General features: G+C 73.3%; 45 protein-coding genes, 1 other RNA gene and 10 pseudogenes (2 of these 56 only partly in view). 21 read left to right on the top strand and 35 right to left on the bottom strand.

Going from position 1 to position 55,859, the window contains the following annotated elements; all coding sequences use genetic code 11:
- Positions 1-92: the 5' end (the start) of a DedA family protein gene (locus Sfulv_RS07700; protein WP_173312993.1), read on the bottom strand. 565 nt of this gene lie to the left of the window's left edge; only the first 92 of its 657 coding nucleotides appear in the window; its start codon is at positions 90-92; its stop codon lies off the left edge, out of view.
- 158 nt (positions 93-250) lie between these two features.
- Between Sfulv_RS07700 and Sfulv_RS07695 the strand changes: the two genes are divergently transcribed.
- Complete coding sequence (locus Sfulv_RS07695) at positions 251-907, top strand: superoxide dismutase family protein (protein WP_173312992.1); 657 nt, start codon at positions 251-253, stop codon at positions 905-907.
- Between the two features lie 103 nt (positions 908-1,010).
- On the opposite strand, the gene Sfulv_RS07690 is transcribed toward Sfulv_RS07695, so the two are convergent.
- The 3 genes from Sfulv_RS07690 to Sfulv_RS07680 form a co-directional block, all read right to left on the bottom strand.
- The gene (locus tag Sfulv_RS07690) at positions 1,011-1,454 is read right to left on the bottom strand and encodes a DoxX family protein (protein ID WP_173312991.1); all 444 of its coding nucleotides are present in this window, start codon (positions 1,452-1,454) and stop codon (positions 1,011-1,013) included.
- 119 nt (positions 1,455-1,573) lie between these two features.
- Positions 1,574-3,259 carry an alkaline phosphatase D family protein gene (locus Sfulv_RS07685; RefSeq protein ID WP_173312990.1) on the bottom strand — a complete coding sequence of 562 codons (1,686 nt, stop codon included), beginning with the start codon at positions 3,257-3,259 and terminating at the stop codon, positions 1,574-1,576.
- 126 nt (positions 3,260-3,385) lie between these two features.
- On the bottom strand, positions 3,386-4,030 hold the full coding sequence (locus Sfulv_RS07680) for an HNH endonuclease family protein (protein ID WP_173312989.1): 645 nt from the start codon (positions 4,028-4,030) through the stop codon (positions 3,386-3,388).
- A gap of 224 nt (positions 4,031-4,254) precedes the next feature.
- On the opposite strand from Sfulv_RS07680, the gene Sfulv_RS07675 reads away from it, so the two are divergent.
- Positions 4,255-5,019, top strand: a complete 765-nt coding sequence (locus Sfulv_RS07675; RefSeq protein ID WP_173312988.1) for an ABC transporter permease — start codon at positions 4,255-4,257, stop codon at positions 5,017-5,019.
- 59 nt (positions 5,020-5,078) lie between these two features.
- Here the strand turns inward: Sfulv_RS07675 and Sfulv_RS07670 are convergent, their stop codons facing one another.
- The 3 genes from Sfulv_RS07670 to Sfulv_RS31130 all read right to left on the bottom strand — a co-directional run bounded on the left by Sfulv_RS07670 (position 5,079) and on the right by Sfulv_RS31130 (position 6,956).
- Positions 5,079-5,738, bottom strand: coding sequence for an HAD-IA family hydrolase (locus Sfulv_RS07670; RefSeq protein ID WP_173312987.1), 660 nt, complete (start codon positions 5,736-5,738; stop codon positions 5,079-5,081).
- Positions 5,739-5,922: 184 nt separating this feature from the next.
- Positions 5,923-6,669 (bottom strand): peptidoglycan-binding domain-containing protein, encoded by a 747-nt coding sequence (locus Sfulv_RS07665; RefSeq protein ID WP_305961363.1) that lies wholly within the window; start codon positions 6,667-6,669, stop codon positions 5,923-5,925.
- A gap of 2 nt (positions 6,670-6,671) precedes the next feature.
- A complete protein-coding gene (locus Sfulv_RS31130) occupies positions 6,672-6,956 on the bottom strand; it encodes a hypothetical protein (RefSeq protein WP_305961362.1) in 285 nt (94 codons plus the stop codon).
- A gap of 138 nt (positions 6,957-7,094) precedes the next feature.
- Here Sfulv_RS31130 and Sfulv_RS07660 point away from each other — a divergent pair, with 138 nt between their 5' ends.
- Together Sfulv_RS07660 and Sfulv_RS07655 are read left to right on the top strand one after the other, a co-directional pair.
- Positions 7,095-9,137 carry an MDR family MFS transporter gene (locus Sfulv_RS07660; RefSeq protein ID WP_173312986.1) on the top strand — a complete coding sequence of 681 codons (2,043 nt, stop codon included), beginning with the start codon at positions 7,095-7,097 and terminating at the stop codon, positions 9,135-9,137.
- A gap of 314 nt (positions 9,138-9,451) precedes the next feature.
- A pseudogene (locus Sfulv_RS07655) lies at positions 9,452-11,460 on the top strand (bifunctional glycosyltransferase 87/phosphatase PAP2 family protein).
- A 118-nt stretch (positions 11,461-11,578) separates the two neighbouring features.
- On the opposite strand, the gene Sfulv_RS07650 reads toward Sfulv_RS07655, so the two are convergent.
- From Sfulv_RS07650 to Sfulv_RS07630, 5 genes and pseudogenes are all read right to left on the bottom strand, one after another.
- Positions 11,579-12,409 (bottom strand): ECF transporter S component, encoded by an 831-nt coding sequence (locus Sfulv_RS07650; protein WP_173312985.1) that lies wholly within the window; start codon positions 12,407-12,409, stop codon positions 11,579-11,581.
- Positions 12,406-14,164 (bottom strand): annotated as a pseudogene (locus Sfulv_RS07645) (ABC transporter ATP-binding protein). Before Sfulv_RS07645 ends, Sfulv_RS07650 begins: the two are co-directional and overlap by 4 nt.
- Positions 14,161-15,306, bottom strand: coding sequence for an energy-coupling factor transporter transmembrane component T (locus Sfulv_RS07640; protein ID WP_173312984.1), 1,146 nt, complete (start codon positions 15,304-15,306; stop codon positions 14,161-14,163). The pseudogene Sfulv_RS07645 and the gene Sfulv_RS07640 overlap by 4 nt, the downstream one beginning before the upstream one ends.
- Positions 15,303-15,989: an SCO2322 family protein gene (locus Sfulv_RS07635; protein ID WP_371874644.1), complete on the bottom strand. Its 687-nt coding sequence runs from the start codon at positions 15,987-15,989 to the stop codon at positions 15,303-15,305. Before Sfulv_RS07635 ends, Sfulv_RS07640 begins: the two co-directional genes overlap by 4 nt.
- Positions 15,986-17,242 carry an SCO2321 family membrane protein gene (locus tag Sfulv_RS07630; protein ID WP_173312983.1) on the bottom strand — a complete coding sequence of 419 codons (1,257 nt, stop codon included), beginning with the start codon at positions 17,240-17,242 and terminating at the stop codon, positions 15,986-15,988. The genes Sfulv_RS07635 and Sfulv_RS07630 overlap by 4 nt, the downstream gene beginning before the upstream one ends.
- Before the next feature lie 488 nt (positions 17,243-17,730).
- Here Sfulv_RS07630 and Sfulv_RS07625 point away from each other — a divergent pair, with 488 nt between their 5' ends.
- Positions 17,731-18,252, top strand: a complete 522-nt coding sequence (locus tag Sfulv_RS07625) for a hypothetical protein (RefSeq protein WP_256668827.1) — start codon at positions 17,731-17,733, stop codon at positions 18,250-18,252.
- Here the strand turns inward: Sfulv_RS07625 and Sfulv_RS07620 are convergent.
- Complete coding sequence (locus tag Sfulv_RS07620; protein WP_173312982.1) at positions 18,222-19,706, bottom strand: extracellular catalytic domain type 1 short-chain-length polyhydroxyalkanoate depolymerase; 1,485 nt, start codon at positions 19,704-19,706, stop codon at positions 18,222-18,224. The two genes, Sfulv_RS07625 and Sfulv_RS07620, sit on opposite strands and share 31 nt — an antisense overlap.
- A 274-nt stretch (positions 19,707-19,980) precedes the next feature.
- Between Sfulv_RS07620 and Sfulv_RS07615 the strand changes: the two genes are divergently transcribed.
- Both Sfulv_RS07615 and Sfulv_RS07610 read left to right on the top strand, forming a co-directional pair.
- Positions 19,981-20,799 carry a 3-hydroxybutyrate dehydrogenase gene (locus tag Sfulv_RS07615; protein ID WP_173312981.1) on the top strand — a complete coding sequence of 273 codons (819 nt, stop codon included), beginning with the start codon at positions 19,981-19,983 and terminating at the stop codon, positions 20,797-20,799.
- Positions 20,800-20,911: 112 nt separating this feature from the next.
- Positions 20,912-22,911, top strand: a pseudogene (locus Sfulv_RS07610) (helix-turn-helix domain-containing protein).
- Positions 22,912-22,944: 33 nt separating this feature from the next.
- On the opposite strand, the gene Sfulv_RS07605 reads toward Sfulv_RS07610, so the two are convergent.
- The 7 genes and pseudogenes from Sfulv_RS07605 to Sfulv_RS07575 form a co-directional block, all read right to left on the bottom strand.
- Positions 22,945-23,832, bottom strand: a complete 888-nt coding sequence (locus Sfulv_RS07605) for an alpha/beta hydrolase (RefSeq protein ID WP_173312980.1) — start codon at positions 23,830-23,832, stop codon at positions 22,945-22,947.
- On the bottom strand, positions 23,829-24,965 hold the full coding sequence (locus tag Sfulv_RS07600) for a branched-chain amino acid ABC transporter permease (RefSeq protein WP_173312979.1): 1,137 nt from the start codon (positions 24,963-24,965) through the stop codon (positions 23,829-23,831). The genes Sfulv_RS07605 and Sfulv_RS07600 overlap by 4 nt, the downstream gene beginning before the upstream one ends.
- Positions 24,962-25,848 (bottom strand): annotated as a pseudogene (locus Sfulv_RS31125) (branched-chain amino acid ABC transporter permease). Before Sfulv_RS31125 ends, Sfulv_RS07600 begins: the two are co-directional and overlap by 4 nt.
- Positions 25,848-26,624, bottom strand: a complete 777-nt coding sequence (locus Sfulv_RS07590; protein ID WP_256668823.1) for an ABC transporter ATP-binding protein — start codon at positions 26,622-26,624, stop codon at positions 25,848-25,850. Before Sfulv_RS07590 ends, Sfulv_RS31125 begins: the two are co-directional and overlap by 1 nt.
- Positions 26,621-27,417: pseudogene (locus Sfulv_RS31120) on the bottom strand (ABC transporter ATP-binding protein). Before Sfulv_RS31120 ends, Sfulv_RS07590 begins: the two are co-directional and overlap by 4 nt.
- Positions 27,414-28,649 carry a substrate-binding domain-containing protein gene (locus Sfulv_RS07580; protein ID WP_173312978.1) on the bottom strand — a complete coding sequence of 412 codons (1,236 nt, stop codon included), beginning with the start codon at positions 28,647-28,649 and terminating at the stop codon, positions 27,414-27,416. The pseudogene Sfulv_RS31120 and the gene Sfulv_RS07580 overlap by 4 nt, the downstream one beginning before the upstream one ends.
- Positions 28,650-28,787: 138 nt before the next feature.
- Complete coding sequence (locus Sfulv_RS07575) at positions 28,788-29,408, bottom strand: TetR family transcriptional regulator (protein WP_173312977.1); 621 nt, start codon at positions 29,406-29,408, stop codon at positions 28,788-28,790.
- A gap of 228 nt (positions 29,409-29,636) precedes the next feature.
- Between Sfulv_RS07575 and Sfulv_RS07570 the strand changes: the two are divergent.
- The 3 genes and pseudogenes from Sfulv_RS07570 to Sfulv_RS07560 all read left to right on the top strand — a co-directional run bounded on the left by Sfulv_RS07570 (position 29,637) and on the right by Sfulv_RS07560 (position 32,805).
- Positions 29,637-30,946, top strand: a pseudogene (locus tag Sfulv_RS07570) (glycosyltransferase family 4 protein).
- Positions 30,947-30,995: 49 nt separating this feature from the next.
- Complete coding sequence (locus Sfulv_RS07565) at positions 30,996-31,736, top strand: class I SAM-dependent methyltransferase (RefSeq protein ID WP_173312976.1); 741 nt, start codon at positions 30,996-30,998, stop codon at positions 31,734-31,736.
- Positions 31,733-32,805: pseudogene (locus Sfulv_RS07560) on the top strand (prenyltransferase). Before Sfulv_RS07565 ends, Sfulv_RS07560 begins: the two are co-directional and overlap by 4 nt.
- A gap of 46 nt (positions 32,806-32,851) precedes the next feature.
- On the opposite strand, the gene Sfulv_RS07555 reads toward Sfulv_RS07560, so the two are convergent.
- From Sfulv_RS07555 to Sfulv_RS07540, 4 genes are all read right to left on the bottom strand, one after another.
- The gene (locus tag Sfulv_RS07555) at positions 32,852-33,145 is read right to left on the bottom strand and encodes a hypothetical protein (RefSeq protein WP_179763971.1); all 294 of its coding nucleotides are present in this window, start codon (positions 33,143-33,145) and stop codon (positions 32,852-32,854) included.
- Between the two features lie 87 nt (positions 33,146-33,232).
- Positions 33,233-34,093, bottom strand: a complete 861-nt coding sequence (locus Sfulv_RS07550) for a hypothetical protein (protein ID WP_173312974.1) — start codon at positions 34,091-34,093, stop codon at positions 33,233-33,235.
- Positions 34,094-34,268: 175 nt separating this feature from the next.
- Entirely contained in the window at positions 34,269-35,129 is an 861-nt protein-coding gene (locus Sfulv_RS07545) for an N-acetylmuramoyl-L-alanine amidase (protein ID WP_173312973.1), read from the bottom strand.
- Positions 35,130-35,151: 22 nt separating this feature from the next.
- Positions 35,152-35,739: a class I SAM-dependent methyltransferase gene (locus Sfulv_RS07540; RefSeq protein WP_246353458.1), complete on the bottom strand. Its 588-nt coding sequence runs from the start codon at positions 35,737-35,739 to the stop codon at positions 35,152-35,154.
- 382 nt (positions 35,740-36,121) lie between these two features.
- Here Sfulv_RS07540 and Sfulv_RS07535 point away from each other — a divergent pair, with 382 nt between their 5' ends.
- The gene (locus Sfulv_RS07535; RefSeq protein ID WP_173312971.1) at positions 36,122-37,558 is read left to right on the top strand and encodes an MFS transporter; all 1,437 of its coding nucleotides are present in this window, start codon (positions 36,122-36,124) and stop codon (positions 37,556-37,558) included.
- A gap of 7 nt (positions 37,559-37,565) precedes the next feature.
- Here Sfulv_RS07535 and Sfulv_RS07530 read toward each other — a convergent pair whose 3' ends face one another.
- Positions 37,566-38,909, bottom strand: a complete 1,344-nt coding sequence (locus Sfulv_RS07530; RefSeq protein WP_246353047.1) for a hypothetical protein — start codon at positions 38,907-38,909, stop codon at positions 37,566-37,568.
- Positions 38,910-39,235: 326 nt separating this feature from the next.
- Here Sfulv_RS07530 and Sfulv_RS07525 point away from each other — a divergent pair, with 326 nt between their 5' ends.
- Genes Sfulv_RS07525 through Sfulv_RS07515 form a run of 3 tightly spaced genes read left to right on the top strand, consistent with a single transcriptional unit; the run spans position 39,236 to position 42,074 of the window.
- Positions 39,236-40,072 (top strand): Nif3-like dinuclear metal center hexameric protein, encoded by an 837-nt coding sequence (locus Sfulv_RS07525; protein ID WP_173312970.1) that lies wholly within the window; start codon positions 39,236-39,238, stop codon positions 40,070-40,072.
- On the top strand, positions 40,069-40,812 hold the full coding sequence (locus tag Sfulv_RS07520) for a zinc ribbon domain-containing protein (RefSeq protein ID WP_179764407.1): 744 nt from the start codon (positions 40,069-40,071) through the stop codon (positions 40,810-40,812). The genes Sfulv_RS07525 and Sfulv_RS07520 overlap by 4 nt, the downstream gene beginning before the upstream one ends.
- Positions 40,812-42,074 carry a bifunctional RNase H/acid phosphatase gene (locus tag Sfulv_RS07515; protein WP_173312968.1) on the top strand — a complete coding sequence of 421 codons (1,263 nt, stop codon included), beginning with the start codon at positions 40,812-40,814 and terminating at the stop codon, positions 42,072-42,074. Before Sfulv_RS07520 ends, Sfulv_RS07515 begins: the two co-directional genes overlap by 1 nt.
- Before the next feature lie 15 nt (positions 42,075-42,089).
- On the opposite strand, the gene eda is transcribed toward Sfulv_RS07515, so the two are convergent.
- From eda to Sfulv_RS07495, 4 genes and pseudogenes are all read right to left on the bottom strand, one after another.
- On the bottom strand, positions 42,090-42,728 hold the full coding sequence (eda, locus tag Sfulv_RS07510) for a bifunctional 4-hydroxy-2-oxoglutarate aldolase/2-dehydro-3-deoxy-phosphogluconate aldolase (RefSeq protein ID WP_173312967.1): 639 nt from the start codon (positions 42,726-42,728) through the stop codon (positions 42,090-42,092).
- Between the two features lie 60 nt (positions 42,729-42,788).
- Positions 42,789-43,589, bottom strand: coding sequence for a peroxide stress protein YaaA (gene yaaA / locus Sfulv_RS07505; RefSeq protein WP_173312966.1), 801 nt, complete (start codon positions 43,587-43,589; stop codon positions 42,789-42,791).
- Between the two features lie 257 nt (positions 43,590-43,846).
- Positions 43,847-44,704 carry a hypothetical protein gene (locus tag Sfulv_RS07500; protein WP_173312965.1) on the bottom strand — a complete coding sequence of 286 codons (858 nt, stop codon included), beginning with the start codon at positions 44,702-44,704 and terminating at the stop codon, positions 43,847-43,849.
- Positions 44,701-45,449: pseudogene (locus Sfulv_RS07495) on the bottom strand (MerR family transcriptional regulator). Before Sfulv_RS07495 ends, Sfulv_RS07500 begins: the two are co-directional and overlap by 4 nt.
- Before the next feature lie 218 nt (positions 45,450-45,667).
- Here Sfulv_RS07495 and rnpB point away from each other — a divergent pair.
- Both rnpB and Sfulv_RS07485 read left to right on the top strand, forming a co-directional pair.
- Positions 45,668-46,069, top strand: an RNA gene (rnpB, locus tag Sfulv_RS07490) — RNase P RNA component class A.
- A 197-nt stretch (positions 46,070-46,266) separates the two neighbouring features.
- Entirely contained in the window at positions 46,267-46,755 is a 489-nt protein-coding gene (locus tag Sfulv_RS07485; RefSeq protein ID WP_173312964.1) for a TrmO family methyltransferase domain-containing protein, read from the top strand.
- A 104-nt stretch (positions 46,756-46,859) separates the two neighbouring features.
- On the opposite strand, the gene Sfulv_RS07480 is transcribed toward Sfulv_RS07485, so the two are convergent.
- Positions 46,860-47,414 (bottom strand): Fic/DOC family protein, encoded by a 555-nt coding sequence (locus Sfulv_RS07480; RefSeq protein ID WP_218900734.1) that lies wholly within the window; start codon positions 47,412-47,414, stop codon positions 46,860-46,862.
- A 14-nt stretch (positions 47,415-47,428) separates the two neighbouring features.
- Entirely contained in the window at positions 47,429-47,779 is a 351-nt protein-coding gene (locus Sfulv_RS07475) for an antitoxin VbhA family protein (RefSeq protein ID WP_173312962.1), read from the bottom strand.
- 472 nt (positions 47,780-48,251) lie between these two features.
- On the opposite strand from Sfulv_RS07475, the gene Sfulv_RS07470 reads away from it, so the two are divergent.
- The 4 genes and pseudogenes from Sfulv_RS07470 to Sfulv_RS07455 all read left to right on the top strand — a co-directional run bounded on the left by Sfulv_RS07470 (position 48,252) and on the right by Sfulv_RS07455 (position 52,365).
- Positions 48,252-49,328, top strand: a complete 1,077-nt coding sequence (locus Sfulv_RS07470; RefSeq protein WP_256668822.1) for a FecCD family ABC transporter permease — start codon at positions 48,252-48,254, stop codon at positions 49,326-49,328.
- A pseudogene (locus Sfulv_RS07465) lies at positions 49,325-50,397 on the top strand (FecCD family ABC transporter permease). The gene Sfulv_RS07470 and the pseudogene Sfulv_RS07465 overlap by 4 nt, the downstream one beginning before the upstream one ends.
- A gap of 52 nt (positions 50,398-50,449) precedes the next feature.
- Positions 50,450-51,295, top strand: a complete 846-nt coding sequence (locus Sfulv_RS07460; protein WP_173317659.1) for an ABC transporter ATP-binding protein — start codon at positions 50,450-50,452, stop codon at positions 51,293-51,295.
- 50 nt (positions 51,296-51,345) lie between these two features.
- On the top strand, positions 51,346-52,365 hold the full coding sequence (locus tag Sfulv_RS07455) for an iron-siderophore ABC transporter substrate-binding protein (RefSeq protein WP_173312960.1): 1,020 nt from the start codon (positions 51,346-51,348) through the stop codon (positions 52,363-52,365).
- A gap of 97 nt (positions 52,366-52,462) precedes the next feature.
- On the opposite strand, the pseudogene Sfulv_RS07450 reads toward Sfulv_RS07455, so the two are convergent.
- The 3 genes and pseudogenes from Sfulv_RS07450 to Sfulv_RS07440 all read right to left on the bottom strand — a co-directional run.
- Positions 52,463-52,695 (bottom strand): annotated as a pseudogene (locus tag Sfulv_RS07450) (glycosyltransferase family 2 protein); the annotation flags it as partial.
- A 12-nt stretch (positions 52,696-52,707) separates the two neighbouring features.
- Complete coding sequence (locus Sfulv_RS07445) at positions 52,708-53,289, bottom strand: GNAT family N-acetyltransferase (protein ID WP_173312959.1); 582 nt, start codon at positions 53,287-53,289, stop codon at positions 52,708-52,710.
- A 73-nt stretch (positions 53,290-53,362) separates the two neighbouring features.
- On the bottom strand, positions 53,363-54,820 hold the full coding sequence (locus Sfulv_RS07440; RefSeq protein WP_173312958.1) for an MFS transporter: 1,458 nt from the start codon (positions 54,818-54,820) through the stop codon (positions 53,363-53,365).
- Between the two features lie 104 nt (positions 54,821-54,924).
- Here Sfulv_RS07440 and Sfulv_RS07435 point away from each other — a divergent pair, with 104 nt between their 5' ends.
- The gene (locus Sfulv_RS07435; protein ID WP_173312957.1) at positions 54,925-55,551 is read left to right on the top strand and encodes a TetR/AcrR family transcriptional regulator; all 627 of its coding nucleotides are present in this window, start codon (positions 54,925-54,927) and stop codon (positions 55,549-55,551) included.
- Positions 55,552-55,598: 47 nt separating this feature from the next.
- On the opposite strand, the gene Sfulv_RS07430 is transcribed toward Sfulv_RS07435, so the two are convergent.
- Positions 55,599-55,859, bottom strand: partial view of a PhzF family phenazine biosynthesis protein gene (locus Sfulv_RS07430; RefSeq protein ID WP_246353045.1) — the 3' portion only. 621 nt of this gene lie beyond the right edge of the window; only the last 261 of its 882 coding nucleotides appear in the window; its start codon lies beyond the right edge, outside the window; the stop codon is at positions 55,599-55,601.

Genomic DNA, 55,859 nt, shown 5'->3' with positions numbered 1-55,859 from the left:
AGCACGGGCAGGAAGACGTCCAGGAGCACCGAGAGGGCGACCACCGCGTAGATCCATGGGCTGCCGGTCAGCGCGCCGACACTCTCAAGCACTGCTACTCCCTGATTCGTGTCGACGCCAGCTGTACAGCGTACGCCCGCGATTCACCTGGACATCACCTCGGGTCGGTGATGTCGTGCAGCTCATGTGCACTTCGGGGAGGGTGCGTAACGGCATCGGCAGGGGGGTCGACGAGAGCAGGGAGCAGGACATGGTGGCAGCAGGGACATCCGTACGGGCCGGGCGGGCGGCGGCGGCGGTGGCGGGAGCCGCGGTTCTCGTGATGATGGCCGGTGGTGTCGGCGGCGCAGTGGGCGGTGACACCGGCGGTGACACCGGTGCCGGGAGCAATGTCGGCTCCGGCGGCGGGTTCTGGTCGCGGTCGCAGGCGTCCTTCGCGCCGCCCAACGCGTTCATCGCCTCAAGCGCGATCACGTACGACACGAAGCGTGTCCCGGCGGCGGCCCGGATCGAGATCGCCCAGCAGTCGACCGGATCGGGAACGGTCGTGGGCGCCCGGCTGCGCGGGCTGCTCCCGAGCCACGCCTACGGCATGCATGTGCACACCTCCCCCTGCGGCGCCGACCCGGAGGCGGCCGGACCGCACTACCAGCACCGGGCCGACGCCCAGGCCGACCCGGCCAACGAGGTGTGGCTCGACTTCACGACGGACGCGAAGGGCAACGGTTCCGCGCAGGCCAGGCAGACCTGGAACTTCAGGGCGGGAGGCGCGCGGTCGGTGGTCATCCACGACGAGCAGGGCGGCGCGGGCGACCGGCTGGCGTGCTTCACCGTGCGGTTCGGGTCGTACACGCCACCCACTGCGCACGGGCCTGGCAGCGGGTACGGGCTCTACGGGAGGGTGTGAGCCCGGTTCGCGGGCCGGGCCGGTACCGCCCGTCCCCTACGCCGAGGCGCGTCCGGCTCCCCGGAGCGGCGGGGAGCCGGACGCGCCTCGGCAGGAGAGACGGTCAGGCCGTGACGGCCGCCGCCTTCTCGCGCGGGTGCCCGGCGTCCTGTGCGGAGCCACCGCGCGGGTGGAGCGCGTCGGCGGCGAGGGCGCCGGGACCGGTGAAGACGAGCAGGAAAAAGGCCCAGCAGAACATCGCGGAGAGTTCGCCGCCGTTCTGGAGGGGGAACAGGGCCTCACCCTGGTGCGTCGTGAAGTACGCGTACGCCATGGAACCGGATGCGACGAAGGCCGCGATCCGGGTACCGAGGCCGAGCACCACCAGGATGCCGCCGACGAGCTGGATCACCGCGGCGTACCAGCCGGGCCAGGTCGCGGTGGAGACGCTGTCGCCGCCGAGCACTCCGAAGAGTGACGCGGCGCCGCGGCAGGCGAAGAGGAAGCCGACGACGACGCGGAACGCCGCCAGCGCGTACGGGCGGCCCTGATCGAGGCGTAGGGACATGGGGAAGGGCTCCTTCGGTCTGTGGGGGACGTGCGCCGATTGCCGATCGAGCGCCTAAGACCTAACAAACCCCGGAGTTGCTTGCAAGTTCAACATTCTGTGGTCTGGCTGGAATTCACTCATTCACCGACGGTCAGATCCCGGTCGAGCACGGTCTCGAACTGCGCCTCCCGCGACTTCCCCGTGGCCTGCACCAAGGTCAGCGCAGCTTTCCGGCCATGCAGCGTCAGCGTCATCAGCTGATTGCCGAACCACGGTCCACCGCTCTTCTCCCAGCGCACCGGCGGCGGCCCCGACCGCCCGTGGCGCGCCAGCAGCCCGCCGAGCCACCGGCCCGCCCGGCTCCAGCCGAAACGGAAGCCGATCCGCAGGGTGCGCGGGATCGAGTTGTGCAGAGGTGAGCAGGTCAGCTGCACGATGTGGGCCGTGGGAACCCCGCCGGGGGTGGACGCCGGCCACTCGGGCTCCGCGATGTACGCGTGATGCACATCGCCCGACAGCACACATACCGTCGCCGGTGCGTCCGTTCCGCTCCCCACCTCCCTCAACAGCTCCGTCAACCGCCGGAACGAATCGGGAAAAGCCGCCCAGTGTTCCAGGTCGGCGCCGCGCCGGAGCTTCTCGCCGAAGCGCGCCCAGCGCCCGTCGGGGCCGCCGCGCTCGCCCTGGCACAGCGCGGCGTTCCAGTTCTCCGCCTCGTGGACGAGGGGCGGCAGGAGCCACGGCAGCGACGTACCGATCAGGAGGTGGTCGTACGTCTCCGGGTCGGCGAGGGCCTGCCGGCGCATCCAGGCGGCCTCCTCGTCGCTCAGCATCGAGCGCTCCTGTTCGTCGAGGACCCGGGCGGCCCGGGAGTCCACCATCAGCACCCGGACTCGGCCGAAATCGCGCCGGTAGCTCCAGCGGGCGCGGCTCGGCTCGACGGCGGTATCGGCCGCGAACCGGCGCAGGAGCTCGGTGCCGTCCGGCTGGGCGCGGACCGCCGCGTAGAGCGGGTCGGCTGCCAGGGCGGCGGGGGAGAGGTTGCCCAGGTGCTGGTAGACCCAGTAGGACATCAGCCCGCTGACGATCCGCTCGTGCCACCAGGGGGTGGAGCGGATCTCGGCCAGCCAGGCGCCGCTGGTGTTCCAGTCGTCGATCACGTCGTGATCGTCGAAGATCATGGAGCTGGGGACCGTGGAGAGCAGCCAGCGCACCTCCGGGTCCCGCCAGGACTCGTCGTAGAGGTAGGTGTACTCCTCGTAGTCCGCGACCTCGGCCCCCGGCGGCTCACTGATGTCCCGGCGGGCGGCGAGCCTGCGCCGGGTCGCCGGCGAGGTCTCGTCCGCGTACACCTGGTCGCCGAGCAGGAGCAGCGCGTCGGGCCGCGGGGCGCCGGGGTCGGCGGCCAGGCGGGCGGCGAGCGTGTCCAGGGCGTCCGGGCCCGCGGGGTCGTCGTCGCTGGCGGGCGGGGCCGCCCAGCGGCAGGAGCCGAAGGCGATCCGGACCGGCACCGGAGCGTCCCGGGAGGCGAGCGGCGGTGTGGTGATCGTGCTGTCGGGGAAGCGCGAGTCCTCCGGCGGCCACACGTGCCTGCCGCCGAGCAGGACCTCGTACGCCGTCGTGGTGCCCGGCGTCAGGCCCGTCACGACCACCAGCGCGTAGTGGTGCCCGGCGACCGAGAAGGTCGGTGACGAGCCGGAGGCCCCGTCCGCGCACCGGACGTCCACCGTGCACGGACGGTCGGCCTCGATCCAGACGGTCGCCGACGAAGCCGACTCCCAGTCGATGTACCGCAGCAGTGGTCCCAGTCGCAAGCCGGCCATGCCGCCCCCTCGTCTCGCCGTGACAGATGGCCTCCTTCGTACCGTACGGAACGAAGGAGGCGAACGGGCGGGTCCCGCCCGGCGGATTTTCGTGCCGGGCGGAACGGCCGGTGGGCGGGGGAGTGCTCAGCAGGCGTTGAGGACGGACTGGAGCGCGCTCTTCTCCGTGGTGTCGACGCTCAGGCCGTAGTGGTGCTTCACGTGCACCCAGGCGCGTGCGTACGTGCAGCGGTAGGCGGTGCGCGGGGGCAGCCACTCCCCGGGGTCCTGGTCGCTCTTGGACTGGTTGACGTCGTCCGTGACCGCGATCAGCTGCGGGCGTGTCAGGTCGTTGGCGAACGACTGGCGCTGGGACGTGGACCAGCTGCTCGCGCCGGAGCGCCATGCCTCGGCGAGCGGGACCATGTGGTCGATGTCGATGTCGGAGGCCGCCGTCCAGGTGGCTCCGTCGTACTGCGAGTACCAGCTGCCGCTGACGGCCGCGCAGCCGGAGTCCTGCTGGACGTTGCTGCCGTCCCGCTTGAGGACCACTTCGCGCGTGTTGCAGGCGCCCGACTGGGTGGTCCAGTGCGGGAACGCCTCGCGGCTGTAGCCGCTCGACGACCCCTCGGTCCGCACGGTGAGCTGGGTGAGGTAGGTGCGTGCGGTGGACGCGGTGACCGGGGTGGGCATGGCGGCCTGGGCGGCCGGGGCGCCGAGAAGACCGGCGGTGGCGGCGAAGGCGGCGGATGCGGCGACGACCGCGAAGCGACGCGCGTAGATACCTGGCATGCGAACTCCCTTGACGTGGGGGGGCTTCTGGCGGGGCGACTGCGGGGCCCGGCCAGCGTGGCGGCGCCGGGTTGCCGTGGGGTGGGCGCCAGGTAACAGGGTGACGACATGCGCACGTCACATCAAGAGGTCGTACGGGAGCGCCTGATGCACGATCTGCGACCGGGCGCGAAAGGGGTGTTGAGGGCACGGCGGGGGGGCGGGTGCGGTTCTAAGGTGGCCGCGTGCTGCTTCCGGTGAACGTGACGCTCGGGGTCGTCCTCGCCGTGCTCCTGGCGCTCGCGGCCGCTGTGGCCGCGTGGGCCTCGCTCGGCCGCTCCCGGGAGATCGTCGTGGCCGGGGTACGGGCGGCGGTCCAGCTGGCCGCCGTCTCCGCGCTCATCGGCTGGGTGGTCCACGCGCTCGCGCCCCTGCTCGGCTTCGTGGCGCTGATGTTCGCCGTCGCCGTGTGGACCGCGGGGCGCCGGATCACCGGCAACCGCACCTGGCGGTGGGCCGCCCTGCCGATCGGTGCCGCCGTCGCCCCCGTCGTCGCCGCGCTGCTGCTGACCGGCCTCGTCCCGCTCCGGGGCATCGCCCTGATCCCGGTCACGGGCATTCTCGTCGGCGGTGCCCTCACCGCGACCGTGCTCGGCGGGCGGCGTGCGCTGGACGAGCTCGCGGTGCGGCACGGCGAGGTCGAGGCGGGGCTGGCGCTGGGGCTGCTGGACCGGGATGCACGGCTTGAGCTCGCCCGCCCGGTGGCCGCCGACGCGCTGCTTCCGGGGCTGGATCAGACCAGGACGGTGGGGCTGGTCACGCTGCCCGGGGCGTTCGTGGGCATGCTGCTGGGCGGCGCCTCACCGGTGGAGGCGGGCGCCGTGCAGCTGTTCGTCCTGGTGGCTCTGATGGCGGTGCAGGCGGTGGCCGTCGCGCTGGTGCTGGAACTGGTCGCGCGCGGACTGATCCACCGTGATCCGCCGCCGGACGCCGTCCCGCCTGCCGTCTGAGGCCGTCCGGTGCCGTCCGGTGCCGTTAGGTACGGCTCGGCGCGGGACGGCCGGGGCGGTCAGGCTCCGATGTGCAGGAGGACCGAGCCGTCGGCGGCCGTCTCCACCCGGAGCTGCGTCAGGTCCTCGACATGGGCGTCGGGAGAGAGCGCCGCGGCGCGCGGGCCGACGCCCACGACGCGCATGCCCGCCGCGCGGCCCGCCGTGATACCGGCCTCCGAGTCCTCGAAGACGACGCAGTCCGCCGCGTCGAAGCCCAGCTCGGCCGCTCCCTTGAGGAAGCCCTCCGGGTCCGGCTTGCTGGCGCCGACCTGCTCGGCGGTGACGCGGACAGCCGGCATCGGCAGCGCCGCGGCCGTCATCCGGGCCTGGGCGAGCGCCTCGTCGGCCGAGGTCACCAGGGCGTGCGGGAGGCCGGCGATCGAGGCCATGAAGGCGGGGGCGCCGCCGACCGGCACGACGCCGTCGACGTCCGCGGTCTCCTCGGCGAGCAGCTCGCGGTTCTCCGCGTGGTTCTGCTCCATGGGGCGCTCCGGGAGCAGGACCGCCATCGTGGCGTACCCCTGGCGCCCGTGGACCACCTTGAGGACGGCCGCCGGGTCCAGCCCCTGCCGCAGCGCCCAGCGGGTCCAGCAGCGCTCGACCACCGCGTCGGAGTTCACGAGGGTGCCATCCATGTCCAGGAGGAGGGCGCGGGCTGTGAGGACGGTGGCCGACATCGGCAGGCTCCAGAGCGCGGGGGAGGTGCGAACCACGCGGTGCGGGACGCGGGTGGGGAACTGTGCGGGCAGGGCGGAACGCGAACAAGCAGCCCCCGCCCGCCGGTCAGGGTGAACAGGCGGAGGCTACTTTGTTCCTCCACGATACAAAAAGCGGCCGCAGAACGCGAATCCGGCACCCGTCTCAGTTCCGGCCCCGGCCTGACGTCTCCGCCTCCAGCGCCCGCCGGGTGTTCGGCCCGTAGACGCCCCGGGGGTCGTCCTGGACGGCCCGGTACGACTGGAAGACCGCCACGGAGTCCCTGACCTGGTCGGAGTACACGCCGTCGTGGGGCCCGTGGTAGAGCCAGACCTCCCGCAGGCGCCGCTGGAGCTCGACGACCCCGCTCCCGCTGTCACCCGGTCGCAGCGTCGCGCCGTCCGGGGCGGGCGGCGGCGCCGTGGACGCTTCGGGCGCCGGCGCGCTCGCCGAAGAGGGGGCGGGGGCCGTGGTGACGGACGTGGTGGCCGACGCGGAACGGGAAGCCTTCGCGCTCTTCGAAGGTGACGCCGAGACGGACGGTGACGCGGACGGCGAGGCGGACGTGGAGGGCGTGGCGGAGGCGGAGGGCGACGCGGAGGCGGAGGCCGGCGGGGACTCCGACACGGCGTTCGCCGGCTCGCTGCTGGACTCCTGCGCGCTCACCGGGGCGGAGGGCAGCGCCTCCATGTCCGTGTCCGCCGCGGTGAACAGCCCTCCGGCGAAGGCGGCCGTAGCGACGACCGCGGCCACGGCCGCCCCCACCGCGATGGCCGCGAACGGCCGGCGACGGCGCGGCTGTACGGGGTCGTCGTCCACCCCGTACCCGGCGACGGTCCGCCGTCTGGCCGCATCGGGTGTCCCGGGCTCCGGCAGCGGGCGGGCCGCTGGAACGCCCAGGGGGAGCGGCATGGTCACATCGGCGGCCCCGGGGGTGTTCCGGCCGGCTCCGGGTCCGCGCCGGGGCCGGCCTCGCCCAGCGTCACGTACGGACGGATGCGGAGCGGGTCGAAGTCCTCCGCCGCGGCGACCTCCGCCGCCGTCTCCGCCGAGCGGGCGGCACGCTGCTGGTCGGCGGTCGGCTGCGCCGTGCGGTCTCCGCAGGCGCAGCCGGGTCTCGGACTGTCCGGTCCCGCACCGCCCCCCGGCTGCTCCGGGCCGCGCTCCGTACCGCACGCCGGGCACACATCTCCGGTCATGGTGGGTCCCCTCCCCTTCGAACTGCCTGCGATTATGCAGGCAGCGACGGGGAAGCCCAACGCCGTCAGGCCGCTCGGCAGGCCATAACGGGGCGCAAAGGCCAGGATGGGGAAGAAGCGGACCCCAAGGAGACGTTCATGGCCCAGCAGCTGAGCCCACCGCCCCTGGCCCCCGGCGAGGGGCGGTCCACACGTACCGTCCTCGTCGCCATCGGGGCACTGCTCCTCGGCATGCTGCTCGCCGCTCTCGACCAGACCATCGTCGCCACCGCCCTGCCGACGATCGTCAGCGAGCTCGGAGGCATGGACCACCTGTCGTGGGTGGTCACCGCCTACATGCTGGCGGCCACCGCGGCCACCCCGCTCTGGGGCAAGCTCGGAGACCAGTACGGCCGCAAGACGCTGTTCCAGGTGGCCATCGTCATCTTCCTCATCGGCTCGGCCCTCTGCGGCATCGCCCAGAACATGCCGCAGCTGATCGGCTTCCGCGCCCTCCAGGGGCTCGGCGGCGGCGGACTCATGGTCCTGTCCATGGCGATCGTCGGGGACATCGTCCCGCCGCGCGAACGCGGCAAGTACCAGGGCCTCTTCGGGGCGGTCTTCGGAGTGACCAGCGTCCTCGGACCGCTGCTCGGCGGCTTCTTCACCGAACACCTCAGCTGGCGATGGGTCTTCTACATCAACCTGCCGATCGGGGTCGTGGCCCTCCTGGTCATCGCCGCCGTCCTGCACATCCCCGTGCGCAGGACCAAGCACACCATCGACTACCTCGGCACCTTCCTCATCGCCTCCGTCGCCACCTGCCTCGTGCTCGTCGCCTCACTCGGCGGTACGACCTGGGCCTGGGGCTCGGTGAAGATCATCGGCCTCGCCGTCCTCGCCGTGGTCCTGCTGACCGCGTTCGTCGCGGCCGAACGGCGCGCCGCGGAACCCGTACTGCCGCTGAAGCTCTTCCACATCCGTACCTTCACCCTCGTCGCCGTCATCAGCTTCATCGTCGGCTTCGCCATGTTCGGCGCGATGACGTACCTGCCGACGTTCCTCCAGGTGGTGCACGGCATCTCGCCGACCATGTCCGGTGTGCACATGCTGCCGATGGTGTTCGGCATGCTCATCACCTCGACCGGTTCGGGGCAGGTGGTCAGCCGCACCGGCCGCTGGAAGGTGTTCCCGGTGGCGGGCACCGCCCTGACCGCGGTCGGTCTCCTGCTCCTCCACCAGCTCGACGAGACCAGCTCCACCTGGGAGATGAGCGTCTTCTTCTTCGTGTTCGGCGCGGGTCTCGGACTGGTGATGCAGGTCCTCGTGCTGGTCGTGCAGAACGCCGTCGGTTACGAGGACCTGGGTGTCGCCACCTCGGGCGCCACCTTCTTCCGCTCGATCGGCGCCTCGTTCGGTGTGGCCATCTTCGGCACCGTCTTCACCAACCGGCTCACCGGCAAACTCGACGCGGCCCTGTCCGGCCGCTCACTGCCTGCCGGCGTCGACGCCGAACGGCTGGCCGCCGATCCGCGTGCCATCGGCGCGCTCCCCGCGGACCTGCGCCCGTCGATCCTCAGCGCGTACTCCACGTCGATCACCGACGTCTTCCTGTACGCGGTCCCCGTCGTCCTGATCGCCTTCGTCTTCGCCTGGTTCCTCAGGGAGGACAAGCTGCGCGGCTCGGTGACGGCACCCGACACCAGCCAGACCCTCGCCTCCAACCCGGTCGAGCGCTCCTCGTACGACGAGTGCGCCCGCGCCCTCTCGGTGCTCGCCACCCGCGAGGGCCGTCGCGACATCTACGTCAGGATCACCGCGCGGGCGGGGTACGACCTGCTGCCCGCCGCCAGCTGGCTCCTGCTGCGCATCAAGCGGCACGGCGCCGTCGAACCCGCCAGGCTGGCCGACACCGCCCCCGTACCGCTGCGGGTGATCAACGAGGCGGCCCGCCAGGTCGAGGAACGCGGCCTGGCCCGCCGTGAGGGACTCCAGATGATCCTGACCGACAAGGGCGCCGAGGCCGTGGTCCGCCTCTCGCAGGCCCGTGAGGACTCGCTCGCGGAACTGCTCGGCGACTGGTGGGGGCCGGAACGGCCGACCGACCTGGTCCATCTGGTCGCGGAGCTGACCGCGGAGGTGAGCGGGTCGACCAAGGACCGTCCGCACATGCCGGAACCGCGACGCGACCACCGGGCCTGACCCGCGCACGAGGCGGACCGGCGGCTCAGGGGGACGAGGGGCGCCGCGGCACCGAAAAGGCGGCGGATGGAACGCACCGGGCCGATCCGGCGTCCTGTTCACCGGCCGGGCGACCGGGCCCGCGCAGGGGCCGAAGATGGCCGGGAGGTTGATTGTGTCCAGCTCATGAGGCAATGAGAGGCTTCATCCGCACACCCCGCGTCGAGGGGACCGTGCACGAAACGGTGGGAGGGTCGGCGCGGGTGGCGAATGCGGAGCGGGGCGTGGCCGGGAACACGACGGATTCGGAGACGGCGGCAGGGGCGACCCGCGTGGTGCTCTGGCTGATCGTGGCGGCACTCGCCGTACGGCAGATGGCGGCGCTGCTGCGGCAGCCGCCCGGGGAACGTCTCACCGACCTGGAGACCTGGACCGGTTCCGAAGGCGTCCTCCATGTGACGGGCTCGCTGTACGACACGGGGCGCTTCACCGGATCACCCTTCGCGGGGCTCGTCCTCAAACCGCTGACGGCCTCGGCCGAACAGGCGCTCGGCGTCGTGTGGACCTTCGGGTCCCTGCTGCTCGTCGCCGCACTCGGCATCGTCGCGGCACGTGCCCTGCCGGTTCCGGTGAGCCGCCGCACGATGCTCCTCGCGGCCCCCGTCGCCATCACCCTGCTCATGGTGTCGCTGCCCGTCCGCAACGCGCTGCACCTCGGCCAGACAAGCATCCTGCCCGTCCTGCTGCTCCTCCTCGGCTGGTTCGTGGCCCGGGGCGAACGCACCTCCGGCGTGCTGATCGGCCTCGCCGCCGCTCTCCAGCCCGCCGTCCTGCTCTTCGCCGTCCTCCTCCGGCTCACCGGCCGCCGCAGGGCCGCGGCGACCGCCACAGCCGCCTTCGCCGGCTGCACCGCGCTGGCCTGGGCCGCGATGCCGCACGACTCCTGGGCGTACTGGCTGCACCACGTCGCGGGCGCCGGGCTCGGCGACCGGCCGGACAGCCTGGCCAACCAGTCCCTGCACGGCGCGCTCCTGCGGCTCGGACTCGAAGGCCCCTTTGAGATCGTGGTCTTCCTGGCCGTGGCCGCCGCCGTCTGCTTCCTGGGACTGCGGCGTGCCGTGCGGTACGCGCGGGACGGCCAGCTGCTCCTCGCGGTCGCGGTCACCGGCTGTGTCGTCGTCGCCGTCTCGCCGACCGCCTGGCAGCACCAGCTGCTCTGGGTGCTCCTCGCCGTGGTCGGCCGTGTCGGCAAGCGGGCGTCCGACCGGCTGGTCTGGCCGGCCGTCGTCCTGCTGGTGCTGACGCTGCCGGGCAAGATGCTGCTGCCGAACATCGGCGCCGTGATCCCCTGCGGGACAACATCCTGCTGGTCGCGGCCCTCGGCGCCGCGTGCGTCGCGCCGTTCCTGCCGCGCTCATCGCCGTACTGGCAGGACCCCGTCCCCACCGACTACGCCAGGCCGGTCGCGGGACGCTGGCGACGGGTGCCGCTGCTGCCCTTCTGGCGCCGGGTGCTCACCCGCCCCAACCTGCTGCTGGAACTCCTGCTCATCCGGGTCGTCTACTCCGCCTACGCGAAGGTCCGGCTGCTGGCGACGGCCGGACGGCCCACCGCCGAGGAGCACGGCCGCCAGATCCACTCCATCGAGCAGTGGCTGCACATCGACATCGAGCACTGGGCCAACCACGCGGTCGTGGAGATCAACTGGCTGCGCGAGTTCTTCGACTACTACTACTCGACGTTCCACTTCATCGTGCCGCTGGCGATCCTCGGCGTGCTGTACGTACGGCGGCCCGCCGACTACCAGTGGGCCCGCAGCTCCATCGGCTTCGCCACCGTCCTCGCGCTCGTCGGCTTCTGGCTCTACCCGCTGGCCCCGCCGCGGCTGATGCCCGGTCTCGGGTTCATCGACACCGTCCACGGCGTGCAGGACTTCGCGAAGCCGGACTACGGGACGCTGACGTCGATGACCAACCAGTACGCGGCGATGCCCTCGCTGCACTTCGGCTGGTCGCTGTGGTGCGGGGTGGTCATCGTGATGCTCGCGCCGAAGATGTGGATGAAGGCGCTCGGCCTGCTGCATCCGCTGTTCACGGTCTGCGCGATCGTCGCCACCGGCAACCACTGGGTGCTCGACGCGGCCGGCGGAGCGGTGGTGGTCGGCCTGGGCTTCGGCCTGACGTACGTCCTGTCGGGGCCCCGGGCCCTGGAACCGAAGCCGACACCCACGCCGGAACCGGCGCCGCGGCTCACGCCCAAGCTGCCGGAGCAGTCGTCCCCCTCCGAACCCGTCGGACAGGACGGACCGGGCGTGACCCGGTACCAGCCGTCGGACTGCCGGTAGTCCCAGGTGCCGCACGGGCTGCCGTAGCGGTCCTCCCTGTGGTCGGCGCCCCACTCGATCCGGGTCCCGGCGCCGGTCCGCCGCCCGGTCCCCGGCCGGGGCGGGCGCGGCTGGGCCCTCACAGGCCCCTGGGGGCCTCGAACGTGACCTGGGCCTCGAAGGCCGCGCGGCGGGTGGCCCGGCGCAGCGCCTTGAGCAGGGTGGGTCCCACGGCGAGGGTCAGCGCCACGGTGAGTACGGCCCGGCCCAGGTCCCAGCCCAGCGAGGTGGCCACGCAGTACGCCACGAAGCGCACCAGGTTCTCGTGCACCGGGTCCCCGGGGACGAACGAGATACCGGAGCCGGCGGGCGGCACGATCGTCCACCCGTAGAGGTTCATCACCGTGCCGTACGCGAACGCGGCCCCGCACCCGTACACCGCGAGCATCAGCACCTCCGCGCGGCCCCGCAGCCGGTCCTGGCCGGGCAGCAGACCCGCGCCCATCGTGAACCACGCCATCGCCAGCATCTGGAACGGCATCCACGGCCCCACCCCGCCCGTGAGCAGCGCGGACGCGAACATCGTCACCGAACCCAGTACGAAGCCGAAGCCGGGCCCCAGCACCCGGCCGCTCAGCACCATCAGGAAGAACATCGGCTCCAGGCCCGCCGTACCCGCCCCCAGGGGGCGCAGCGCGGCGCCGACCGCCGCGAGGACCCCCAGCATGGCCACCGCCTTCGCGTCCATCCCGGAGTCGGCGATGGTCGCCACCACCACGGCGACGAGCAGGGGGAGCAGGGCCGCGAACAGCCAGGGCGCGTCCTTCTCGTGGGCCACGCCGAACGAGGGGTCGGCGAAGAGCGGCCAGGCGAAGGCCGCCACCCCGATGGCGGTGATGAGGACCAGTGCGGCGACCGACCTGGGGCCGAGGCGGACCGGGCGGGACCGGCGGGCGGTGGGCCGGCTCACGGGGCTCCCTCCAGCGCGGTGCGCACCTGGGAGACGGTCAGCCACGCCTGCGGCGCCAGTATCTTCGCGGTCTGCGGGGCGAAGGCGGGGGAGGAAACGACGACCTCCGCCGTGGGGCCGTCCGCCACGATCTCCCCGTCCGCGAGGATCACCACCCGGTGGGCCAGTTCCGCCGCCAGCTCCACGTCGTGCGTCGCCAGGACGATGGCGTGCCCCTGGGCGGCGAGAGCGCGCAGGATGCCGACCAGGCGGGCCTTGGCCGCGTAGTCCAGCCCCCGGGTCGGCTCGTCCAGGAGGAGGAGCGGGGGACGCCCGGTGAGGACGACCGCCAGGGCGAGCGCGAGGCGCTGGCCCTCGGAGAGGTCCCGGGGGTGGGTGCGGTCGTGGATGCCCGGGAGGAGCTCGGCCACCAGTGCCCGGCACGTGCCGGGGACCGCCTCCGCGTCGGTGTCCGCCGCCGCGCACTCGCCGGCGACGGTGTCCGCGTACAGCAGGTCGCGCGGTTCCTGCGGGACCAGGCCGACCTGGCGTATCAGGTCGCGGGGGCGGGTGGCGCGGGGGTGCGGCCGCCGACCGTGACGGTGCCCGTCGTCGGTTCGACCATGCCGACGAGGGTGGCCAGGAGCGTCGACTTCCCGGCGCCGTTGCGGCCCATGAGGGCGATGGTCTCGCCGGGGGTGATGCGGAGGTCTATGCGGCGGAGGGCGTCCGTGCGGCCGCGGCGGACGCCGAGGCGGGTGGCTCTGGCGGTGTCGGTGCTCCCGGGCCCGGGGGCGGGGTGGAGGGGCGGCGGCGCAGGAGGCGGATGAACTGTTCCCCTGCCCGCCCCTTCCCGCGACCGGTGCTCCGTCCGGGAGCCCGCTCCCCGGACGCGGGAGGGGCCGGGACCGCCGCTCGCGTCCGGGACAGGGCAAAGGCCCCGTCAAGAGTGGCCGCCGCGTCCGCCAGTCTCGCCCGCAGGCCCCCCGCCCCGCGCCGCGCGTCCCGTACGGACAGGGGCAGCGGCGACCAGCCCGCGAGGCGGCCCAGTGCCACCACCGGCGGGTGGACCGGGGAGAGCGCCATCACCTCCTGCGGGGTGCCGGTCACCGGGGCCGCTCCCGGCGAGGGCAGCAGGACGACCTGGTCCGCGTACTGCACCACCCGTTCCAGGCGGTGCTCCGCCATCAGGACCGTCGTCCCCAGGTCGTGCACGAGCCGCTGGAGCACGGCCAGGACCTCTTCGGCCGCCGCCGGGTCCAGGGCGGACGTCGGTTCGTCCAGGACCAGCACCTTCGGGTGCGAGGTCAGCACCGAGCCGATCGCGACCCGCTGCTGCTGACCGCCCGACAGGGTGGCGATGGGCCGGTCGCGCAGCTCGGCCAGGCCCAGCAGGTCCAGGGTCTCCTCCACCCGCCGCCGCATCACGTCCGGGGCGAGCCCCAGCGATTCCATGCCGTAGGCGAGCTCGTCCTCGACGGTGTCGGTGACGAAGTGCGCGAGCGGGTCCTGCCCCACCGTGCCGACCAGATCGGCGAGTTCGCGCGGTTTGTGGGTACGGGTGTCCCGGCCGCCGACCGTGACCCGGCCGCTCAGCGTGCCGCCCGTGAAGTGCGGTACGAGCCCGGACACCGCGCCCAGCAGGGTCGACTTGCCGACCCCGGACGGGCCGACGAGCAGGACCAGCTCGCCCTCCGGAATGGTCAGATCGATCCCGGACAGGGTGGGCCGGTCCGTTCCCTCGTACCGTACCGAGACCTGCTCGAACCGGATCATGACTGCTCCTCGGAACCTGTGAGGGAGGGCGGCAGCGGTGCCACGGCCGCGGGCAGCAGCCCGATCAGGACCGCGGCCGCGGGCCACAGCGGCAGCACCGGGGCGGTCAGCGGTACGACTCCCGGGTGCAGCGCCCGCGGACCGGCGGCTCCCGCCCAGATCATCGCGGCGGCGACCACCGCGCCCGAGCACGCCACCAGCCAGGCCCTGGCCCCCCACCGGTCGGGCCGGTAGCGGGTGCGGACCGAGCGGCGGCCGCCCAGCCGCAGCCCCGCCATCGCGGCGGCCAGGCCGACGACCAGCAGCGGCAGGCCGTACAGGGCGCCCTGCGCGGCGAGCAGCCCGTACGTGCCGGCGCACACCCCCAGCAGTCCGCCGAGCGTGAGCACGTTCGTGGTGCGCCGGACGGCGGGCGGCACCTGCGCCGTACGCCCGTATCCCCGCGCGTCCATCGAGGCCGCCACCGCGACCGACCGCTCCAGAGCGCCTTCCAGGACCGGCAGTCCGATCTGGAGGACGGCCCTGATCCCGCCGGTCGGCCGCCCCCGCAGCCGCCGGGCCGTACGCAGCCGCACCACGTCGGCGACCATGTTCGGCGCGAAGGTCATCGCCACGACGACGGCGACCCCCGCCTCGTAGAGCGCGCCCGGCAGCGACTTCAGCAGCCTGGCCGGGTTGGCCAGCGAGTTCGCCGCGCCCACGCAGATCAGCAGGGTGGCCAGTCTCGCCCCGTCGTACAGGGCGAAGACCACCTGCTCGCCCGTGACCCGGCCGCCGATCCTGACGCCCCGCGCCCAGTCGGGCACCGGCACCTCGGGCAGCGTGAACAGCGGGTGCGTACCGGGAACCGGCGAACCGAGCAGGACGGAGAAGACCAGCCGGACCGCCACCACGAACAGCCCGAGCTTGAGGAACGCCCCGTACGAACGCGCCCACGGCGCGTCCGTGCGCCGCGCGGCCACCACGTACCCCGCCACGCCGACCAGCAGCCCGAGCAGCAGCGGGTTGGACGTCCGGGAGGCGGCGGTGGCCAGGCCGAGCGCCCACAGCCACCACGCCCCGGCCGGCAGCGCGTTGCTGCGGGTGGCCTCGGGCGCGCGCAGGGCACGGTGGAGCCGGGCGGCACGGGTGGAGCGGGTCATCGGCGCCGGCGGCCCTGGAGGACGGCGGCGATACCGAGCAGCAGGACGGCGCCGAGGCCGACGAGCACACCGGCCGAAGGACCGCTGCCTTCGTCGCCACCGGTGGCGGGCGAAGACGCGATCGGCTCGGTGGCGGCGGGCTCGGAGGAGTCCCCCGCGACCTGCTCCCCGCAGCCCGACTCCGGGTAGCCGGAGATCGCGCACAGCAGCGCGTCACTGCTGTAGCGCAGCGGTGTCGCCACCGACGCGAGCGCCTGTGCCGCACTCGCGTCCCGCGCCACCCGCGCGCACGCGGTGCGCGGGGCGGGCGGGGTCTCGCCCGCCGGGGCGTCCGCCGCGGTCCCGGGATCGATGACGACACCGATCCGCTTCATGCCGTCCCGGGCCGGCGTACCCGCGCAGATCTGTGCGAAGTCCGGGGCGCCGCGCGGTCGCGCGGAGTCCTGGGAGTCCTCGCTCACGGAGAAGCGGAACCCCTCCACCGCACCGTCGTCGGGCCTCGTCAGGGACGGGCCCTGGGTGGCGTACGTCCAGTCCTTCCCCTCGCTCTCCCAGAACGACCAGTAGCGGTACCCGGCCGCCTGCGCGCTCCCCGCGCCCAGCACGGCCAGGAGTGCGCCCAGGACGAGCAGCGGGACCGCGGCTCTGGACCGGCCGCGTGCGATGCCCCCCGCCCGCCTCACAGCTGCTGGTTCTTCCGGCGGCTGCTGAGCAGGAAGCCGATCCCCGCGCCGAAGGCGAGGCCGACGCCGACGAGCCACCAGACACCCATGCCGCCGTCGTCGCTGCTCCTGTCCTTCACCGGCTGCTGCCCGGTGAACGTCGGCGAGGGGGCGGCGGTGGCGGCGGGGGCGGGGCCGGTCGCGTTGAGCTGCGCGACGAGGTCGACCCCGCCGAAGTCACGGGCGTCGGTGCCGGTGGCGTGCGCGGCGAGCACCAGCTGCGCGGTGGCGGCGGGCCCTCCCTGCTTCGCCCAGTTCTTCGACTTCTTCGCCAGCCACTTCACGGCTCCGGCCGCCTTGTCCTTGTGGCCGGAGGCGGCGAGCGCGACGACGGCGTCTGCGGTGTTGCCGAAGTCGGGCTGCGGCGCGGTGTCCTCGGCGCCCGGCATGGGCGGCAGGTTCAGGTACGGCTGCTCGGCGAGCACCCCCGCGAGGTAGTACGCGCCGTTCTGCGCGGTCTCCTCGGGGCCGAGGTCCGCGCCCTTCCGGCAGACGGGGGCCTTCACCGCGTTGGAGTCGCCCGCGGCCAGGCCCTTGCCCATCGCGCCGAGCACACCGGCCGCCGTGGCGTCCCCGTTGGCGGCGAGCTCGCCCTTCTTGTCCGGCTGGTACGCGAAGGCGCCGCCCCCCTCACCGCCGCACGGGATGGCGAACGTCTGGAGCGCCGCGTACGGCGTCTTCCCGCCGAGCGTGGTGATGTCGCCGAGCTTCTGGCCCGCCCGGGAGAGCGCGCCGATCACGATCGCGGTGGAGTTGGCGTCGCTCGGGCTGCCCGGGTTGTAGCCCCAGCCGCCGTCCTCGTTCTGTACGGACTTCAGCCAGCGCACCCCGCTGTCGACGGTCTCCCGGTGCACGTCGAGCTCGACGAGCGCCTGCACCGCGGCGGCGCTGGCGTTGGTGTCCCGCACCGTCTTCGGCGTGCAGTTCTCCGTGGCGTCGCGGTACGAGGGGAACGCGCCGTCCGCGCACTGCTGCCCCGCCAGCCAGTCCACCGCCTTCGTGGACGGCGTCACGTACTCGATCTTCTGGGCGAGCAGGGCGAGCGACTGGCGCCAGACGCCGTCGAACTGCGGGTCCGATGTGCCGTACAGGCCGGGCGGCAGTGCGGTGGTCGGGGACGGCGACGGGCTCGGGGCGGCGACCGCGGCGGGAGCGGCGGTGGCACAGAGCACGGCGGTGGTCGCGAGCGCGGCCGCGCTGCGGCGTACGGACATGGCTGGCTGGGCCTCTCCTGCGGGGACCGGGCGCAGGCGCACTGAGGCACCGGCCTCCGGCCCCGTATACCTCGACGGTGCCGGCCACCGGGGTTCCGGTGGCGCGAGCCGGTCACGACCGCGTACAGGGCATGCCGGCTCCACCGCCGGAACCGGGAGCCCGGGGAAGTGGTCGGTGCCGGCGTCGCACCGGATTTCCCCTGTACGGGCATGATGACGACGCGTTCACTCTACCGGCCCGCCCCGCGCCACCCCCGGGCGGACGGCCCAGGTGTACCGACCCGGAGCGCGGGCGACGGGAGTGACGGCCGGCCGCCCGCCGGGTGCGGTGTGCCAGGGGTGCGAAGGGTGCGGTGAGCAGGGCGGGGCACCCGGTCATCCGTTCCGTGAGAAGGGGCTTCCCGGCAGGTCAGAGCCCGTGCGAGACTCCGGCGGAGAACGCACGGGCGCCCGCCCGTGAGGACGGCGGCCGGGCGGGGGCACCACCTGTGGGTACGAGAAGAGCGGCGGTCGTCGCCGCGGTGGGGACCGCCGTACTGACCGCCGTCGCCGGCTGCGGCCTCGGCGGAGGCGGCGCCGGGGAAGGCGCGGTGACGCCGTCGCCCACGGCCGCCGCACCCTTCACCAAGGAGACGGTGGCCGACGAGGTGGGCGCCGCCGCGGACGCGTCAGGGCTCCCGGCCGGTGACGACTCGATGGCCGGGATGCCCGAGGGGGAGTGGCGCGACTGCGTGGCCCCGTGGCTGGCGGACGCGCCCGCGGCGGACGCCGCGGGCGGGTTCGCCGCCACGGTCGGGCGGCTGCGGAAGCTGGGCTGGAAGGTCACCACCAGCCGTGACGAGCAGGACGTCACCTTCCGTGCCCTCACCAAGCAGGGTTGGAGCGTGTATGCCCGGCACTTCGCGATGGAGGGCTTCGGCGACCGGCATCCGGTCTCCTTCACCGCGGTGAAGGACGGCTGCGCGCTGCCGGAGGAGGTTCAGGGGGACTTCTCCGACGACCCGGCCTGACAGCCGGAGTCGGCGATCACGAAGTACCCGGCCGGTGACTCCTTGAGCGTGTGGGTGACGAAGGTGTTGTAGAGCCCCATGTTCTGGCCGGAGCCGATCGCGTACACATAGCCGCCCGAGGTGCGCGCCCGGCCCGCCGTCACGTGCGCGTAGTTGCTCGCGGTGTGGCACCGGACGGTGGCCCCGCCCGTGGTGGTCGCGGTCACCGCCGCCGTGGTGGCACCGACCGCGCCCGAGGTGTCGACAGCCGCCACGGTGTAGCGGTAGGAGACCCCGGCTGCCAGCCCCGTGTCGGTGAAGGAGGCCCCGGCCGTCGAGGCGGTCTTCGTACCGTCGCGGTGGACCACGTAGGAGGCGGCCCCGGCGACCGGACTCCACGACAGGGAGGCCGAGTCGGAGGTGACACCGGTGACACGCAGACCGGAGGGGGCGGGGAGCCCGCCGCCGCCCGGGGCGCCCCGGTCCAGTCCCCAGAAGACACCGGTGTGGTACGCCGAGCAGACGGTGTTCAGGAAGTACGCGGCCGTCGACCCGCACTGCGCGGCGCCCGTCCCGGGGTTCACGGGGAGGCCGTGACCCATGCCGGCCAGGGAGTACGTCTCGACGGCGGGCTTCCCGGAGGCGTCGTGGTAGACGGTACGCGTGGTGTTCCCCGGCAGGGTGCTGGTGCCGTCCGGGGTCTGCCCGACGCCCCACACGTCGGTCCACTGGTCGCGCAGCGCGGTGGCGTTGGCCGGGTAGACCGTGTAGTCCGAGGTGCCCTGCCAGATCGCCACCCGGGGCCACGGCCCCGCGTAACCCGGGTAGGAGGCGCGGACCTTGTCGCCCCACTGGGCCGGGGTGAGCTTCTGCGGCCCCGTCTGGCAGCCGGAGGCGGCGGCCTGGCTCGTGGCGCACTGGGCGGGCAGCCCCGCGGCCACGGAGCCGCCCGCGAACACGTCCGGATAGGCGGCGAGCAGATTGGCCGTCATGCCGCCGCCGGCCGAGAGCCCGGTGACGTACACCCTGCGGCCGTCGGAACCGTACGTGCGCTGGGCGTACTCGACCATCTGCACGACCGAGGCGGCCTCACCCCGGCCGCGCGTGCTCTTCGCCGCGTCGAACCAGCTGAAGCAGGAGAGCGCGTTGTTGGCGGACGTGGTCTGCGGGTACACCACGTCGAAGCCCCAGGCGTCGGCGAACTTCGGCCAGCCGGAGTTGGTGTGGTAGGCGTTCGCGCTCTGGGTGCAGCCGTGCAGGGCGACCACCAGCGGAGAGCCCGCCGGGACGTGCGCCGGGGTGTACGCGAACATCTGGAGGTTGCCCGGGTTGGAACCGAAACCGGTCACCTGGTGCAGGGTGTCGGCGGCAGCAGCGAGGGCGGGGGCGGCGGTTGCGGGCAGGGCCGGCAGGACGCCGAGTACGGCGGTGGTCACGACGCACCGGAACAGGCGTCGAAGGATCGATGGGCGCACGGTGGGGCCTCCCTGATCGGACGTGCGGACTGCTGCCGGAACCTATGAGCGGCGGCCCGGACTGCCCATGTGGCGCGCGGCCACCGGCACCGCCCGGGAGTGTGCGGCACGGACCTTGCGCAGGTCAGAGGGGTACGCCGGGGGGCGCGCCGCCCCGTACCACCGGGCGCCGGCCGGTCACCGCCCCCCATGTACGCCGCCACCATGTACGGGTACGAGGGTGTGTGCACCAGCCCCGTGTGATGCGGGCGGCGACCTCCTTACCGTGACGGCCATGCAGACTTCCCGGACACCGGATCACGAACCCGCCCCCTCCCCCGCCGACGGTGCGGGGCCCTCGTCCGCCGACCGGTCCCTGGCCGGGCGTACCGCCTTGGTGACCGGTGCGGCGAGCGGCATCGGACTGGCCTGCGCGCGGGCGCTCGCCGCGGCGGGCGCCCATGTGCACATCGTCGACAAGTCGGCCGAGGCGGCCGAGCGCCTGGCCGGCGAGCTCGGTGCGACCGCCTGGGTCGTCGACCTCTCCGACCCCGAGGTGGTCGAGACCCTGCCCGCCGACGTGGACATCGTGGTCAACAACGCGGGGCTCCAGCACATCGCCCCCGTCCACGCCTTCCCGCCCGAGCGCTTCACGCTGATCCAGCGGGTCATGGTCGAGACCCCCTTCCGCATCTTGCGCCGGACCCTGCCCGGCATGTACGAACGCGGCTGGGGGCGCGTCGTCAACATCTCCTCCGTCCACGGACTGCGCGCCAGTCCCTACAAAGCGGCCTACGTCACGGCCAAGCACGCACTGGAAGGACTCAGCAAGGTGGTCGCACTCGAAGCGGCGGAGCACGGGGTGACGAGCAACTGTGTCAGCCCCGGGTACGTGCGCACGCCCCTGGTCGAGAACCAGATCGCGGCGCAGGCCCTCACCCACGGCATCTCGCAGGAGGAGGTGGTGGGGAAGGTCATGCTGGAACGCAGCGCCGTCAAGAGCCTGATCGAACCGGCGGACGTCGCCGACGCCGTCCTGTGGCTGTGCGGCCCCCGTACCGGCCACATCACCGGCACCTCGCTCTCCATGGACGGCGGCTGGACCGCCAACTGACGCACGGCCCTCCCCGCCCCCGCTCTCCCGCCCTCCCCGCATCCCCGCCCCCTGCTCTCCCGCCCCGCGCTCCTCCGCTCTTCCGTGCTCCTCCGACGAACGATGGCCGCCCATGACTGAACCGTCCCCCTCCGCCGCACCCCACCTGCGACGCCTCCTCGCCCTGCTCGCCGACGACGCCCCCGCCGAGGCGCTCGGCGCCGTCTCGTCGGCGGCGAGAGCGGCCGGGGTGCCCGCCGCGGACCTGGCCGAGGTGGAAGGGGCGGTCGCCACGGCCCTGCGCATCAGGGGCGCCCTGCGCCAGCACCGCCGCAGGGAGCTCCAGCTCACCGCCCTCTTCGACACGGCGGGCGACCTGGCCGCCTCCCGCGACCTGGACGACGTGCTCAAGGCCATCGTGCGGCGGGCCCGGATGCTGCTCGGCACCGACACCGCCTACCTCACCCTCCCCGACGAGGAGGCGGGGGACACCTACATGCGGGTGACCGACGGCTCCGTCTCCGTCCTCTTCCAACGGCTGCGGCTGGAGCTCGGCGAAGGGCTCGGCGGACTCGTCGCGCAGACCGCCAGCCCGTACGCGACGCCCGACTACCGCACCGACGACCGCTTCCGCCACACCGACAACATCAACGCCGGTGTACTGGCCGAGGGACTCGTCGCCATCCTCGGCGTGCCCCTCCTGCTCGGATCGAGCCGGGGCGGTACGGGCAAGGTCATCGGCGTCCTCTTCGCCGCCGACCGCTCCCCGCGCGTCTTCAGCCCCGACGAGGTCGCCCTGCTCTGCTCCCTCGCCGCGCACGCCGCCATCGCCATCGACACCGCCCGCGCCCTCGCCGACACCGGGGCGGCCCTCGCCGAGCTCGCCCAGGCCAACGCCGAACTGGCCGAGGCCAACGCCGCCGTGCGCGAGCACTCCGCCGCCATGCGGCGTGCCGAGGAGGCCCACGACCGGCTCACCGACCTGGTGCTGCGCGGCGGCGACGTCACCGACGTCGCCACCTCGGTCGCCCGGCTGCTGGACAGCCCGCTGACCATCCACGACCCGGGCGGACGCCCGCTCGCCGCAGTCAGGCCCGACGGGACGGCCGCCTCCGCCGCCGGGCCGGACGCGGAGTGGCTGGCCGACACCGCCGAGGAGTCCCGGGCCGGCGGACGCGCCGTCCACCGCGACGGACGGTGGATCTGCGCCGTACTCGCCGGCCAGGAACTCCTGGCCAGCCTGGTGCTGCACCAGCGCCGGCGGCTGGACGACTCCGACCGCCGGCTGTTCGAGCGCGCCGCCGTCGTCACGGGGCTGCTCCTGCTGCTGCGCCGGACGGTGGCCGAGACGGAGAACCGGATTCGCGGCGAACTGATCAGCGACCTGCTGGGCGACGCGGAACGCGACCCGGCCGGACTGGCCGAGCGCGGCCGCCGGCTGGGCATCGACCTGGACCGGCCCCGGCTGCTGCTGGTCGCCGAGTCCGCCGCCCGGGAGCGCCTGGGCGCCGCCGCGCTGCGGTATCTGTTCGGCGGGGACATCCACGGGGTGAGCGCCGAACACGCGGGCGCGGTCGTGCTGCTGGTTGACCACGACCAAAACGGCCCCGACGCGGGTACGGGCGCCGGCCGGTCACCCGGTGAGGTGGCCAGGGCGGCGGCAGCCCAGCTCGGCCACCTCGTCCAGGCCCCGTCACGGTCGCGGCGGCCGGCCCGGCGGGCGGACCGCGCGAACTGGCCGCCGCGTACGCGGAAGCGGCCCGCTGCCTGCGGGCGATGCGGGTGCTCGGCCGTACCGGCGAGGGCGCCTGTGTGGACGAGCTCGGCTTCCTCGGTGTGGTGCTGGGCAACGCGCAGGACGTCGACGGCTTCGTCCTGGCCACGCTCGGCCCGCTGCTGCGGTACGACGAGCGGCGCGGCACGCACCTGGTGCGCACGCTCGGCGCGTACTTCGGGGCGGGCGGCAGCCTGATACGGGCCAAGGACGAGCTGCACGTGCACGTCAACACGGTGGTGCAGCGGCTGGACCGCATCCAGGTGCTGCTGGGGCGGGACTGGAACGAACCCGGCCGGGCGCTGGAGCTCCAACTCGCCCTGCGGCTGCACCTGCTGGGGGGCGGGCGGGAGCGGTGACGCCGTCCGGCACGGCCTGCGGCGTCGCGCCGTTCAGCGTGCGGCGGCCAGCAGACGGTGGGCGATCTCCTGCGCCCCTCTGTCGCCCGTCAGCACCGTGTAGTGGTTGACGTCCGCGATCCGTACCGTACGGACCGCCTCCGCGGGCAGGGCCGCAGCCCTCAGCCGGGACTCGTCGTACAGGCCCTGGGGCTCGTCCATGAGCCCTCGCTCGGCCCACAGCAGGGTCGCGGGCACCGGCAGGTTCCGTACCGCCGACAGCACATCGGGCGCGAAGAGTCCGGTGCCGTCGGCGCGCACCGCCTCGATCCGGCAGGTGGAGCGCAGCACCGGTTCCTCGCCCGTCAGGTCACGCTGGATGTACGCCTCCACCTCGGGGGACCACGAACCGGCGAACGCGGGATGGGCCTGCCAGAACGACCGGTAGGCGGCCCGGTCGGCGAACGTCATCGACAGCCGGTCCATCGCCGGTCCGATGACGGCGCTCAGGAGCGCGTCCGGGGAGAGGCCGGTGGGCGCGGGGAAACCCACCCCGCCGTCGACGAGCAGCAGGGGCCCGAACCGCTCCGGGTGCCGTACGGCGGCCAGCGCCGCCACGAACGCGCCCATCGAGTGACCGGCGAGCACCACCCGGCCCTGGCCCAGCGACCCGGCCACGGCCGCCACGTCGTCCGCGTGGGCGGCGATCCCGTACGGGCCGGGCAGCCCGGCGCTGGCGGCCCGGCCGCGCAGGTCCGGGGCGACCAGCGTGACCCGGCCCGCCAGCGCCCGGGCCACCCGCCCCCAGGACAGGGCGTTGGCCGTGATGCCGTGCAGGGCCACGACCACCGGGGCGCCGGTCTCGTGGGCCGGCCAGCGCAGGACCGTGAGACGGCCCCCGGTGACGGGGACCCGCGTCTCCTCGTACGGGACAGTGGTCATGAACTGCGGCCTTCCTCAATGGTGTTGAGCTGGGCGCGGCGGCCCGCGCCCAGGCGGGACGGGAGCCGTGCGAGGCCGCCCGGCAGCAGGTGCACCACGGCCACGAACACCACGCCGAGCAGGAACAGCGGCTGGGACAGCGGCACCCTCAGCACGGCGGGGAGGTCGGCGACCGCTCCCGACCCCGCGAGGTCGCCGAGCCGGTGATCGGCCCAGGTGTAGAGGATGCCGCCGACCATCGGACCCCACCGGGTGCCCGAGCCGCCGAGGACCACCATCACCAGCAGCGACAGCGTGAAGTCGGAGGTCGTTGTCTGCGGGGTGGAGCCCCCGGTGAGCAGCAGGTGGACGAGGCCGCCGACCGCAGCCAGCGCTCCCGCGAGCACGAAGGCCGTCAGCTTGAACCCGTACGGCTTCAGGCCCAGCACCTCCACCCTGCGCTCGTTCTCCTTGATGCCCTCCCAGACCCGGCCGGTGGGGGAGCGGACCGCCCAGCGGACGACACCGAGGGTGAGGACGAGGTAGGCCAGCGCGATCCAGTACAGGTTCGCGGTGTTGCCGATCCCGACGAGACCGGCCGGCAGCAGCTCGGCGGGGGCCGCCCGGCCCTCCTCGCCGCCGGTCAGACCGCCCGGATTGCGGGAGACGAGGATCGAGCCCGCCTGCGCGAAGGCGAGCGTCACCATGGAGAACCCGATGCCGGTGACCCGCAGGCTCACCGAACCGAGCACCAGGGCCAGCGCGATCCCGAAGCAGAGTCCGAGCACCGCCGCGAGCGCGAACGGCAGTCCCGCCTCCAGCAGGAACATGTTGGTGGCGTAGCTGCCCGCCGCGAAGTACAGGGCGTGCCCGAAGGACAGCAGCCCGGTACGGCCGAGCAGCAGGTCGTAGCCGGTCGCCAGGGCGCCGAACAGCAGGCAGGTGGCGAGGAGCTGGAGCGAGCCGGGGCTGCCCACCGGCCCGTCGAGCAGCCCCGGCAGCGGCAGCGCGCTGAACGGGGCGACGACCAGGGCGAGCAGCACGGCTGCGGGCCACCAGCGCAGCACCCGGGCCGGTGTCCCGGCAGCCGGGCGCGGCGGCAGGGCGGCGGGCGCCCCGCCGGTACGGTCGTGTGTGTCGGTGGCGGTACTCACGCGAGCCTCCCGGTCAGTCCGCGCGGCCGGACGAGCAGCAGCGCGCCGAGCAGGACGACGACGGCCAGGTCGCCGAGGCCCGCTGCGGTGTAGTAGTTGGCGAACTGCTGGACCAGGCCGATGACGACGGCCGCCACGGCGGCCCCGGTCACCGAACCCATGCCGCCGGTGACCACCACCACGAAGGCGAAGATCAGCAGCGAGGTGCCCTGCCGGGGATCGACCGAGCCGAAGTACAGCCCGCCCAGGGCCCCGCCGAGCGCGGCGACGCAGCCGCCGATCGCGAAGACGAGCGTGAACGCCCTGCGGACGTCGATGCCCAGCGCGGTCACCATCGCCCGGTCCTCGACCCCCGCCCGTACGACGAGGCCGTGCCGGGTTCTGCCGAGGAACAGCCGCAGGGCCACGAGGACCACGACCGCCGCCGCGATCAGGACGATCCGGTTGACGGGCACCTGCGCGCCCAGCAGCCCGAAGGTGCCCGACAGGGCCTCGGGGCCCGGGAACGTCAGCGCGTCCGGCCCCAGATCCCCGAGAGGAGCGCGGGGACGGCGAGCCCCACCCCGACCGTGGCGAGCACCTGCTCACGCGGCCGGGTGTACAGCGGCCGGACCACGGCGAGTTCGAGCACGACGGCGGCGACGGTGCCCACCGCCGTACCGAACAGCACGGCCAGGGCGAAACCGGCGCCGCCGGGACCCGCGCCGGGCAGGTTCCCGGACGCCGCCCACCAGGTGCCGTACGCGCCGACGGAGAGCAGCGCCCCGTGCGCGAAGTTGAGCACGTCCATCAGGCCGAAGATCAGGGAGAGGCCCGAGGCGATCAGGAAGTAGAGAGCCCCCAGACCGAGCCCGGTCATGGTGAGCAGAACGATGGTGGACATCAGGAATCCGCCTCCGCGGTCGGGGAAGAGGCATGGGCGGTCCGGGAGGCGGCGGCGGGCGGGCCGTGTCCGACCCCCAGCAGCCTGCGGGCCGCCTCCGCGTCGTCCAGCAGCGCCTGTGCCGGACCCCGGTGCGCGGTGCGCCCGTCGGCCAGGACGACACACGTCCCGGCCAGCCGCCGTACGACGGCGAGGTTCTGCTCCACGAGCAGCACGGGCACCGCCTCGGCGGCCCGCTCCAGCACCCCGGCGACCTCGGCGACGACCCGGGGCGCGAGGCCCTTGGTGGGCTCGTCGGCGATGACGAGCCGGTTGGTGTTGAGCAGGGTGCGCCCGATGGCCACCATCTGCTGCTGCCCGCCGGACAGTGTTCCCGCCAACTGGCGGGCGCGCTGCTTGAGTTCGGGGAAGAGTTCATGGACGAGCGGGTACGCGGGCTCGCCCGCCCCGCGCCGTTCGGCGAGCCGCAGGTTCTCCGCGACGGTGAGGCCGGCGAAGATCCCACGGTCCTCGGGGGCGTACCCGATGCCCCGCCCGACCACCGTGTGGGTGGGCAGCGCCACGGTCTCCTCGCCGTCGAGCAGCACACTGCCGGCGCGCGGCACGAGGCCGAGGATGCCGCGCACGGTCGTGGTCTTCCCCGCGCCGTTGCGGCCCAGGAGCGCGGTCACCCCGTGGCGTGCCACGTCCAGGTCCACGCCGTGCAGGATGTGCCGACCGCCGATCAGGACCCGCAGGTCCCGTACGGCGAGCAGGACGTCCGGGTCCGGTGTCACAGCCCCTCCCCGAGGTAGGCCCGCTGGACCAGCGGATCGGCGGTCACGGCCTGCGGGGTGTCCAGCGCGAGGAGCTGTCCGTGGTGCATCACGGCGAGCCGGTCGGCGAGGCCCAGCAGGACGTCCATGTGGTGCTCGACCATGAGGACGGTCCGGCCCTCGTCGCGGTGCAGGGTGCGGATCAGTTCGGTGAGGGCGGGGACCTCCTCGGCGCTGACGCCCGCCATCGGCTCGTCGAGCAGCATCAGCCGGGGCTCCCCGACCAGCAGGACCGCGAGTTCGAGCTTGCGCTTCTCCCCGTGGGACAGCTCGGCCGCCACCGTCTCCGCCCGGTGCCCGAGCCCGGTGCGCTCCAGCACCGCGCGCACCTCGGCGGTGTAGGGGGACGCGCGCCGCCACAGCCGGTACGAGCCGCCCCGCGCCGCCTGCGCGGCCAGCCGGACGTGCTCGGCGACGCTCATCCCCGGCCAGAGGCTCGACGTCTGGAACGTACGCCCGATCCCGCGGCGCGCGCGGATGTGCGCGGGCTCAGCCGTGATGTCCGCGCCGTCCAGCGCGAGCGTCCCGGCCGTGGGGTGGTCACTCCGCTGATCAGGTTGAACAGGGAGGTCTTTCCCGCCCCGTTGGGGCCGATGAAGGCCAGGAACTCGCCCTCGCGGACGCTCAGGGTGATGTCCTCGACGATGGTCGCCCCGCCGATGCTCCAGCCGAGCCCGTCCAGGCCCAGTACGGGGCGGGGGCGCGCGGATGTCCGCCGCGCTCCGTGGTGGTGCCGGTGGCCGTCATCGCTCAGCCCGCCGAGGGGGTGACCGGCGGCGCCACCGCGTCCATCGGCTGGGTGCTCACCAGCTCCGGGACGGCGCCCGTGCCCTCGCCCTCCAGCCGCGCCACGAACATCGGCTGTATCAGGGCGTGGTCCTCGGCGCGGACCTGCGTCCTGCCCTTCACCCCGTCGAAGGTCCAGCCCTCCAGGGCCTTCGCCATCGCGGCGGTGTCGGTGGCGCCGCCCTCCTCCACGGCACGCACGATCATCTGGGCGGCGGTGAAGCCGTCCGGGGTGAACAGGTCGGGGGCGCCGCCCGCCTTCTCGACCGCGTCGAGCATGGCCTGCTCCACCGGGTTGCCGCCGCCCGCTCCGGGGAAGTAGTGCGCCAGGAACGACACCTTGGAACCGGCCGCTCCGAAGACCGGGTACGAGGCCGTCCCGGCCAGCCCCGTGACGACCTTCCCCGCGTCCAGCACACCCTGCTGGTCCAGCGCCGTCCACAGGGCGGGGGCGGTGGAGCCGGCCCAGGCGACGAAGACCAGATCGGTCCCCGCGGCCTTCACCTGCCGGGCGAACGGAGTCAGGTCCGTCGCCCCGGGCGGCGCCAGCACCGAGCCGACCTCCGCGCCCCTGCCCCCCAGGACCGCCTCGACGGCGGTGACGTTGGCCTGGCCGAAGGTGGAGTCCTGGGCCAGCACCGTGACCTTCTTGTCCTTGGCGTCGCCGAGCATCGTGCCCGCGGTCAGGATGTCCTGGTAGGACTGCCGGCCCGACCGGAAGGTGTAGGCGTTGACCCCGGTCACCGCGTCGGTGGCGGCCGGGCCGCTGACGTACAGCACCTTGTTCTGGGCGGCGAGCGGGGCCATCTGGAGGGCGACGCCGGAGTCGGTGGTGCCGGCCAGCACCTTGTAGCCCTTGCCGATCAGGTTCTTCGCGGCGGAGACCGCCTTGCCGGGGTCTCCCGCGTCGTCCTGCTCGGTCACCTCGATGCGGTGGCCGCCTGCCTTGCGGGTGCCCTTGGTGGCGTGGTCGAGCCCCGCCATGAAGCCGTCGCGGTACTGCTTGCCGTAGGCGGCGAGCAGCCCCGTCCGCGAGTAGACCAGGCCCACCTTGACGGCGTCGTCCTTGCCGCCCGCGGAGTCGGACCCGCCGGCCTGCCCGGCGGCCGCGCATCCCGCCAGGAGCAGTGCGGCGGTGCCGAGGGCTGCTGCGGTCAGGAATCTGTGCTGGACGGTGCCTACGGCTCTGCGACGGCGCATGATGACCGGCTCCTCGGCGTGGTTCGGGTGATGTCGGCCGAACCTACGAACACCGCGGCGCCGTCGATATGGTGCAGGAGCCCTCACCTCGCCGGGTCCCCATGTGGGTGCCCGACATGGGCACGGGCCGGGGCCCGCTCAGTCCCGCGGGGGACCGGCTTCCGTGTCCGGCAGCTCGATCAGCCTGCACACCGTCTCGATGTCGGTCCGCACCTGGCTGATCGAGGCCCGCCCGGACAGCCAGGTGATCAGCGCGGAGTGCCAGGTGTGCTCGATGACCCGGACCGCCGACAGCTGTTGCGGCGTCGGGTGCTCCAGCCCCGTCGCGTCCAGCACGATCTTCGTCGTGAGCCGCGAGACGGCGTCCACCTCGGTGCTCACGCCGCGGTCGGCGAAGGTCAGCGCCCGCACCATGGCGTCGGCGAGGCAGGGCTCCCGCTGGAGCGCCCGGAAGGCCCGCATCAGGGTCTCGGCGACCCGGTCGGCGGCGCTCTCCCCGGTCGGAGGGTGGTCGCGGAGCGTGCCGTGCAGGTGCTGGAGCTGGTCCTGCATGGTGGCGACGAGCAGATGGATCTTGGAGGGGAAGTAGCGGTAGAGCGTGCCCAGGGCCACCCCGGCGGCCTCGGCGACCTCACGCATCTGCACGGCCTCGAACCCGCCCCTGCCCGCCAGCTGGGCGGTGGCGTGGAGGATGCGGCGGCGGCGGGCCTCCTGACGTTCCGTCAGAGGAGGCGATGCGGGTCTGGCTTCCGCTGTCATGTGTCCCCGTCCATGGCTTCCGTCCGCGACCGCTACCGGGGAGCGGGTTTGCGGGCGCGCACCGCATGCCAGGGCGCCCGCCGTGGCGCGAATCACCTGATCCGGCGGTCACGCCGACGCTACCTGCCGGTAGATTCGATGCTCGTCGAACGATCCGGTCTGAAACTTGTTCTAGATTAGCGTGAGCGGTTACGCTCCGGCGAACACGCAGTGAGAAGGGAGCCGAGAGTGACCGCTGAGGCCGTAGAGACGGGCCCCCGGGCGGGCACCGCGGCACCCGCCGCCGACGACCGGCCGTTGCGCATCGCGCTCCTCACCTACAAGGGCAACCCCTTCTGCGGCGGCCAGGGCGTCTACGTACGCCATCTCGGCCGCGAACTGGCCCGCCTCGGCCACCGCGTCGAAGTGATCGGCGCCCAGCCCTACCCGGTGCTCGACGAGGGTGTCCCGCTCACCGAGCTGCCGAGCCTGGACCTGTACCGCCAGTCAGACCCGTTCCGCACCCCGGGGCGCGGCGAGTTCCGCGACTGGATCGACCTCGCCGAGGTCGCCACCATGTGGACCGGCGGCTTCCCCGAACCGCTCACCTTCAGCCTGCGGGCCCGGCGCCACCTCCTGGCCCGGCGCGGCGACTTCGACGTCATCCACGACAACCAGACCCTCGGGTACGGCCTGCTCGGCGACCTCGGAGCCCCGCTCGTCACCACGATCCACCACCCCATCACCGTCGACCGGCAGCTCGACCTGGACGCCGCGGGCAGCAGGCGCCGCCGCGCCTCCGTACGCCGCTGGTACGCCTTCACCCGTATGCAGAAGCGGGTCGCCCGCCGCCTGCCGTCCGTCCTCACCGTCTCCGGCTCCTCCCAGCAGGAGATCGTCGAACACCTCGGCGTACGCCGGGACCGGATCGGTGTGGTGCACATCGGGCCGACACCGACCTCTGGTCGCCCGATCCGTCCGTCGCCGAGGTGCCCGGCCGGATCGTCACCACGTCCAGCGCCGACGTCCCGCTCAAGGGCCTCGTCCACCTGGTTGAGGCACTGGCCAAGCTCCGCACCGAGAACCCCTCGGCCCACCTCGTGGTCGTCGGCAGGCGGGCCGAGGACGGCCCCGTCGCCCAGGCCATCGAGCGGTACGCGCTCCAGGACGCCGTCCGGTTCGTCAAGGGCATAAGCGACACCGACCTGGTCGACCTGGTGCGCAGCGCCCAGATCGCCTGTGTCCCCTCGCTGTACGAGGGCTTCTCCCTCCCCGCGGCCGAGGCGATGGCCACCGGCACCCCGCTCGTCGCGACGACCGGCGGTGCGATCCCCGAGGTCACGGGCCCGGACGGGGAGACCTGCCTCGCGGTGCCGCCGGGCGACGCCGGCGCGCTGGCCGTCGCCCTCGGCCGGCTGTTCGGCGACCCGGAACTGCGGGCCCGCCTCGGCGCGGCCGGCCGCGAACGGGTGCTCGCCCGCTTCACCTGGGCCAGGGCGGCCCTCGGCACGGCCGAGCTGTACCGTCAGGCGATCGTCTCCCGGGGTGCCCGCAGGTGACCGCCGCCGCCCACGGAACCCGTACCTCCGACCTCGAAGGCAGGCCCTCGTGCTGACCGTCGACTTCACCCGCTTCCCGCTCGCCCCAGGCGACCGAGTGCTCGACCTGGGCTGCGGTGCAGGCCGGCACGCCTTCGAGTGCTACCGCCGCGGCGCCCAGGTCGTGGCACTCGACCGGAACGCCGAGGAGATCCGCGAGGTCGCCAGGTGGTTCGCCGCGATGAAGGAGGCCGGTGAGGCCCCCCAGGGCGCCACCGCCACCGCGATGGAGGGCGACGCCCTCAACCTGCCCTTCCCCGACGACTCCTTCGACGTCGTGATCATCTCCGAGGTGATGGAGCACATCCCCGACGACAAGGGAGTGCTCGCCGAGATGGTCCGCGTGCTGCGGCCCGGCGGCCGGATAGCGGTCACCGTGCCGCGCTACGGCCCCGAGAAGATCTGCTGGTCGCTCTCCGACGCCTACCACGAGGTCGAGGGCGGCCACATCCGCATCTACAAGGCCGACGAACTGCTCCGCAGGATGCGCGAGGCCGGCCTCAAGCCGTACGGCACCCACCACGCGCACGCGCTCCACAGCCCGTACTGGTGGCTGAAGTGCGCGTTCGGGGTGGGCCGCGACGGCGAGGACGCGGCCCTGCCGGTGCGGGCGTACCACAAGCTGCTGGTCTGGGACATCATGAAGAAGCCCGCCGTCACCCGGGTCGCGGAGCAGCTGCTCAACCCCGTCGTCGGCAAGAGCTTCGTGGCGTACGCGACGAAGCCGCACCTGCCCAGGGCCCAGGCGTGAGCACTCCCGAGCGGACGGAACACCTCGTACTGCCCGGCGTCCTCACCGCCGGCCAGGCCGCCGAGACCGTCGCGGCGCTGCGCGCCGTCCAGCGCGAGGACGGGGCCCTGCCCTGGTTCCGCGGCCACCACCTGGACCCGTGGGACCACACCGAGGCCGCCATGGCGCTCGACGCCTCCGGTGAGCACGAGGCGGCCGAACGCGCCTACGCCTGGCTGGCCCGCCATCAGAACGAGGACGGTTCCTGGTACGCCGCCTACCACGACGGCGACCCGGAGCAGCCGACCGACCGCAGCCGCGAGACCAACTTCTGCGCGTACGTGGCCGTCGGCGTCTGGCACCACTACCTGGCCACCGGCGACGACGCGTTCCTCGACCGGATGTGGCCGACGGTCCACGCCGCGGTCGAGTTCGTCCTGCGGCTCCAGCAGCCCGGCGGCCAGATCGGCTGGAAGCGGGAGCCGGACGGCACCGCCGTCACCGACGCCCTGCTGACCGGCTCCTCCTCCATCCACCACGCGCTGCGCTGCGCGCTCGCCCTCGCGGAGGAACGCGAAGAGCCGCAGCCCGACTGGGAGTTGGCGACCGGAGCGCTCGCACACGCGATCCGCGAACACCCGGAACGCTTCCTCGACAAGGGCCACTACTCGATGGACTGGTACTACCCGGTCCTCGGCGGCGCGGTCACCGGCCCCGCCGCGCTGAAGCGGATAGACGACGGCTGGGACCGGTTCGTGGTACCCGGACTCGGTGTGCGGTGCGTCCTGCCCAACCCGTGGGTCACCGGCGGCGAGAGCTGCGAACTGGCCCTGGCGCTCTGGGTGATGGGGGAGTCCGACCGGGCCCTGGAGATCCTCCAGTCCGTCCAGCACCTACGGGCCGCCGGGGGCCTGTACTGGACGGGGTACGTCTTCGAGGGGAACCGCGCCTTCTGGCCGGAGGAGCTCACCACCTGGACGGCGGGTTCCCTGCTGCTCGCGGTGGCCGCCCTCGGGGGGACGAGGCGACCACCGCGGTCTTCGGGGGCGAGCGCCTCCCGGGCGGACTGGAGCCGGACTGCTGCCGCTGAGCGGGCGGACCGCCCGCCGCGTGCTCACCGCGAAGGGGGCCGCCGGTCAGGAACGGCGGACGCGGCCGGCCACGGCGTGGCCGATGAAGAGGTAGACGACGGCGGCGAGGCCGTAACCGGCGACGACCCGTGCCCACTCCTCGTCGAAGGTGAACAGGTCGTGCGACCAGCCGGCCAGCCAGCGGGCGGAGTCCCGGACGAACTCGACCAGGCCGTTGGCCTGGTTGGCGTCGAGCAGGTACATGAGAATCCACAAGCCGATGATGAAGGCCATGATGTCGGCCACGACGGCTATGACGCGTGCGGCGGTAGAGCTTCCTGTACCTGATCTGGGAGACATGGATAGCAGATTGCCGTTTTACGGCGGGCGAAACCCCGAACGGCCCCCGCCCGGCAGGGCGAGGGGCCGCGACGTGCGTGCGGGGGATCAGCCGCGCTGGATGCCCGTGGTGTCCTGGAGGACTCCGCGACGGCCGTCCTGCGTCTGGGCGACGAGGCCGGGACCGTGCTGCTCGACCGCGAGATACCAGGTGCCAGGCGCCAGTTCGGCGATCGGGTTGGGCGAACCGTCCTCGCCGTACAGCGGACGGGCCACCGGCACGGCGAACCAGAACGGGTTGAAGTCACCGGCCGGCGCTCCGCCGTCCTGCGGTCCTCGTGCCTGCGGGGGCTGCTGGGACTGAACCGCCTGCGCCTGGGCCGGGTCGGCCTGACCCGGCTGCTGCTGCGCGCCGTACGGCTGGGGCTGACCGGGCTGCGCGCCGTAGGGCTGCTGGCCGCCGGGGTAGCCGTAGCCCTGACCGGGCTGCTGCTGCGCACCGAACGGCGCCTGCACACCCTGCGGCGAGGCCGGGCGCGGGGCGCCCGTCAGCGGAGCCTTGAGGGCCGGGACCATCGGGGTGGCGATCGCGGCGGCCGCCAGGATCAGGGCCCCGAGCAGGCCGAGGATCAGGCCGGCACCCGCGTCGTCGGCGTCGATGATCGTCCAGAACGCCGTCCACAGCGAGAAGACGGTGAACGCGACACCGAACTGACCGAGGTCCAGTCCCACGACCTTGCGGCCCGGCATGGCACGGCCCACGATCACCAGCGCCGCGCCGATGACACCGGCCAGGAAGATGCTCATCAGAAGCGAGAGCGAGTCCCAGGCGTTCGGGCTCTCGAAGCTGGAGCAGTTGACGCCCGCGGGGCAGTCGAAGCCGGAGAGGTCGAGGAAGGAGGCGATGAACAGCACCACCGCTGCTCCGATCACCACGCCGTCGCCTCGAGTGAGGGAGCGGATATTCACGTGAAGGTCCTTAGTCGGTCGTCTCGTCGGGGTGGTCGTCGCTGCCGCCGGTTGGGCGGGTACGGCGCGAAGCTCGGGGTGGCTCCCCATCGTACGGATGAATCTATCGTCTGCCCGGCCGGGTTGGGCCCCGCCCCGGACCTCGGACTGTTATCCGCCCGATTCCTACGCGGGTCTACCCGTTGAGATAGCCGCTGATGCCGTCGGCGATGCCCTGAGCCGCCTTCTGGCGCCACCGCGCGCTCGTGAGCAGGGCCGCGTCCTCGGGGTCGCGCATGTTGCCGCATTCGACGAACACCTTCGGCACGGCCGACAGATTCAGTCCGCCGAGATCCGTGCGGGTGTCGAGACCGGTGCTGTCACCGACGTAGTTGGAAGGGGCGCTTCCGGTGGCACGGCCGAACAGGCCGGCGATACGGGTGCCGAGTTCGCGCGAGGGCCCGACGATCTTCGTGGTGTCCGCGGTCCCGCTGGATACCCGGCCGGGGACGATCACGTGGAACCCGCGGTTCCCGGCCGCGGAACCGTCCGCGTGCACGGAGACGACCGCGTCGGCCTCCGCCTCGTTGCCGATGCGGGCCCGCTCGTCGATGCACGGGCCGAAGGGGCGGTCGTCGTCGTGCGTCAGTACGACCTTCGCGCCCCGCGACTCCAGCAGGGTGCGCAGCCGGTGCGACACGTCGAGGGTGAACCGCGCCTCGGAGTAACCGGCGACGGTCGCGGTCCCGGTGGTGTCGCACTCCTTACGGCCGGTGCCGATGTCCACCGTGGTGTTGATCTCGCGGGTGTGATCGCGGTTGCGCGGGTTGTGCCCGGGGTCGATCACCACGGTCCTGCCGCTGAGCGGCGCGTCCGGGGAGGGCTCGGAGGACGCCGGTGCCGAAGGGGCGGGTGTCGCGTCGCCGCCGGGGCGGGAGTGCGCGGCGCCCGCGCCTCCTCCGCACCCGGCGACGGTCAGGGTCAGGAGGGTCAGGGCGGCGGCGGTGAGCCGGGGCCGGACGTGGCGGGCGGGGGAGACGCTGTCGTGGTACGGCACGCGGCGAGCCTATCCGGACGGCTCAGATCCCCGTCCCCGTGCGCCGCAGGACACGCAGCGAGTCCGTCACGGAGATCTCGGTGAACGCGCCGGACGCCAGGGCCCGCTGGTGGACGCGGTACGGGGCCTGGCCGCCGTCCGCCGGGTCGGGGAACACGTCGTGGATCACCAGGAGCCCGCCGTCCGCGACGTGCGGAGCCCACCCCTCGTAGTCGCCGCTCGCGTGCTCGTCGGTGTGGCCGCCGTCGATGAAGACGAGGCCGAGCGCCCCGCCCCAGACGGCGGCGACCTGCGGCGACCTGCCGACCAGCGCCACCACGTGCTCCTCGAGACCGGCCTTGCTCAGGGTGCGGCGGAAGGTGGGGAGCGTGTCCATGAGGCCGACCTCGGGGTCCACGACGGTCGGGTCGTGGTACTCCCAGCCCGGCTGCTGCTCCTCGCTGCCCCGGTGGTGGTCGACGGTGAGCGCCGTGACCCCCGCCGACCGGGCGGCGTCCGCGAGCAGGAGGGTGGAGCGCCCGCAGTAGGTGCCCACCTCCAGCAGGGGCAGTCCGAGGGCGGCGGCGTCGGCGGCCGCCGCGTACAGGGCGAGTCCCTCGCGTACCGGCATGAAGCCCTTGGCCGCCTCGAACGCGGCGAGGACCTCCGGCCCGGGCCGGGCGGGCCGGGCGGACCGGGCGGATCGGGTGGCGGACTCGGCGGCGGGGTCGGCGGCCACGGCGTTCCTCCTGGCGTGATCAGGTGATCGAGAGCGCCCCATCGTGCCGTAGGCCCCCACCGGCCGGAACGGCGGGGGCCGCGCGGGTGTCCGGCACGGCGAGCGCGGCCGGCCCGTCCCGGTGTGTGATGAGCCCGTTGGCCTCCGGCGCACGGAACACGGACGCGGAGCGCGTCGGAACGACCGGCCCCCCTGGCCGTGCGGCGGAAGGAGACGGGCCCGGTCCGGTTTCGGTCCCGCAAACCGATGTACGGCCCACTCATCACCTGAGACCATGACGCCCATGGCCGACGTCTCCACACCCACGCACATACCCGTCCGCAGAACCTCCGGTACGTGGGCGGTGGTGCTCGCAGCCTGCACCGGCCAGTTCCTCGTCGTCCTCGACGTCTCCGTCGTCAACGTGGCGCTGCCGTCCATGCGCACCGACCTGGCGCTGAGCGCCTCCGCGCTCCAGTGGGTCGTCAACGCCTACGCGATCGCGTTCGCCGGTTTCATGCTACTGGGGGGACGGGCGGCGGACATATACGGCCGCAAGCGCATGTTCCTCATAGGGCTCGGGGTGTTCACGGTGGCCTCCCTGGCCGGTGGACTCGCCCAGGAGGGCTGGCAGTTGCTGGCGGCCCGCGCCGCCCAGGGCCTGGGCGCCGCCGTGCTGTCCCCGGCGACCCTCACCCTCCTCACGGCCGCCGTCCCCGAGGGCCCGGCGAGGACCAGGGCGATCGGCACCTGGATGGCGGTCGGCGCGGGGGGCGGCGCGGCGGGCGGTCTGATCGGCGGCGTGCTCACCGACGCCCTCTCCTGGCGCTGGGTCCTGCTCATCAACGTGCCCATCGGCGCCCTCGTCCTCGTCGGCGCCACCCTCCGGCTCGTGGAGGGCCGGGCGGGCGACCGCCGCCGCGTCGACCTGCCCGGCGCGCTCCTCGTCACGGCGGGCCTCGCCACGGTCGCGTACGGGATCGTCCAGACGGAGGCCGAGGGGTGGACGGCCGCCGCCACTCTCGTACCCCTGCTCGCCGGAGTGGCGCTGCTCGCCGTGTTCGTACTGGTCGAGGCGCGGACGGCGGCGCCGCTGATGCCCCTGCGGGTCCTCGGCGTGCGCGCGGTGTCGTCGGCGAACGTGGCGATGCTGCTGATGGGGTCCGCGACGTTCTCCATGTGGTACTTCGTCACCGTGTACGCGCAGAGCGTCCTCGGGTACAGCCCGCTCCAGGCCGGACTCGCCCTGATACCCACGTCCGCCGCCGTCGTCCTCGCCTCGAAGCTGGCCCCCCGGATCATGGTCCGCACGGGCGCGAAGTGCCTGGCGGTCATCGGCGTCCTGGTCACCGCGGCGGGATTCGGCTGGCAGTCCACCCTGGGCATCGACGGCTCGTACCTGACCACGATCTGCCTCCCCGGCATCCTGATGATGGGCGGAGCGGGCCTCGCCTCGACCCCGCTGGCCACCCTGGCCACCTCGGGCGCCGAACCGGAGGACGCCGGGCTCGTCTCGGGGCTGGTCAACACCTCACGCACGATGGGCGGTGCGCTGGGCCTCGCCGTCCTGTCCACCGTCGCCGCGTCCCGTACCGCCGGCTCCGGCGCGGCGGCCGACGTCACGGCGGGCTACGCCCTGGCGTTCCGGGTCGCGTGCGCAGTGCTGCTGGCGGGAGCGGTCATCATGCTGCTCTGGCTGCCGAGGCACCGGACGCGGGTCCCGCAGCACTGACGTACCGTCAGGGCCGGCCCCGATCCGCCGCCGGGTGTGCCACCGCCACCCCCGTCCCCGCCGGAGGGGCGGCGGTGGCGGCCGTGCGGCCCGGACCCGCCTGAGCAGGCATGACGCGCCCCAGCAGAGGTGCCAGCCCCAGAGGGACCGGCTTGCACACCCCGGGAAGCGCGTGAGCCGCGGAGGGTTCCGCTCCGCTTCCAGCCGGCTGACCGGGGGCGCCCCGGACGTCCTCGTCCCCGTCCGCCGGAGCGGTCAGCAGCGCGACGGCGCACGGGGCCGCGGCATTCGCGTACGGCAGGTGCAGTACGCCGTCCCGGCTCCAGAAACCGGCACCGGCCTGCCACCCCTCGGGCGCCGCGAGCTGGTGCAGCCGCCGGCCCGCCGGACGCCACACCCCCACCCAGCTGCCCGCTGCCCCGTCGATCCGCAACGCCACCGCACAGCTCTCCGGCATGAGCGTCTGCCCCGGCTGCACGGCGAACGGTGTCACCGCGACATCGGCCGGGCGCAGGCACTCCGGGAACCGCACCGGCAGGAGGCTGCCGAGCACCCCCCAGCCGAGCCGGTCGTGCCCCGGCGCGTCGGAGCGGATGAGCAGCAGCCCGCTGTCCGTGTCGGCCAGCAGCAGCCGGTCGTCGCTCTCCGGCGCGATCTGGAGCAGCGGGGTCACCTCGCCGCCCCGTTCGAGGTCGACGGCGACCGCCTTCACCGGTCCGCCCCCCGGCAGCTGCCGGTCCAGCGCCAGCAGCCGGCCGGCCCGGTCGAGCCACACCCCGCCGGAGCAGTGGCCCGGCAGCTCGGCGACGCGTTCGGGGCCGGACGTGCCACCCGCCACCAGCCAGACGGCGGTGGAGCGCTCACCGGCGGCCAGGGCGAAGACCCGGGAGCCGTCCGGGGAGGGCGGGAGCAGCGTCAGAGCCGGGCATTCGAGCGCGCCCAGCGGCAGTTCGCCCGTGCCGGGACCGGTCGGGTAGAGCAGCGAGAAGGCGTGGCGGCCGGCGACCAGCCGCCGGATGAGGACCCGGCCGTCGCGGAGCGGCACCACATCGCAGTCCGGTTCCTCGGGCTGGTTCAGGGGGAGCGGTACGGCGTACGGCTCGGGCCCGTCCAGCGTCCAGCGCTCCGGGTACCAGGCCCGCTGCCCCTCCCCGGGTCCTCCCGGGGCGGCCGTGAGCCGGGCCGCGTACGCGCCGTCCGCGGTGATCGTGAACGGCGGCGGCACCCGGAGGCCGCCCCCGGACGGTTCGTCACCCGCGACGACGGCTTCCGGCTCCCCGGGTTCCTCGGGCACGGGCTCCACCGTGCCGGTGGTCCCGGCGGTCTGCCCCTCGATGGCACACGCAGTCATGAACTCATCACCTCCGGCCACCGAAGCTAGTTTTCGCACTTCCTGCCGAACAACACCAGACCTCGCGCTTCACACATAAGGGTGGTCGTGTCCGTAATCACCAGAAGGTGTGGGGCCTGCTGTGCTGGGGGTGGTGGGCGTGGTGGGCGTCTCCGAGGTGAGGCGGGCGAGGAGTTCGCGGACGCGGCGAAGAGGACGGCGCGGTCCGGCACCGGCGCTAGGCGGGGACCCCGTGCAGTAACGATTCGTGACCGGTTGTCGGCCCGCCCGCACCGGTCCCGGCGGCCATGGGCGGCGGGGCACGGACGGAAGGTAGCCTTTCCCCCGTGCCCCGTCTGTCTGAAGTCATCGCCGAGCTCGACGCCCTCTGGCCCCCCGAGCGGGCCGAAGGATGGGACGCGGTCGGCACCGTCTGCGGTGACCCGGACGCCCAGGTCGACCGGGTGCTGTTCGCGGTGGACCCCGTCCAGGCCGTCGCCGACGAGGCCCTCACCCTCGGCGCCCAGCTGATCGTCACCCACCACCCGCTCTACCTGCGCGGTACGACCACGGTCGCGGCCACCACCTTCAAGGGCCGGGTCGTGCACGGTCTCATCCGGCACGGCGTCGCCCTGCACGTCGCGCACACCAACGCCGACACCGCCGACCCCGGCGTCTCGGACGCCCTCGCGGGCGCCCTCGGCCTGCGCGTCACCGGACCGCTCGTACCGGACCCGGCCGACCCCAGGGGACACCGCGGCCTCGGCCGGATCTGCGAACTGGACCACCCCGAGACCCTGGGCGAGTTCGCCGCCAGGGCCGCCGCCCGGCTCCCCGCCACCGCGCAGGGCATCCGGCTCGCGGGCGACCCGGACGCGCTCGTGCGTACCGTCGCCGTGAGCGGCGGCTCCGGCGACAGCCTCTTCGACGCCGTGCGCGCCGCGGGCGCCGACGCCTACCTCACCGCGGACCTGCGCCACCACCCGGCCTCCGAGGCCGTCCAGCACTCGCCGCTCGGTCTGGTCGACGCCGCGCACTGGGCCACCGAATGGCCCTGGTGCGAGCAGGCCGCCGCACAGCTCGACGCGATTTCCGACCGCCACGGATGGGACCTGCGGGTCCACGTCTCGACCCAGGTCACCGACCCCTGGACCACCCACCACTCTTCTGGAGCCCCCAACTGAACGCCGCGCACGCCGACCAGATCCGACTCCTCGAAGTCCAGGCCCTCGACGTACGTCTGTCGCAGGCGTCCCACAAGGCCAGGTCGCTGCCCGAGCACGCCGAGATCGACGCGCTCAACAACGACCTCGCCCAGCTGCGTGACCTGCTCGTCGCCTCCCAGACCGAGGAGAGCGACACCACCCGCGAGCAGGCCAAGGCTGAGCAGGACGTCGACCAGGTGCGCCAGCGCGCCGTCCGCGACCAGCAGCGGCTCGACTCCGGCACGGTCTCCTCGCCCAAGGACCTGGAGAGCCTCCAGCGCGAGATCGTCTCGCTGGCCAAGCGCCAGGGCGACCTCGAGGACGTCGTCCTGGAGATCATGGAGCGCCGCGAAGGCGCCCAGGAGCGGGTCACCGAGCTGACCGCGCGGGTCTCCGCGGTCCAGGCCAAGCTCGACGACGCCCTCGCCCGCCGCGACGCGGCGATCAGTGAGCTGGACGCCGAGGCGGCGACCCTCACCAAGGACCGCGAGGTCGTCGCGGCCGCCGTGCCCGCCGACCTCCTCAAGCTCTACGACAAGCTGCGTGCCCAGCAGGGCGGAGTCGGCGCGGCCCGCCTCTACCAGCGACGCTGCGAGGGCTGCCGGCTGGAGCTGAACATCACCGAGGTCAACGACGTGAAGGCGGCGTCCCCGGACACCGTGCTGCGCTGCGAGAACTGTCACCGCATCCTGATCCGCACCTCGGAGTCGGGCCTGTAATGACGGCTTCCCACCAGCTGGTCGTCGAGGCCGACGGCGGCTCCCGGGGCAACCCGGGGCCCGCCGGTTACGGCGCCGTCGTCATCGATCCGGAGACGGGCGAACCGCTCGCCGAGACCGCCGAGTACATCGGCGTCGCGACGAACAACGTGGCCGAGTACAAGGGCCTCATCGCCGGTCTCAAGGCCGCGAAGGCGCTGTTCCCCGCGGACGACGCCCTGCGGGTGCACGTCCGGATGGACTCCAAGCTGGTGGTCGAGCAGATGTCGGGCCGCTGGAAGATCAAGCACCCCGGCATGAAGCCCCTGGCGGCCGAGGCCGCCCGGGTCCTTCCCCCGGACGCCGTCACCTACGAGTGGATTCCGCGCGCCGAGAACAAGCACGCGGACCGGCTCGCCAACGAGGCGATGGACGCGGGCAAGCGCGGCGAGCGGTGGGAGCCGTCGTCCTCGACGGCGGCCCTCGACGCCGCGCCCTCCGCCTTCCCGCAGGCACTCCCGCCCGTCACGGGCCCGCCGGGCGACGCCGTGGCCGGTGCGGCGAAGGCCCGCGCGGCCATGGCCTCCCGTACGACGGCGGCGCGGACCGCCCCCGCCACCACCCCGCAGACCGGCTGGGGGGTGGCACCCGACCTGGGCCCGCCCGCCACCTTCGTGCTGCTGCGGCACGGCGAGACCGTCCTCACCCCCGAGAAGCGTTTCTCCGGCAGCGGCGGCACCGACCCGAAACTCTCGGCCGTGGGCCGGGGCCAGGCCGACGACGCCGCACGGGCCTTCGCCGACCGGGGGACCATCCAGGAGATCGTCAGCTCACCCCTGCGCCGCTGCCGTGAGACGGCCGCCGCCGTGGCCGGGCGCCTGGGCCTGGACGTGAGTGTCGACCACGGCCTGCGCGAGACGGACTTCGGCGTCTGGGAGGGGCTGACGTTCGGCGAGGTGCGCGAGCGGTACGGCTCCGACCTGAGCGCCTGGCTGGCGTCACCGGACGTGGCCCCCACGGGTGGCGGCGAGAGCTTCGCCGAGGTCGCCGACCGCGTCTCGGCCGCCCGGGACCGCCTCATCGCCCGCCACCAGGGCCGTACCGTGCTCGTGGTCACCCACGTCACCCCGATCAAGACCCTGGTCAGGCTGGCGCTGGGCGCCCCGCCGCAGTCCATGTTCCGGATGGAACTCTCGGCGGCGTCCGTCTCGACCGTGGCCTACTACGCCGACGGCAACGCTTCCGTACGGCTGCTGAACGACACCTCGCACCTGCAGCGGTAGGCGGCAGGACCGGTCTCAGCCGCGCAGCGCGGACGCCTCGCGCGCCAGGCGCTCCACCCGGGCCCAGTCCCTCGCCGCCACGGCGTCGCCCGGCACCATCCAGCTGCCGCCCACGCAGCCCACGTTCGGCAGAGCGAGGTACGACGGCGCCGAAGCGACCGAGATACCGCCCGTGGGGCAGAACCTGGCCTGGGGGAGCGGTGCGGAGAGCGCTTGGAGATAGGCGGTGCCGCCCGCCGCCTCGGCCGGGAAGAACTTCATCTCCGTGACCCCGCGCTCCAGCAGCGCGACCACCTCGGAGGCCGTGGAGACGCCCGGCAGGAACGGCACCTCCGACGCCTTCATCGCGTCGAGCAGGGTGTCCGTCCAGCCGGGGCTCACCAGGAAACGGGCCCCGGCGGCCACGGTGTCGGCGACGTTCCGTGCGGAGATCACCGTCCCCGCGCCCACCACCGCGTCCGGGACCTCGGCGGCGATCGCCCCGATGGCGTCGAGGGCGGCGGCCGTCCGCAGCGTCACCTCGATCGCCGGGAGCCCGCCGGCCACCAGGGCCCTGGCCAGCGGCACCGCGTCGGCGGCGTCCGCCAGGACGACGACGGGGACGACGGGTGCGAGGTCCAGGACGGAGGGCACGGCGGAAGCAGGTGAGGTCATGGCCTCATCCTGCCCCGCCGACACACTCCACGCAACGAGCGTTGCGTATTGTGCAACGCGCTAGTGGATCTCCGTCACCACCACATCGAGCGCCCACGCCAGCCCGGCCCGCTCCGGGGCCTGTGCCTCCACCACGAAACCGAGCTGCCGCAGTACGTCCACCAGCTCTGCGGGGTCCTTGGGCCGGGCCCCGGCCGTGAGCAGCTCGCGCACCATCCGGCCCTTGGTCGCCTTGTTGAAGTGGCTGACCACGGACCGCTTCTCGACCCCGTCGACCATCTGCGACTGAAGCACCCGCACGCTCGCAGTCCGCCCGGCGACCGCGCCCTTCGGCTTCCACGCGGCGGTATAGGCGGAGGACCGCAGATCCAGCACGACTCCGCCCCCTGCGGCTTCCGGCATGACCTCCGCCATGGGAGCACGCCAGTACGCACCGAGCCCGCCGAGACCCGGCAGCCTCACACCCATCGAGCAGCGGTACGAAGGAATCCGGTCGCCGATCCGCACCGCGCCCCAGAGCCCGGAGAAGACCAGCAGCGACGTGCCGGCCTGCCTGCGCGCGGCCGTGTCCAGGGAGGCCAGGCCGAGCGCGTCGTAGAGCACCCCGGTGTAGATCTCCCCGGCCGGACGCGTCCCGGCCGTGCGCAGCCCGGCGTTCTTGGCGATCTCGCCGCGCAGCCCCTCACTCAGCCCGAGCACGTGCTGGGCCTTCTCCTCGTCCGCGAGACACAACTCGACGAGCTCGTCCAGGACCGCCTCGCGCGCGGCGGCCAGACCCGGCAGGGAAAGGCCCTCCGCCTTCAGGGGAGCACCACGCCCCGAGGCGGCCTTTCCTTCGGAGGGCGGCAGCAGCACGAGCACGGTGACTCCTTCATACGCAGGTGGGGGCCCTGCAAGGGTACGGGCCCCGGAGGTCGCCCGGCCGTCCCGCTGACCGGGCCCTCCTGCCCGGCCCCACCCGCGTATCACGCTCGTCCCCACCCCCGAAGGCACGGGCCGCACCGACCCGCCGGCCGGTCCCGGCGTGCTGGACCGCGCGCACAGCGAGAACCCGCGATCGTCGCCCCAAGTCGAGGTGGCCACCGCCGGGCCGCCGGGGAAGCGGCTGCGGGTGCGGTTCATGCGGGCGGAGCCGGGTTGGGCGAAGGTGCCGTTCGCGCCCGCGTGAGGGCGGCGACCGCGGCTCGCGGGTCGTCGGCGTGGAAGCGGACCGTACGGGCCAGGCCGGGCTTCCCCAGCGGACGGACGAACCCGAGCGGCGCGGTCAGCTCCACGGTCACGGTCGTCTGGCTGCCCACCGCGAGGTCGAGCACCCCGTCCGGGCTCAGCCGGATCAGCCCGCCCTCCGGGAAGCGCCGGTCGACCCGGGCGGAGGCCACCGCCGTGGCGGGGACGGCGAGATCGAAGAGGCCGCCGTAGCGGACGCGGAGTGAGCCGTCCGCACCGATCACGTGCGGCCTGGTCACACAGGCCGCGTGCAGGGCGAGGACAAGGATCACGCCGTACACGTCGACGACGAGCAGCACCGCGTGGACGACAGGCCAGGGGATCACCACGGCGAGTGCCACCGTCTCGATGACGGACACGAGGACCAGGCCGTACATCAGCGCGGTCTGCGGCTCCGTGTACGGGACGGCCAGAGCCCCGTCCGGTACGGCATGGCGGCGGCGCAGGACCCACAGGGCGAGGCTGTACAAGGCCCGGGTCTCATGCACGAGGAGCCTCCGGACCGGTACGGGCACCAAGGCGCGCACCCCGGCCCTCAGCGCCTCGCGGCGGCCCAGCCCTGTCCGGCGGCCGGCCGCGTAGAGCCGCCGGAGCGCCCAGCCCTCCAGGGCGAGGGCGGCGAGCACCAGCAGCTCGGCCCCGAGCAGGACCGCGGCCGGTATCCGTACCCCGGCCACCAGGCACACGACGAGGACCAGTTCCACGGGCAGCACCACCCACGCCGCCAAGCGCGCGACCCGCACACTCATCGCCTCCTCCTGTTCACCCCGCCGGTCACGCCGGTCATGCCGGTCATCACCAGGCGTACGACTTCGGCCTGCGCGGGCGGGTAGTCGGCAAGCAGTGCCTCCCCGAAGCCCGTCACGACAGGGCCGCTGTCCGGGATCGCCTCCAGCACGGCGCCGGGCACCGCGGCGACCAGATCGGCGGCGAGCGGAGCGATCCGGGGATCGTCCGCCGGGGCGGAGGCCAGCGCGTCCAGCCGTTCGTACAGTGCGAGTACGGCAGGATCGTCGGCCAGCGCCTGCAGCGCCGCGAATCCCTCGCTGCCCATCGCGGTGGTGCCGAGCAGCGCCAGATGCTCACGGTCCTTGGCGGCGGCCGGTGAGTGCGGGGCGGACGAGGTCCCGAGCAGGGCCGCGAGCCCGGGTGAGACGGGCTCCCCGGCACCGACCGGCCGCTCCAGCAACTCGGCCAGCCGTCCGCGCCGGTCCCGGATCTCCTGCTCCTGCCGGGCCAGATCGGCGTCCAGCTCCCCAGCACCTCGGCCAGGTCGCGCCCCGCCTCATCGGCGAGGACATCACGCACCTCGTCGAGGCCGAGTCCCAGCTCGGTGAGGTGCCGGACGCGCGCCAGGAGCACGGCATCGCGCACGCTGTAACTCCGGTAGCCGTTTCCCCGCCGTCCGGGCTCGGGCAGCAGGCCGATGTGGTGGTAGTGCCGGACGGCCCGGGAGGTGACTCCGACGAGCGCGGCGATCTCTCCGATGCGCATGTGCCCAGTAGAAACCCTGCCGCTGCGTCAAGGTCAAGCGCGAGGGGTACGTCCGTTCCCTCATCCCACGGCCAAGGGGACAACTCCCTCCATCTGCTCGTCGACGGCCCGAAGTCCTCGCTGACGCTCGCCTTTCGACCTGGAGTCCGGGGCGCGTTCCTCCGAACGCCCCGTCCGCCGGCTCCGGGGCCGGCGGGTAGCATGGGCGGCACGGCAGACGAGCCGGGCGGACGGCCGCGTGAGGATCTTCGGATCCTCCCGAGGAACGTCCGGGCTCCACAGGGCAGGGTGGTGGCTAACGGCCACCCGAGGTGACTCGCGGGACAGTGCCACAGAAAACAGACCGCCCGGGACCTCGGTCCCGGGTAAGGGTGAAACGGTGGTGTAAGAGACCACCAGCGCCTGAGGTGACTCAGGCGGCTAGGTAAACCCCACCCGGAGCAAGGTCAAGAGGGGTCGTCGCAAGACGGCTCTGCGTGAACGTTCGAGGGCTGTCCGCCCGAGTTCACGGGTAGACCGCACGAGACCGGCAGCAATGCCGGTCCTAGATGGATGGCCGTCTCCCCGGCCGCCGCGAGGCGACCGGGCGACAGAACCCGGCGTACAGCCCGACTCGTCTGCCGCCTAGGACCTCTGACCAGTGAAAACACAGGTCAGAGGTCCTTTTGCGCATCCGATGGCTTGGCCTGACCCCGCTCCGCACCGGTTGGACGGGATGTCACGGTCACGAGGGTAGTTACGCCTCCCGGGTGCCGGATGCAGTACGTACAGTCCAGCGGGCAGCCGATCGCTACAGCCCGAACCCGGAAGGAACCCGATGGCAGAGAAGTTCGAGGTAGAGGCCCTGGGCTACGTCGTCGGAGGCCGCATCGAGCCGACCGACGACAACTGGGGCGGCACCCGCGCGGTCATCCGCCTCGACAGCCGCTTCCCCCTGGAGTCCACCCAGGGCCTGGAGGAGTTCTCCCACCTCGACGTGGTCTTCCGCTTCCATCTCACCGACCCCGCCGACCTGCCTCTCCAAGCGCGTCGCCCGCGCGACAACCCCGAGTGGCCCGAAGTCGGGTTCGTCGGCCACCGCAACATGCGACGCGTCAACTGGCTCGGGGTGTCCCGCTGCCGCCTGATCAAGGTGGACGGTCTGGACCTGCACGTCGAAGACCTCGACGCGGTCGACGGATCCCCGGTCCTCGAAGTGAAGCCCTGGTTCAAGGAGATGGGTCCCAGGGGTGACGTCCACCAGCCTCAGTGGGTCACCGACATGCTCGGTGGCTACTACGCCCCCGCCGGCGACCCACGCGACTGACCACCGGCACCGCACGGCCCCGGGCGCACATGCGCCCGGATCTGCCGCACGTTGACACCATCGACCCGATGGCGTCCGCCGGCTCCGGTCGGGAGACAGAGGCGTCAACCGGCGGTGGTGATGAGCTCGTCGAGCATCTGCTCCAACAGGTTGTTGTCACCGAGGAAACTCTTCACCGAGGCGTCCTCGTTGCGCTGAGGGTCCAGGGTCGACCAGTTCAGGTCGTAGCCCGCGTCGGTGCTGAGCTGGGACAGGAAGGCCCGCTGAGTGCGGCCGTTGCCCTCGCGGAACGGATGGAGGACGTTCATGTCGCCGTACAGCGCGGCGAGTTGGATGACGAATTCCTGCCGGTGGAGAACCCGCAGATGGCCGGAGGAGGTGAGACGGCCGAAGACCTCTCCGGCGTAGGACACCAGGTTTCTCGCCGGACAGAACGGCGTGCGCTTGGCGATGTTCACCGTGCGTAACTCGCCTGCCCACGGATAGATGTCACCGAAGATCGCGGCATGGAACGCCTGGAGATGGCCGAGGTCGTACGCGCCGGGCAGGGGACGCTCGACGAGCATGACGAGGCGCGCCCGAGTGATGTCCGCCTCCGCTGCCGCGAGCATCTGATGGTCGGTGATGCCGAGTTTGTTGCGCAGGACGCCGTTAGGCATGGCGTACGGATCGTTCACCCTGCCCGCCGCTCCGAAGTCTGTCGGTGGCGGGCGATCGCGCGGGCGACAAGGGTGTCCGTGTCGAGGTCGCCCTTCACGTACGCCTCGGTGTCGCGGTCGGATTCCTCGGAGGCGTGGAGCCCCTCGGCCTCGATGGAACCGGTGGCCGAGGCGACGGCCGCACGCCGTGCGGCTCGGCCGCTCAGGGCCTCGAATGCCTCGACCGACAGCAGGACGCCCTGGGGCTTGCGGTGGGCGCCGATCAGGACCGGGTCGGCATCCGCGCCGGACTTCGACAGGTCGAGCAGGATCCGCGACAGTCTGGAGCGCGCGTCGCTGACGGTCACGACCTCGGGAATCTTCATGCTGTCACCGTACTCCTAGAGAGTCTTGATTCTGTACAGATTCTAGTACGGATGCCACCGAGCACACATGTTTGCGTACCTTCGGCCGGCTTCTCGCGTCCAAGGCGTAACCCCGCCATGGAGCCTCCATGGCCGGGACCGGTCTGACCGGTGCACGGGCCACCAGACCTGGCCTAGGCGGCGGGCTGCCGAAGCGGGTGAACGTCTCAGACCTGGCTCCCCGCCGGTGCGGGCGGCGCCCGGGTGTAGTCCTCGCCGGTCTCCACGACAAGGCCGGCTCCGTACGGCGGTGGCTGCGGGCGCCGTTCGGCGAGGGGTTCTCCGTGCCTGGTGGGGGCGCACAGGAGGGGCGTGGGGCCGGCGCTGTTAGGGTTCCCTTACTTATGCTCCGGTGTGCGCCATGTCCCGGGGGCGACGAGCGAGGATGGGGAACAGTGCACGACCGCATGCCTGCCGCCCGGGTGACCGGGCTGTGAGCGGCCCTGCCGTCCGGGGCGCAGAGGCGCCGAAGTCCGCCGCCGCGGGAACGCCGCGGCCGCGCGGCGGGCGCAGCCGTCCCGTCCTCGTCTCGGGTCTCCTCGCCGCCGTGGCCTTGCTCCTGCTGGCCGTGACGGCGAGCCTCGCCGTCGGCTCCGGGGACATCGCCTTCCACGACGTGGTGCGCGGCGTCCTCGATCCGGATCCCGGTGTCAAGGGCCAGCTCATCGTCCAGGAGGTCCGCGTCCCCCGTACCGTGGCCGGGCTGCTGGCCGGTGTGGCGCTGGGACTCGCCGGCACGGTGATGCAGGGGGTGGCGCGCAACCCGCTCGCCGACCCCCAGCTCCTCGGCGTCAACGCGGGCGCGTCGGTGGCCGTGGTCTGCTCGATCAGCGTCTTCGGACTCACGGTCGCCACGCAGTACATCTGGTTCGGTTTCCTCGGCGCGCTGCTCGCCGCCCTGCTGGTGTACGGGGTGGGCTCGCTCGGCCGCGAGGGCGCGACCCCGGTGAAGCTCGCGCTGGCGGGCGCGGCGACCAGCGCCGTACTCACCTCCGCGACCAGCGCCGTCCTGCTCCAGGACCGGGAGACCTACGACCGGTTCCGGTTCTGGCAGCTCGGCGCGCTGAACGCCCGGGACACCGAAGTGCTCTGGCAGGCCGCCCCGTTCGTCGCGGCGGGCGTCCTCCTCGCCCTCCTCATCGGCCCGCAGCTCAACGCGCTCTCCCTCGGCGACGACCTGGCGCGCGGCCTCGGCCAGCGGGTGGGAATCGCCCGGCTGGTGGCCGCCCTCGCCGTGGTCCTGCTCTGCGGCGCCGCGACCGTCGTCGCCGGGCCGATCGGGTTCGTCGGACTGGTCGTACCGCACGCCGCCCGGCTCATCACCGGCCCCGACTACCGGTGGGTCCTCCCGTACAGCATGGTGCTCGCCCCGGTCCTCCTCCTGGTCGCCGACATCGTCGGCCGGGTCGTCGCGCCCCCCGGCGAGGTGCAGGTGGGGGTCGTGACCGCCGCGATCGGCTGCGTCCCCTTCATCTGGCTCGTCCGGCGCAGAAAGCTGGTGGAACTGTGACCGGGAGCGCGCTCGCCGGGGCGACCGGCGCCCGCCTGGCCGACGCCGTCCGCACGGTCCAGCGGGTACGCGGACGGGGGCGTCGCCGTTCGGTACTGGTGGCCTGCGCCCTGGCGGTCTGCGTGGCCGCCGTGTTCGCCCTCTCGCTCAGCGTCGGCGACATGGTGATGCCGCTGAGCACGGTCGTGGAGACCCTGTCCGGTGGCGGCGACGGCGGCTCGCGCTTCGTCGTGCTGGAACTGCGGCTGCCCCGCGCCCTGCTCGCGATCCTCGTCGGGGCCGGTTTCGGGCTGTCCGGCGCCGTCTTCCAGTCCTTGCTGCGCAACCCGCTGGCCAGCCCCGACGTCATCGGCATCAGCGCCGGGGCGAGCGCCGTGGCCGTCACCGCCGCACTGCTCTTCCAGGTCAGCGGCCTCGCGCTCTCCGCGAGCGCCCTGGCCGGTTCGATCGGTGCCGGCGCGGCCATCTACCTCCTCGCCCGGCGCCAGGGCGTCGCGGGCCAGCGGCTCGTCCTGATCGGTGTGGGCCTGGGCACCGGGCTTACCAGTGTGGTCTGGTACGTGATGGCCCGCTCCGGCGCCGCCGACGCCCAGCAAGCCTTCCTGTGGCTGACGGGCAGCCTCAACGGCCGTTCCTGGAAACAGGTGTGGCCCCTGCTGGCCGCCCTCGCCGTCCTCGTGCCCCTGACCGTCCTGGCCGCCCGCGCGCTGGGCCCCCTTCAGCTGGGGACGACGCGGCAGCCGGTCTCGGGACCCGCGTCGAGCCCAGCCGGCTGGCCCTGCTCGGCTGCGCGACGGCCCTGGCGGGGGTCGCCACGGCGGCGGCCGGACCCGTCGGCTTCGTCGCCTTCGTGTCCGCGCCGATCGCCCGCCGCCTGGTGCCCGGCCGGGGCGCCGCACTCGGGCACGCGGCGCTGACCGGGGCGTTGCTGGTGCTGGTCGCCGACTTCGCCGCGCAGCACGCGCTGCCGTCGGTCCAGCTGCCGGTGGGCGTGGTGACGAGCCTCATCGGGGCCCCGTATCTGCTGCTGCTCCTGGCCCGCGCCAACCGCTTGGGCGGCGGGGGCTGACGTGCCGGCGTCCGAGGACGAGACGTACGCGAGCCCGGCGTGCGAGAACGAGATGTACCGGAACGACGACAAGGAAAGGCGTGGCCCCGTCGTGGCTGAGGCTGAGCACACCCTTCGAGCGCGGGACCTCCGGCTCGGCTACGGCGACCGTGAGATCGTCGCCGATCTGAGCGTGGACATCCCGCCGGGACGGGTGACGGTCATCGTGGGTCCGAACGCCTGCGGCAAGTCGACGCTGCTGCGGGCGATGGCCCGGCTGCTGCCGCCCTCCGCCGGGGCGGTGCTGCTGGACGGGCGGAGCATCCAGGAGATGCCGACGAGGGAGGTCGCCGCCGTGCTCGGCATCCTGCCGCAGAGCCCTTCCGCACCGGAGGGCATCACGGTCTCCGACCTGGTGGGGCGCGGCCGGTATCCGCATCAGGGATGGTTCCGGCGCTGGAGCACCGAGGACGACGAGGCGGTCGCGCGGGCGCTCCTCTCCACCGACGTGCTGGAACTCGCCGACCGTCCCGTGGACGAGCTGTCGGGCGGCCAGCGCCAGCGGGTGTGGATCGCCATGGCCCTGGCCCAGCGCACGGACATCCTGCTGCTTGACGAGCCGACGACCTTCCTCGACGCCAGTCACCAGCTCGACGTCCTCGACCTGCTCACCGACCTCAACCGGGAGCGTGGCGTCACCATGGTGGCCGTCCTGCACGACCTCAACCTGGCCTGCCGCTACGCGGACCACCTGATCGCCATGCGGGACGGCCGGATCGTGGCGGAGGGCAGTCCCTCAGACATCGTGACGGAGACGCTGGTCGGCGAGGTGTTCGGGATGCGGTGCACGGTGATGGCCGATCCGGCCTCGGGCACTCCGATGGTGGTCCCGCTGGGCCGCCACCATGTGAAGGGCTGAGTCCGGAGGCCGACGACGAGCAGCAATTTGGTTAGGCTAGCCTAAGCAGCATGAACGATTCCGCTTCTCGTCCCCGCCGTACCCGTCGCACCCCCGTCCTGATGGCCGCCGCGGTCGCCACCCTGCTCCTCGGCCTCTCCGCCTGCGGATCGCCTGACGGCTCAGACGGCTCCACCACCGCTTCGGACGGGGCCGAAGGCGCCTTTCCCGCGAAGGTCGCGACGAAGTTCGGCGAGGTCACCGTCGACGAGAAGCCCAAGCGCGTCGTCGCACTCGGCTGGGGCGACGCCGAGACCGTCCTCGCGCTCGGCGGGCAGCCGGTCGGAGCCAGCGACTGGCTGGCCTTCGGCGGCGAGGGCGTCGGCCCGTGGGCCAAGGACAGGTACGACAAGAGCCCGCAGCTCATCGGCACGATGGAGCCCGAGTACGAGAAGATCGCGGCCCTGCGGCCCGACCTGATCCTGGACACCAAGTCCAGCGGCGACCGGACGCGTCACGACACCCTGAGCAAGATCGCCCCCACCGTGGGCGTGCCCGAGGGCGGCGACCAGTACATGATCTCGTGGGAGAAGCAGACCGAGATGGTCGCCGCCGCCCTCGGTGTCCCGGACAAGGGCGCGAAGCTGATCGCGGAGACCGAGAAGAAGTTCGCGGCCGCGGTCAAGGCCAACCCGGGGTTCAAGGACAGCACCATCACGCTCGGCTCCCGCACCTCCGAGGGGTACGGCGCCTACGTCGGCGGCACCGGGCGGGTCGACTTCGCCGAGCGCCTCGGCTTCGAGAACAACCCGGCCGTCGAGGCCAAGGCCGGCGACTCGTTCACCGTGCCCGTCTCCAAGGAGAACCTCGACCTCCTCGACGCGGACCTGGTGGTCATGGAGCCCATCGGCGTCCCCGCCGCCTCCATCAGTGACGACCCGCTGTACCAGGCCGTCCCCGCCGTGAAGGCGGGCCACTCCCTGGTCTTCGACGACCAGGGCATCAGCCAGGCGTTCGCCACCGACTCCGTCCTGTCGGTCTCCTACGCGCTGGACAAGGTGGTTCCGCTGTTCGCCCAGAAGCTGAAGTGAGCGAATGACCGTCCGTGGGAACGCGTGACGGCGTGGAGGGCGGAGGGGCGGCGCGTTCGTGCCGCCCCTCTCGCGTGGTCGCTCCCGGACGGTCAGATCACCGGGGGCGGCCCAGCAGCGTCATGCGCCAGACCGTGCGCCGGCGCATCGGGACGCGGGGGCCGCACGGGTCCGCACCCCTTCGGCGAAGCCGCCCGCCCACGCTCGCAGACCCTTCCACGAGCGGGTCCTGGCCACGGTGAGCAGGGTCCAGGTGCCCGGATAGGCGGGGACGAGCGGCAGGGGAAGGTTGCGGCGGGCGAGCCAGACGCGGTTGCGGGCCGTCATCCGGCCTCCTTCGGTTCACCTGTCCGTCACCGCCCGCTCGCCGCCGAGCCGTTCGTCGTTCAGGGCCGCGTACATCAGCATGTCCCGGCGCCGGCCGCCGATCTGCTGCCAGCCCCGCAGCAGCCCCTCACGCCGGAAGCCGGCCGCCTCGGCGGTGCGCACCGACGGGGTGTTCCACGGTTCGACGAGCAACTGCACGCGGGGGATGCGCAGATCGTGCAGCGCCCACGTGCTGACCGTGCGGAGGGCCGCCCCGGCCACTTTCCGCCCGCGGGCCCCGGCCACCAGCCAGTAGCCGATCGAGGCGCGGCCCTCGGGCAGGTCCCTCAGCCACAGGCCGATCGAGCCGACCGGCCGCCGGTCTCGGGTCCGGGCGACCACGAAGGGGTATCCCGCACCGGTGGCCGCCCGCTCCCACTGGCCGCGTACGAAGGCTTCGGCGGCCGCGTTCGAGTACGGCGTCGGGACGGTGGTGACCAGCGGGATGTACTCGTCCGCCGCGGCCTCCCGTACCAGCGGGAGGTCGCTCAGCTCCCAGGGACGCAGGACGAAGTCGGGGCCCGCGGTCATGCTCGGAACGGTCAGCGGCTGCGCCATGTCCGTATCCTGCCGTGGCACGCCCCGCGCCCCGGCTCCCACGCGGGCGCGTCCCCGCCGGACGGGAGACGGCTCACCCGGCCGGGCTCCGCTCCTCGCGCCGTCCCAGGAAGACCCAGGCGGCAAGCGCGCCGGCCAGGACGAGGGTGGAGTTCACCAGGACGGCGAGCGAGACGCCGGACAGCACCGCGTCCGGTCCGGTCGCCCCTGCCATGCGGGCGGTGACGACGGCGCTCATGACGGGGATGCCCAGGGCGATGCCGACCTGCTGCGTCATGGTCGCCAGCCCGGTGGCGAGACCCTGCTCCTCGTCGGGGAGGCCCGAGGTGGCGGTGACCATGAAACCGACGATCATCAGCATGTTGCCGACACCGCCGATGAACGTGGCGGCCAGCACGAGCTGTATCCAGCCGCCCGAGGTGCCGAGCGCCACCAGGGAGAGGGTGGCGGCGGCCTGGACGAGACCGCCGAACGCGATGGTGCGCCGGCTGCCGAAGCGGCCCACCGCGCGGCCGCCGAGGGTGCCGCCGAGCACCGTGCCGATCCCCAGCACGCCGAAGGCGAGGCCGGTGGCGAGCGGGGAGTAGCCGAGGACCTCCTGGAGGTAGAGGGTGAGGAGGAAGACCAGTGAGGTCTCGGTGACGAAGGCGATCAGTCCGGTGGTGTTGCCCCAGACGACGCTGCGGCGCCTGAGGATGTGTACGGGGACCAGGGGCGCCGCCGCCCGCTTCTCGACGAACCAGAAGGCGACGAGGAGCGCGCCGCCCGCGAGCAGGGCGGCGAGGGTGGTGGGGGTGGTCCAGCCGGACTCGCCGGCCTGCGTCAGTCCGTACACCAGCAGCAGCAGTCCGCCGGTGACGGTCGCGGCGCCGGGCAGGTCGAGCTTCGGGCGGACGGCGGGCCGCGAGTCGGTGATCACGGACGGGGCGAGGGCGACGACGAGCGCGGCGACCGGCACGTTGATGAAGAAGGCCCAGCGCCAGGAGAGCAGATCGGTGAGGACTCCGCCGAGGACCGCTCCCGCGGTGAACCCCGCGGACATCAGGGCGCCGTTGAGTCCGAGCGCGCGTTCGCGCAGCCGGCCCTCCTTGAACGCGGTGGTGAGCAGCGCGAGTCCGGCCGGAGTGACGGCCGCGGTGGCGAGGCCCTGGAGCACCCGGGCGCTGAGGAGGACCTCCGGCGTCCGGGCGAGGCCGCCGAGGGCGGAGGAGAGGCCGAGGAGGACCATGCCGCCGATGAACAGGCGCTTACGGCCGACGAGGTCGGCGACGCGGCCGAACAGGAGGGTGAATCCGGCCGCGGCGAGGGCGAAGGAGGTGGCGATCCACTGGAGGTGGGAGAGGGAGAAGCCGAGTCCCTCACCGACGGCCGGGAGGGCGACGTTCAGGATCGAGAAGTCCACGGCGACCATGAACTGGGCGCCGAGGAGGAGGGTCAGGACGAGCTTCTGCCGTCCCGTCATGCGCGGGCCGGTGCTGGGATGCACGGCCGTTGGGACGGGTGCGAGGGGTGCCGTGCTGGGTGTGGACATGGGTGCCCTTTCCTGGGACGGGACATCTTAATGGACCTTCGGTTCCGTTAAGATGGGGGTCACCGTAGCAGGATCGGACGAACTAATGGAACTGGAGACCCGTTATGGATGCTGAGGGTGAGCCGGACGACGTCCCGGCCACGGGCATGGTCCGGCCCGGTGGGCGTACGGCGCGGGTCCGGGACGCGGTCCTGCGGGCGGCGGGTGACGCCCTGGCCGAACACGGCTTCGGCGGGCTCGACCTCGCCGACGTGGCGCGGCGGGCGGAGGTCGGCAAGACGACCGTGTACCGGCGCTGGTCGACGCCCGCCGGTCTGGTCGCCGACCTGCTGGCGGACATGGCCGAGCAGTCCGTACCGCGTACGGACCTCGGCTCGCTGGACGCGGACCTGGCGGCCAACGCCCGCCTCGTCCTGCGGACGCTCACCGACCCCCGGCAGGGCCCCCTCTTCACGTCCGTCATCGCGGCGGCGACCTGCGACGTCCGTACCGCGGAGGCGCTGCACCGCTTCTACGAGGTGCGCGTGAGGGAGTGGGCGGGCTGCGTGGACGCGGCGGTCGCACGTGGCGAACTGCCCGCGGGCACGGACGCCTGCGAGGTGGTCCGGGCCGTCTCGGCGCCGCTCTACTACCGGCTGCTGACCGGCGGGGGCGCACTCGACGCAGCCGCCGCCGACCGGGCGGCCGCGGCCGCCGCGGCGGCCGCGCGGGCGGGTGTGTACGTGAGCTGAGCCCCGCGGCGGGCGGCACGGTGCCCGCCGCCGGCCCCGGCGTACGGTCAGCCGATCCGGGTACCCGTGCCGCTCACCCGGACCCGGCTGTCGCCGGCACGCAGTTCCACGGTCAGGGTGCCGGGACGGCCCATGTCCGCGCCCTGGTGCAGGGTCAGGACCGCGGTCTCCGGGACGAGCGCCAGTTCACGGGCGTACGCCCCGAAGGCCGCCGCCGCCGCGCCGGTCGCCGGGTCCTCGACCACCCCGCCGACCGGGAAGGGGTCGCGGACGTGGAAGACCTCCGGGCCCTCGCGCCACACGAGCTG

It is taken from the genome of Streptomyces fulvorobeus (assembly GCF_013167895.1).
GTDB lineage: Bacteria > Actinomycetota > Actinomycetes > Streptomycetales > Streptomycetaceae > Streptomyces > Streptomyces fulvorobeus.
The sequence above is the reverse complement of the archived record's forward strand: the minus strand, read 5'-3'. Positions and strand labels throughout refer to the sequence as shown.

What these genes read in the sequence shown, in the direction of transcription:
- Sfulv_RS07690 (WP_173312991.1), bottom strand. Translation starts at nt 1,454, where the DNA reads ATGTCCCTACGCCTCGATCAGGGCCGCCCGTACGCGCTGGCGGCGTTC.
- Sfulv_RS07665 (WP_305961363.1), bottom strand. Translation starts at nt 6,669, where the DNA reads ATGCCGCTCCCCCTGGGCGTTCCAGCGGCCCGCCCGCTGCCGGAGCCC.
- Sfulv_RS07455 (WP_173312960.1), top strand. Translation starts at nt 51,346, where the DNA reads ATGAACGATTCCGCTTCTCGTCCCCGCCGTACCCGTCGCACCCCCGTC.
- Sfulv_RS07640 (WP_173312984.1), bottom strand. Translation starts at nt 15,306, where the DNA reads ATGACCCGCTCCACCCGTGCCGCCCGGCTCCACCGTGCCCTGCGCGCG.
- Sfulv_RS07680 (WP_173312989.1), bottom strand. Translation starts at nt 4,030, where the DNA reads ATGCCAGGTATCTACGCGCGTCGCTTCGCGGTCGTCGCCGCATCCGCC.
- Sfulv_RS07580 (WP_173312978.1), bottom strand. Translation starts at nt 28,649, where the DNA reads ATGCGCCGTCGCAGAGCCGTAGGCACCGTCCAGCACAGATTCCTGACC.
- Sfulv_RS07670 (WP_173312987.1), bottom strand. Translation starts at nt 5,738, where the DNA reads ATGTCGGCCACCGTCCTCACAGCCCGCGCCCTCCTCCTGGACATGGAT.
- eda (WP_173312967.1), bottom strand. Translation starts at nt 42,728, where the DNA reads ATGACCTCACCTGCTTCCGCCGTGCCCTCCGTCCTGGACCTCGCACCC.
- Sfulv_RS07475 (WP_173312962.1), bottom strand. Translation starts at nt 47,779, where the DNA reads ATGAAGATTCCCGAGGTCGTGACCGTCAGCGACGCGCGCTCCAGACTG.
- Sfulv_RS07485 (WP_173312964.1), top strand. Translation starts at nt 46,267, where the DNA reads ATGGCAGAGAAGTTCGAGGTAGAGGCCCTGGGCTACGTCGTCGGAGGC.
- Sfulv_RS07685 (WP_173312990.1), bottom strand. Translation starts at nt 3,259, where the DNA reads ATGGCCGGCTTGCGACTGGGACCACTGCTGCGGTACATCGACTGGGAG.
- Sfulv_RS07575 (WP_173312977.1), bottom strand. Translation starts at nt 29,408, where the DNA reads ATGACAGCGGAAGCCAGACCCGCATCGCCTCCTCTGACGGAACGTCAG.
- Sfulv_RS07605 (WP_173312980.1), bottom strand. Translation starts at nt 23,832, where the DNA reads ATGACCACTGTCCCGTACGAGGAGACGCGGGTCCCCGTCACCGGGGGC.
- Sfulv_RS07535 (WP_173312971.1), top strand. Translation starts at nt 36,122, where the DNA reads ATGACGCCCATGGCCGACGTCTCCACACCCACGCACATACCCGTCCGC.
- Sfulv_RS07500 (WP_173312965.1), bottom strand. Translation starts at nt 44,704, where the DNA reads ATGAGTGTGCGGGTCGCGCGCTTGGCGGCGTGGGTGGTGCTGCCCGTG.
- Sfulv_RS07460 (WP_173317659.1), top strand. Translation starts at nt 50,450, where the DNA reads ATGTACCGGAACGACGACAAGGAAAGGCGTGGCCCCGTCGTGGCTGAG.
- Sfulv_RS07555 (WP_179763971.1), bottom strand. Translation starts at nt 33,145, where the DNA reads ATGTCTCCCAGATCAGGTACAGGAAGCTCTACCGCCGCACGCGTCATA.
- Sfulv_RS07630 (WP_173312983.1), bottom strand. Translation starts at nt 17,242, where the DNA reads ATGTCCGTACGCCGCAGCGCGGCCGCGCTCGCGACCACCGCCGTGCTC.
- Sfulv_RS07445 (WP_173312959.1), bottom strand. Translation starts at nt 53,289, where the DNA reads ATGGCGCAGCCGCTGACCGTTCCGAGCATGACCGCGGGCCCCGACTTC.
- Sfulv_RS07615 (WP_173312981.1), top strand. Translation starts at nt 19,981, where the DNA reads ATGCAGACTTCCCGGACACCGGATCACGAACCCGCCCCCTCCCCCGCC.
- Sfulv_RS07440 (WP_173312958.1), bottom strand. Translation starts at nt 54,820, where the DNA reads ATGTCCACACCCAGCACGGCACCCCTCGCACCCGTCCCAACGGCCGTG.
- Sfulv_RS07660 (WP_173312986.1), top strand. Translation starts at nt 7,095, where the DNA reads ATGGCCCAGCAGCTGAGCCCACCGCCCCTGGCCCCCGGCGAGGGGCGG.
- Sfulv_RS07695 (WP_173312992.1), top strand. Translation starts at nt 251, where the DNA reads ATGGTGGCAGCAGGGACATCCGTACGGGCCGGGCGGGCGGCGGCGGCG.
- Sfulv_RS07480 (WP_218900734.1), bottom strand. Translation starts at nt 47,414, where the DNA reads ATGCCTAACGGCGTCCTGCGCAACAAACTCGGCATCACCGACCATCAG.
- Sfulv_RS07515 (WP_173312968.1), top strand. Translation starts at nt 40,812, where the DNA reads ATGACGGCTTCCCACCAGCTGGTCGTCGAGGCCGACGGCGGCTCCCGG.
- Sfulv_RS07530 (WP_246353047.1), bottom strand. Translation starts at nt 38,909, where the DNA reads ATGACTGCGTGTGCCATCGAGGGGCAGACCGCCGGGACCACCGGCACG.
- Sfulv_RS31130 (WP_305961362.1), bottom strand. Translation starts at nt 6,956, where the DNA reads ATGACCGGAGATGTGTGCCCGGCGTGCGGTACGGAGCGCGGCCCGGAG.
- Sfulv_RS07540 (WP_246353458.1), bottom strand. Translation starts at nt 35,739, where the DNA reads ATGCCGGTACGCGAGGGACTCGCCCTGTACGCGGCGGCCGCCGACGCC.
- Sfulv_RS07435 (WP_173312957.1), top strand. Translation starts at nt 54,925, where the DNA reads ATGGATGCTGAGGGTGAGCCGGACGACGTCCCGGCCACGGGCATGGTC.